Annotated in this window: 40 protein-coding genes; 22 read left to right on the top strand and 18 right to left on the bottom strand. The window is 76.3% G+C overall.

Translation table 11 applies throughout. From position 1 onward, the window contains the following. Window positions 1-455 precede the first annotated feature (455 nt). Complete coding sequence (locus tag AB0O09_RS22550; RefSeq protein ID WP_363543789.1) at window positions 456-3113, bottom strand: LuxR C-terminal-related transcriptional regulator; 2658 nt, start codon at window positions 3111-3113, stop codon at window positions 456-458. A 280-nt stretch (window positions 3114-3393) separates the two neighbouring features. Here AB0O09_RS22550 and AB0O09_RS22545 point away from each other — a divergent pair, with 280 nt between their 5' ends. Further along, window positions 3394-3750, top strand: coding sequence for an ATP-binding protein (locus AB0O09_RS22545; RefSeq protein WP_363543788.1), 357 nt, complete (start codon window positions 3394-3396; stop codon window positions 3748-3750). 240 nt (window positions 3751-3990) lie between these two features. Beyond that, window positions 3991-5874, top strand: coding sequence for a M1 family aminopeptidase (locus tag AB0O09_RS22540; RefSeq protein ID WP_363543786.1), 1884 nt, complete (start codon window positions 3991-3993; stop codon window positions 5872-5874). Between the two features lie 103 nt (window positions 5875-5977). Here AB0O09_RS22540 and AB0O09_RS22535 read toward each other — a convergent pair whose 3' ends face one another. Then, on the bottom strand, window positions 5978-6397 hold the full coding sequence (locus tag AB0O09_RS22535) for an SHOCT domain-containing protein (protein WP_363543784.1): 420 nt from the start codon (window positions 6395-6397) through the stop codon (window positions 5978-5980). Between the two features lie 310 nt (window positions 6398-6707). Here AB0O09_RS22535 and AB0O09_RS22530 point away from each other — a divergent pair, with 310 nt between their 5' ends. The 6 genes from AB0O09_RS22530 to AB0O09_RS22505 all read left to right on the top strand — a co-directional run bounded on the left by AB0O09_RS22530 (window position 6708) and on the right by AB0O09_RS22505 (window position 13212). After that, the gene (locus tag AB0O09_RS22530; protein ID WP_363543783.1) at window positions 6708-8009 is read left to right on the top strand and encodes a helix-turn-helix domain-containing protein; all 1302 of its coding nucleotides are present in this window, start codon (window positions 6708-6710) and stop codon (window positions 8007-8009) included. Window positions 8010-8312: 303 nt separating this feature from the next. Beyond that, on the top strand, window positions 8313-9128 hold the full coding sequence (locus AB0O09_RS22525; protein WP_363543782.1) for an ABC transporter ATP-binding protein: 816 nt from the start codon (window positions 8313-8315) through the stop codon (window positions 9126-9128). After that, window positions 9125-9904, top strand: a complete 780-nt coding sequence (locus AB0O09_RS22520) for an ABC transporter ATP-binding protein (RefSeq protein WP_363543780.1) — start codon at window positions 9125-9127, stop codon at window positions 9902-9904. Before AB0O09_RS22525 ends, AB0O09_RS22520 begins: the two co-directional genes overlap by 4 nt. After that, window positions 9901-10791: a branched-chain amino acid ABC transporter permease gene (locus tag AB0O09_RS22515; protein ID WP_363543779.1), complete on the top strand. Its 891-nt coding sequence runs from the start codon at window positions 9901-9903 to the stop codon at window positions 10789-10791. The genes AB0O09_RS22520 and AB0O09_RS22515 overlap by 4 nt, the downstream gene beginning before the upstream one ends. Window position 10792: 1 nt before the next feature. Beyond that, a complete protein-coding gene (locus tag AB0O09_RS22510; protein WP_363543793.1) occupies window positions 10793-11959 on the top strand; it encodes a branched-chain amino acid ABC transporter permease in 1167 nt (388 codons plus the stop codon). Next, complete coding sequence (locus AB0O09_RS22505) at window positions 11956-13212, top strand: ABC transporter substrate-binding protein (protein WP_363543778.1); 1257 nt, start codon at window positions 11956-11958, stop codon at window positions 13210-13212. The genes AB0O09_RS22510 and AB0O09_RS22505 overlap by 4 nt, the downstream gene beginning before the upstream one ends. Before the next feature lie 114 nt (window positions 13213-13326). On the opposite strand, the gene AB0O09_RS22500 is transcribed toward AB0O09_RS22505, so the two are convergent. The 3 genes from AB0O09_RS22500 to AB0O09_RS22490 form a co-directional block, all read right to left on the bottom strand. After that, a complete protein-coding gene (locus AB0O09_RS22500; RefSeq protein ID WP_363543776.1) occupies window positions 13327-15153 on the bottom strand; it encodes a BTAD domain-containing putative transcriptional regulator in 1827 nt (608 codons plus the stop codon). Between the two features lie 298 nt (window positions 15154-15451). Beyond that, complete coding sequence (locus AB0O09_RS22495; protein WP_363543774.1) at window positions 15452-16492, bottom strand: CHAP domain-containing protein; 1041 nt, start codon at window positions 16490-16492, stop codon at window positions 15452-15454. 170 nt (window positions 16493-16662) lie between these two features. Continuing rightward, window positions 16663-18057: a hypothetical protein gene (locus AB0O09_RS22490; protein WP_363543772.1), complete on the bottom strand. Its 1395-nt coding sequence runs from the start codon at window positions 18055-18057 to the stop codon at window positions 16663-16665. 276 nt (window positions 18058-18333) lie between these two features. On the opposite strand from AB0O09_RS22490, the gene AB0O09_RS22485 reads away from it, so the two are divergent. The 3 genes from AB0O09_RS22485 (at window position 18334) to AB0O09_RS22475 (ending at window position 21280) form a co-directional block, all read left to right on the top strand. Beyond that, entirely contained in the window at window positions 18334-19386 is a 1053-nt protein-coding gene (locus AB0O09_RS22485) for a transposase domain-containing protein (RefSeq protein ID WP_363543771.1), read from the top strand. A gap of 325 nt (window positions 19387-19711) precedes the next feature. Further along, the gene (locus tag AB0O09_RS22480) at window positions 19712-20656 is read left to right on the top strand and encodes a hypothetical protein (protein WP_363543770.1); all 945 of its coding nucleotides are present in this window, start codon (window positions 19712-19714) and stop codon (window positions 20654-20656) included. Window positions 20657-20761: 105 nt separating this feature from the next. Beyond that, the gene (locus AB0O09_RS22475) at window positions 20762-21280 is read left to right on the top strand and encodes a DinB family protein (protein WP_363543769.1); all 519 of its coding nucleotides are present in this window, start codon (window positions 20762-20764) and stop codon (window positions 21278-21280) included. 147 nt (window positions 21281-21427) lie between these two features. On the opposite strand, the gene AB0O09_RS22470 is transcribed toward AB0O09_RS22475, so the two are convergent. Beyond that, on the bottom strand, window positions 21428-22021 hold the full coding sequence (locus tag AB0O09_RS22470) for a TIGR03086 family metal-binding protein (RefSeq protein WP_363543768.1): 594 nt from the start codon (window positions 22019-22021) through the stop codon (window positions 21428-21430). An 85-nt stretch (window positions 22022-22106) separates the two neighbouring features. Here AB0O09_RS22470 and AB0O09_RS22465 point away from each other — a divergent pair, with 85 nt between their 5' ends. Together AB0O09_RS22465 and AB0O09_RS22460 are read left to right on the top strand one after the other, a co-directional pair. Continuing rightward, window positions 22107-22907, top strand: a complete 801-nt coding sequence (locus tag AB0O09_RS22465) for an AraC family transcriptional regulator (RefSeq protein ID WP_363543766.1) — start codon at window positions 22107-22109, stop codon at window positions 22905-22907. A gap of 130 nt (window positions 22908-23037) precedes the next feature. Continuing rightward, window positions 23038-23895 (top strand): hypothetical protein, encoded by an 858-nt coding sequence (locus tag AB0O09_RS22460; RefSeq protein ID WP_363543764.1) that lies wholly within the window; start codon window positions 23038-23040, stop codon window positions 23893-23895. A gap of 20 nt (window positions 23896-23915) precedes the next feature. Here AB0O09_RS22460 and AB0O09_RS22455 read toward each other — a convergent pair whose 3' ends face one another. Then, window positions 23916-24497: a Uma2 family endonuclease gene (locus AB0O09_RS22455; protein ID WP_363543762.1), complete on the bottom strand. Its 582-nt coding sequence runs from the start codon at window positions 24495-24497 to the stop codon at window positions 23916-23918. 187 nt (window positions 24498-24684) lie between these two features. Here AB0O09_RS22455 and AB0O09_RS22450 point away from each other — a divergent pair, with 187 nt between their 5' ends. The 4 genes from AB0O09_RS22450 to AB0O09_RS22435 all read left to right on the top strand — a co-directional run bounded on the left by AB0O09_RS22450 (window position 24685) and on the right by AB0O09_RS22435 (window position 27860). After that, on the top strand, window positions 24685-24828 hold the full coding sequence (locus AB0O09_RS22450) for a hypothetical protein (RefSeq protein ID WP_363543760.1): 144 nt from the start codon (window positions 24685-24687) through the stop codon (window positions 24826-24828). Between the two features lie 63 nt (window positions 24829-24891). Then, entirely contained in the window at window positions 24892-25461 is a 570-nt protein-coding gene (locus tag AB0O09_RS22445) for a TetR/AcrR family transcriptional regulator (protein ID WP_363543759.1), read from the top strand. A 93-nt stretch (window positions 25462-25554) separates the two neighbouring features. Further along, window positions 25555-26442: a MoxR family ATPase gene (locus tag AB0O09_RS22440; protein WP_359980528.1), complete on the top strand. Its 888-nt coding sequence runs from the start codon at window positions 25555-25557 to the stop codon at window positions 26440-26442. After that, window positions 26439-27860: a VWA domain-containing protein gene (locus tag AB0O09_RS22435; protein ID WP_363543757.1), complete on the top strand. Its 1422-nt coding sequence runs from the start codon at window positions 26439-26441 to the stop codon at window positions 27858-27860. The genes AB0O09_RS22440 and AB0O09_RS22435 overlap by 4 nt, the downstream gene beginning before the upstream one ends. Window positions 27861-27885: 25 nt before the next feature. On the opposite strand, the gene AB0O09_RS22430 is transcribed toward AB0O09_RS22435, so the two are convergent. From AB0O09_RS22430 to AB0O09_RS22415, 4 genes are all read right to left on the bottom strand, one after another. Next, the gene (locus tag AB0O09_RS22430) at window positions 27886-28587 is read right to left on the bottom strand and encodes an SDR family oxidoreductase (RefSeq protein WP_363543755.1); all 702 of its coding nucleotides are present in this window, start codon (window positions 28585-28587) and stop codon (window positions 27886-27888) included. A 76-nt stretch (window positions 28588-28663) separates the two neighbouring features. Further along, the gene (locus AB0O09_RS22425) at window positions 28664-29935 is read right to left on the bottom strand and encodes an ArgE/DapE family deacylase (protein WP_363543753.1); all 1272 of its coding nucleotides are present in this window, start codon (window positions 29933-29935) and stop codon (window positions 28664-28666) included. Window positions 29936-30100: 165 nt separating this feature from the next. Then, complete coding sequence (locus AB0O09_RS22420) at window positions 30101-30655, bottom strand: DM13 domain-containing protein (RefSeq protein WP_363543752.1); 555 nt, start codon at window positions 30653-30655, stop codon at window positions 30101-30103. Window positions 30656-30776: 121 nt separating this feature from the next. Continuing rightward, on the bottom strand, window positions 30777-31646 hold the full coding sequence (locus tag AB0O09_RS22415; RefSeq protein WP_363543751.1) for a GNAT family N-acetyltransferase: 870 nt from the start codon (window positions 31644-31646) through the stop codon (window positions 30777-30779). 445 nt (window positions 31647-32091) lie between these two features. Here AB0O09_RS22415 and AB0O09_RS22410 point away from each other — a divergent pair, with 445 nt between their 5' ends. Further along, complete coding sequence (locus AB0O09_RS22410) at window positions 32092-32823, top strand: hypothetical protein (protein ID WP_363543749.1); 732 nt, start codon at window positions 32092-32094, stop codon at window positions 32821-32823. Window positions 32824-33009: 186 nt separating this feature from the next. Continuing rightward, a complete protein-coding gene (locus AB0O09_RS22405; protein WP_363543747.1) occupies window positions 33010-34845 on the top strand; it encodes a serine/threonine-protein kinase in 1836 nt (611 codons plus the stop codon). A gap of 30 nt (window positions 34846-34875) precedes the next feature. Here the strand turns inward: AB0O09_RS22405 and AB0O09_RS22400 are convergent, their stop codons facing one another. The 7 genes from AB0O09_RS22400 to AB0O09_RS22370 form a co-directional block, all read right to left on the bottom strand. Continuing rightward, on the bottom strand, window positions 34876-35688 hold the full coding sequence (locus AB0O09_RS22400; RefSeq protein WP_363543746.1) for an ABC transporter permease: 813 nt from the start codon (window positions 35686-35688) through the stop codon (window positions 34876-34878). Then, window positions 35681-36436, bottom strand: coding sequence for an ABC transporter permease (locus tag AB0O09_RS22395; protein ID WP_363543745.1), 756 nt, complete (start codon window positions 36434-36436; stop codon window positions 35681-35683). Before AB0O09_RS22395 ends, AB0O09_RS22400 begins: the two co-directional genes overlap by 8 nt. Beyond that, on the bottom strand, window positions 36433-37374 hold the full coding sequence (locus AB0O09_RS22390) for an ABC transporter ATP-binding protein (protein ID WP_363543743.1): 942 nt from the start codon (window positions 37372-37374) through the stop codon (window positions 36433-36435). The genes AB0O09_RS22395 and AB0O09_RS22390 overlap by 4 nt, the downstream gene beginning before the upstream one ends. A gap of 3 nt (window positions 37375-37377) precedes the next feature. Then, the gene (locus AB0O09_RS22385) at window positions 37378-38511 is read right to left on the bottom strand and encodes a hypothetical protein (protein ID WP_363543741.1); all 1134 of its coding nucleotides are present in this window, start codon (window positions 38509-38511) and stop codon (window positions 37378-37380) included. Between the two features lie 152 nt (window positions 38512-38663). After that, a complete protein-coding gene (locus AB0O09_RS22380; protein WP_363543739.1) occupies window positions 38664-39530 on the bottom strand; it encodes a hypothetical protein in 867 nt (288 codons plus the stop codon). Further along, entirely contained in the window at window positions 39527-40747 is a 1221-nt protein-coding gene (locus AB0O09_RS22375) for a pitrilysin family protein (RefSeq protein WP_363543738.1), read from the bottom strand. Before AB0O09_RS22375 ends, AB0O09_RS22380 begins: the two co-directional genes overlap by 4 nt. Window positions 40748-41079: 332 nt before the next feature. Then, on the bottom strand, window positions 41080-41223 hold the full coding sequence (locus tag AB0O09_RS22370) for a hypothetical protein (RefSeq protein ID WP_363543736.1): 144 nt from the start codon (window positions 41221-41223) through the stop codon (window positions 41080-41082). A gap of 121 nt (window positions 41224-41344) precedes the next feature. Between AB0O09_RS22370 and AB0O09_RS22365 the strand changes: the two genes are divergently transcribed. The 3 genes from AB0O09_RS22365 to AB0O09_RS22355 are packed head-to-tail and all read left to right on the top strand — an operon-like array spanning window position 41345 to window position 45521. After that, window positions 41345-43087 (top strand): hypothetical protein, encoded by a 1743-nt coding sequence (locus AB0O09_RS22365; RefSeq protein WP_363543735.1) that lies wholly within the window; start codon window positions 41345-41347, stop codon window positions 43085-43087. Continuing rightward, window positions 43072-44370, top strand: a complete 1299-nt coding sequence (locus AB0O09_RS22360; protein WP_363543734.1) for a YcaO-like family protein — start codon at window positions 43072-43074, stop codon at window positions 44368-44370. Before AB0O09_RS22365 ends, AB0O09_RS22360 begins: the two co-directional genes overlap by 16 nt. After that, window positions 44367-45521 carry a TfuA-like protein gene (locus AB0O09_RS22355; protein ID WP_363543733.1) on the top strand — a complete coding sequence of 385 codons (1155 nt, stop codon included), beginning with the start codon at window positions 44367-44369 and terminating at the stop codon, window positions 45519-45521. Before AB0O09_RS22360 ends, AB0O09_RS22355 begins: the two co-directional genes overlap by 4 nt. Window positions 45522-45539: the final 18 nt, after the last annotated feature.

Below are 45539 nucleotides of genomic sequence, written 5' to 3'. Positions count from 1 at the left end.
GTTGCCTGCGCGTCACACCTGACAGTCCTACCGGTTTCCACCCCGAAACGGGGGCAGAACCCGAAGATTGATCACAACATCACACAGGCCCTAGGAGCTGTCTTCAAACGGCGCTCGGGTGGTCGGTTCAGGGGCGCGGGGAACTGCGCAGTCCGGGAGCGGTGCTCCTGACGGATCCGGCTCACCCCTGGTCCGCACGGTGGCCCACATCCGAATCGGCCTTCGGCCGGGAGGCGCCCCCACGCACCCCTTGTGGTGCACCCCTGACACGCGTGACGGGAGGCTCCGCGGTGGTCCGCCGCGGAGCCTCCCGCGCCTACGTACGGGGGGCGGGCCGCGGTCGCGGCGGGCCCCCGTGCGGCGCCGACCGGATCACGTGCGGCGCCGCCCGTGGTGAGCCTGCCGCACCCGGCGGGCGGCCCGGAATCCGGAGCCCGGATTCCACGGATACGCAATCAATCCGGTTCGGTCGGGGCGACGGCCCGCGGCACCGCGGTGAGCTGCTGGCGGGAGCGTGCTCCGGTCTTCTGCAGGGCCCGCGCGACGTGCTGCTCGACCGTCCGCGGGGACAGGTGCAGGGCGGCGGCGATCTCCCGGTTGGTCATCCCGGCGGCGGCGAGCCGGGCGACCTCCTCCTCGCGCGGGGAGAGCAGGTCGCCGTAGGCGGGGCGGCCGGGCCCGCGGCGGTCCTCCGGCGGACGGTGGCCGCGCAGTTCGGCCCGGGTCCGGGCGGCGTCCCAGGTGGCGCCGAGCGCCTCGAAGGCGGCGGCGCTGTCGGCCAGTGCCTCGACCGCGGCCTCGGTGCCGGTGTCGCCGGCCTCCAGGGTGCAGCGGGCGGCCGCGGCGGCGGTGAGGGCTGCGTGGTACGGGCGGGGCAGTGCCCGGTAGCCGGCGGCGGCCCGCTCGTAGTGGGTGCGGGCGGTCTTCGGGTCGCCGGTGGCCTCGGCGAGGGCGGCCCTGGTCCAGTGCAGGGCGGCCTCGGCGGAGGGGGCGTCCCGGCCGTCGAGGCCGGCGGCGAACTCGGCGGCCATCTCGCGGGCCGCCGCGGCGGCCCCGGCGCGGGCGGTCGCCTCGACGGCCCAGGGGGCGAGTTCGGCGGCCCAGGCCCAGACGCCCTTGGCGCGCAGCCGGTCCCAGGCGAGGGCGGCCTCGGCGGCCGCACCGGCGACGTCCTCGCGGGCGAGGGCGAGCCGGATCAGTGCGCCGGAGGAGGCGGCCGACAGCGGGACGGGGCCGTGGTCGCGGTCCGGGGCGTCCGGGCCGGAGAGGTACTCCTCGGTCTCGGCCCAGGCGCCGCGGGCCAGCGCGAGCAGCCCGAGCACCAGCCGGGCGTCGGAGGCGATGAAGGGCATGTCGCCGGCCTCGGCGACCAGGGCGCCGGCGCGGCCGGCGAGGCCGGCCCAGCGGCCGGTCGCCCAGTCGAGGACGAGGGTGCAGCCGCGACCGGTCTGCTCGGCGTAGGAGGCTCCGCTGCGGGCGGCCAGGGCGACGCCCTCGCCGAGCAGGGCGCGGGAGCGGTCGTAGTGGCCGATCCAGACGGCGGCGTCGGCGGCGTTGCACAGCCCGCGGGCGGCCTGCTGGCGGACGGCGACGGGTTCGCCGTCCCGCGGCAGTGCGTCGACCAGCGGCCAGGCGGCGGGGTCGCCGATGTTGAGCAGCACGCTGACCCGGTTCGCGGCGACCGCGGCCCGGACGACCGGGTCGCCGACCTGCTCGGAGACGGCGAGGGCGCGTTCGATCCAGGCGACGTTCTCGGCGAGCGGGGCACCCGGCCAGTACGGCATGGAGAGCGCGGACATGGCCCGGGCGAGCAGCACGGGCTGTTCCTGGAGCTCGCCGACGGCCCGCTCCAGTTCGGCCAGGCCGTCGGTGCAGCGGCCGATCTGGTTGCAGAGCAGCAGGCCGAGGTCGAGGCGGATCTCGCCGCGCAGGGCGGGGGCGAGGCCGTGGTCGGCGACGATGTGCTGCAGCACGGCGAGGGTGCGGTCGGAGCGCAGGCCCATCACCGCGGAGCGGGCGAGCAGGGTGACCAGCCGGGAGCGGGCGTGCTCGGGCACCGGGCCGGTGGCGAGCGCGGACTCCAGCAGGGCGACGGCCCGCTCCAGGTCTCCGCGGTCGGCGTGCCGCTGGGCGGCCCGTTCGACGGCCTGCAGCCAGCCGCGTTCGCGTCCGCAGGCCCGGCGGTGCCCGGCCACCCGTTCCCAGGGCACGGGCTGCCGGCGGACGAGCAGGTCGGCGGCGCGGCCGTGGAGCTCCTCCCGGTGCGGGCCGGTCAGGTGGTCCCGGACGGCGGTGGCCGCGAGCGGGACGCGGAAGCCGTACCGGCCGTCGCCGTGGTCGTGCAGGGCCGCGGTGCGCAGGGCCGCCTGGACGGCCGTGCGGCCGGTGTCGGGGGCCAGCCCGGCGACTTCGGCGAGTTCCGCGGCGGTGGCGGGTTCGCCGAGGACGGCCGCGGCGTGCACGACCCCTCGGTGCGCGGCGGGCAGGGCGGCGGTGCGGCGCAGGGCGAGGGCGGTGAGCCGCGGCGGGGGTGCGAAGGCGCCCGGGGGCCGGCCGTCCCGGGCGGCGAGCAGGTCGAGCAGGTCGGCGACCACCTGGGCGGTGCCGCCGGCCGCCCGGTGCAGCCGGTCCGCGAGGTCGGGCGGGCAGCGGTCGGCGCCGAGCGCGGCGGCGGCCATCCGCCGGACCTCCTCGGGGCCGAGCGGTCCGAGGCGGTGGCGGACGACGGTGAGCCCGGCGGCGTACTCGGTGTCCGGGCCGAGCGGCAGCCCGGGCTCGTCCAGCTCCTCGGGGCGGTAGCCGAGCACGCAGGCGAGGCCGGCCGGCGGGTCGGCGAGCAGGGCGCCCAGGGCGGCCCGGCGGTCCGGGCCGGCCCGGTGGACGTCGTCGGCGAGGAGCAGCGCCGGGCCCGCGGCGGGGCCCTCGGCCGGGGCTGCGGCCTGCGGGTCGGTGCGGACGGGCACCGGGACGCCGTGGGCGAGCCGGGCGAGCAGGCGGCTCTTGCCGGTGCCGGCCTCGCCCTCGACGAGCAGCAGGACGGGGCGGCCGCCGCCCTCGGCCGTCCAGGCCCGGGCCAGCAGGTGCCGCAGCGCGGTCTCGTTCAGTGCGTCCACACGTGCCACCCTGTCGGAGTTCACCGGACCGCCGGGCTTTCTTTGCGTATCCGTACTTCAGTCTCCACTGATTGCCGCGACCGTGGGAGGGCGGGCAGCGTGGTCCGGGTCATGGCCTCGCGGCCCGTGGGTCGGCGGGGGCCGCCGCCGATGCCGCCCACCGCGCAGGCAGGAGCCCCGCGTGAGGAATTCGACCTCTTCCAGACCCGTCGCCCTGGCTCCCGGACCGGACGTTCCGGTCCGGCCCCCCCGGCTGACGGCCTCGGTCACCCTCCCCGCCGTGCCCGAGTCGGTGCCGCGGCTGCGCGCCACGGGGCGGGCGCTGGTGCGCAGCCGGCGGTTGCCCGCGGACGTGGCCGAGGCGCTCTCGGTGATCGTCACGGAGCTGGTGACCAATGCGGTGCTGCACAGCGGCAGCGTGGACGTGTCGGTGCTCTTCGAGGTGTGCGAGTCCGCGCTGACGGTGCGCGTCCGGGACTGGGGCCGGTGGCGCGAGCGGACCGCTCCGCGCCGCGAGCCGGCCGACGTGGACGCGGCGTTCGGGCGCGGCCTGGACCTGGTCGACGCCTTCGCGGTGGACACCACCGTGGTCCGCTCCCCCGACGGCACCCTCGTCGAGGCCGTGATCGCCCTGTAGGGCCCCTCCCCGGCACGCGGCGGACGCGAAGGCCGCGGTGCCGCGGTCGGCGCGGTGCCCGCGCAAAGACCCGGCCAAATCTATGGCATGCCCCCTTCAATGAAGGGGTGGGCTGCTGTCACGCTTCTCTCGGCCTCGCGACCGGCGGGCCCCGATCCCCGTCGGTCGTCAACGTGCCTTCCGTACGGGCGGGTTGACCCTTCGTCCGGCACGGAAGGGTCCCCTACCCGAAGAGGATCGATGAGAAGCACCCTTCTCCCCCTGGTCGCCGCCGGCGCGCTGCTCGCGGCCGCCGTGGCGGCCACCGGTGCCACCACGGCCACGGCAACCGCGGCGGCGGCCTGTACCCCCGCCCAGGTGGTCGCCAACGGCGGTTTCGAGTCCGGCGGTTCACCCTGGTCCGCGTCGAGCGGAGTGATCACCAGCGGCGGCGGGCAGACCGCGCACGGCGGCAGCTCCTTCGCCTGGCTGGACGGCTACGGCTCCTCCCACACCGACACGCTCTCCCAGTCGGTGACCCTGCCCGCGGGTTGCACCTCGGCCACGCTCAGCCTCTGGCTGCACGTGGACACCGCGGAGACCACCGCCGCCACCGCCTACGACAAGCTCACCGCGAGCATCGGCGGTACCGCGCTGGCGAGTTGGTCCAACCTGGACGCCCGTCCCGGCTACCTGCAGAAGACCTTCGACGTCTCCTCCTTCGCGGGTCGCACGGTGGCGCTCTCCTTCACCGGCACCGAGGACTCCGGCCTGCAGACCAGCTTCGTGCTGGACGACATCGCGCTGAACGTCTCCGGCGGCGGCACCCCGACACCCACGCCCACCCCGACGCCGACGCCGAGCCCCACCGGCACCCCGACGCCGGACGCCACCCGGACCCCGGCCGCACCGGCCTACACCGTCTCGCTGAGCAGCGACGCCTCCGGCGCGTCCTGGACGGGCCACGAGAGCGTCTCCTTCACCAACGCCTCGGCCACCCCGCTCACCGAGGTGTACCTGCGGCTGTGGGACAACGCGCACGGCAGCTGCCCGAGCACCCCGATCACCGTCACCAACGTCACCGGCGGCACGGCCTCCGCGCTCTCGGTGGCCTGCACGGCGATGAAGGTCACCCTGCCCGCGCCGCTGGCCCAGGGCCAGGGCGGAACGGTCGGCTTCGACCTCGGCATCACCGTGCCGAGCGGCGCGGACCGCTTCGGCCACGACGGGGCGTACGACTTCCTCGGCAACGCGCTGCCGGTGCTGGCCGTCCGGGACGCCGCGGGCTGGCACCTCGACCCGTACACCAACAACGGGGAGTCGTTCTACTCGCTGGCCGCGGACTTCGACGTGACCCTGGACCACCCCAGCGGCCTGCTGGTGCCGGCCACCGGGACCTCGGTGGACACCCCCGGCGCCCCGGGCCGCACCGTCACCCGGGCCACGGCGGCCAAGGTGCGCGACTTCGCCTGGGGCGCCGGGCCGTTCACCAGGATCAGCGGCACCTCGGCGGCGGGCGTGAAGGTCAACGTCTACGCGGTGAGCGGGATCTCCTCCGGTGACGCCCAGTCGATGCTGTCCACCGCCGAGTCCGCGGTGGACGCCCACGCGCAGCGCTTCGGCGCCTACCCGTACGCCGAGTTGGACGCGGTGCTCGACAACGGCTTCTGGTTCGGCGGCATGGAGTACCCGGGCTTCGTGCTCGACCTGGTCTCCACCACCGCGCTGACCCACGAGATCGCGCACCAGTGGTTCTACGGGATCGTCGGCGACGACGAGTACACCAGCCCGTGGCTGGACGAGTCGTTCACCGACTACGCCACCGACCTGGCGCTCGGCAAGACCGGCAGCAACTGCTGGAGCAGCGTCTCCTGGTCGTCCTCCGCCGAGAAGATCACCGACTCGATGGCGTACTGGGACGCGCACGCGTCCCGGTACTCCACCGTCGTCTACACCTACGGCAAGTGCGCCCTGCACGACCTGCGGCGACTGATCGGCGACGGCGCGATGAGCACCCTGCTGCACGACTACGCGCAGTCGCACTGGTACGGGGTGAGCACCACCGCCGAGTTCAAGGCGGCGGCCCAGGCCGCGGCCGGCACCGATCTGACCTCGTTCTGGACCCAGCACCGGATCGAGGGCTGAGGGCCGGACCGCCCCCGACGCGCACGGCGCCGGGCGCCCCCGTGGAGGGGGCGCCCGGTGCTCCGCCGTTCGAGTGATACGAGGACCCGGACGGGACGGCCGGTCAGGCCAGCAGCTTCGCCTTCGCCTTCTGGAACTCCTCCTCGGAGATGGCGCCGGTGGTCTTCAGGTCGGCGAGCTTGGCCAGCTGGTCGGCGTGGCTCCGGCCCGTGCCGCCGGCTCCGCCGTCCCCGCCGCCGTCGGCGGCCGCGCGGCGGATGTACGCCTGGAACGCCTCGTCCGTCCGCTGCGCCTGCTCCAGATCACGCTGGGCCATCGAGCCGCCGCGCGCGATCAGGTAGACCAGCACGCCGATCAGCGGCAGCAGGATGACGAAGATCGTCCAGCCGGCCTTGCCCCAGCCGCCCATGTCCTTGCTGCGGAAGATGTCCGTGATGATCTTGAATAGCAGGAAGAACCAGAGGATGAAGACGAAGAGCTCCAGCATCGTCCAGAAGATGTTGAGCAGCGGGTAGTCGTCCATGGCACTCCCGTCCCAGCCGTTCGCCGGTCGACCGGCGGGCTGTCGGTCCACGGCGGCGCCCCCGCACCGCCCGCCCCAGCCGTCCGGTCCGGACAGGGGACAAAACGAGTCATACCATCGCATTCCGGGCGCAGCACTCGGCGTGTCGGCCGATCGGGGGCTCCGTGGCGGCCCGCCGTCCGGTCACGCCCCGGCAAGCGCGCGGTCACGATTCGGCCGACTGCCGCCGAGGTCGGCAGTCGTCCTTGTGCGGGCCGGGCCGGATGATTTTGACTAGCACTGCTAGTTAAAAGTCGACGAGGGAGCGCCCGTGAGACCACCCGCCCCGGCTCCGCCCGCCGCCGCACCGACTGGCCCCGCCCCGAAGCCCCGGCTGCGCGGCCTGCCCGAAGAACCGCCAGCCCGGCGGCCCGTCCGGTCCCGGGCCGACACCGCCTCCGAACAGCTGCTCCGCCGCACCGCCGGCCACCTGCTGCAGGACGTCGACGGACTCGCCCGCGAGCTCGTCGCGCAGATCAGCGCCCGGGAGCCCGCCTACCCCGCCACCATCGGCCCCGAGGAGCTGCGGCTGGAGGTGCGCACCTCGCTGGAGAGCTCGGTGCGCACCCTGCTCGACCCGCCCGGCACCTGGGAGGCCGCCCGGCTCTGCTCCTGGCAGATCGGCGCCCGCCGCGCCCAGCGCGAACTCCCGCTGGACGCCCTGCTGCACGCCTTCCGGCTCGGCGGGGCCCTGGTCTGGCGACGGCTGGTCGAGACGGCCACCCGCCGCGAGCCCGACCACGCCCACCTGCTGCTGCACAGCGCCGCCGGCATCTGGAGCTTCGTCGACGAGCACTCCGACCTGATCACCCAGGCCTACCGGCTGGTCGAGAGCCAGACCGCCCGCGAGCACCGCGAACGCGCCCGCGCCATGGTGCAGGCTCTGCTCGACGGCACCACCCGGATCACCGACCTGCCCACCGTCGCCGCCGCGCTGGACCTCCCCGAGCGCGGCCGGTACGCGGTCGCCGCCCTCGCCGGACCGGTCGGGCCGCCCCGGCACCCCGCCGAGGCCGCCCCGGCGCAGGCCGGACCGCCGCCCGGCGTCCGGATCGTCCGGCACCGCGGCACCGACGGCGAGCACGCCCTCGTCCTGCTCGGCGACGCCGACCCGGCCGAGGTCGCCGCCTGCCTCGGCCACCACCGCGGCGCCCGGGTCGGCATCGGCACCGTCGTCGAGGAGCTCGCCGAGATCGGCGCCGCCCGGCGCTCCGCCGACATCGCGCTGCGCACCTGCACCGCCGACGGCGACGTCGCCCTGCTGCACGAGCGGCTGTCCACCGCCCTGGTCGTCTCCCTCCCCGACTTCGGTACCGCGCTGGTCGACCGGGCGCTCGGCGCCGTCCTGGAGCTCGACGTCCAGGACCGCGAGTCGATGCTCAGCACGCTCGACGTCTGGCTGGACAGCGCCGGCTCCGCCCAGCGGGCCGGCACCCGGCTGTTCTGCCACCGCAACACCGTACTCAACCGGCTGCGCCGGTACGAGCAGTTGAGCGGCCGCAGCCTCAACCACCCGCGCCACCTGGTCGAGTTGTCGCTCGCCCTGGACGCGTACCGGCTGCTGCCGTCCTGACACCGCGGCGCCGTCGCCGGGTCCGTCCTGAAGCCCCGGCGGCGGACCTGCCGTGCACTCTCCCCGCTCCCGGACCGCCCGCGCCGCCCCCGGCCGCCGGTACTGGTCGAGCTCACAACGCGGCCCGCCGGGCGCTGTGCAGCCGCAACGCGTGCCCGTCCCGCCATGGACCGCCGCTCCGCCGCCGTGGTGTCCTGCCGCTCACCCAGAACCGGGCGGACGCCCCCGCCGCCCGGGCTTCCCACCCTCCCGAGCGGCTGCTGCCCCGTGTGCGCGGCCCGGCGCTCGGACGCAAGGAGCACCATGAGCCCACCCGAGCGGTCGAGCACGCTGACCGTCGAGAATCTGCACGTCGCCTACGGGCGCGCCGTCCGGGCGCTGCGCGGGGTCTCGCTGGACCTCCCGGCCGGGCGGATCACCGCCGTCCTCGGCGCCAACGGGGCCGGCAAGAGCACCTTGCTGCGGGCCGTCTCCGGCACCCTCGGCCTGCACCGGGGCGCGGTCACCGCCGGGACGGTGGCGGTCGACGGCCGTCCGCTGGCGGAGGACGCGGCCCTGGCCGTGCGCGCGGGCGTCGTCCAGGTCCCCGAGGGCAGACGGGTGTTCGCCGACCTCACGGTCGAGGAGAACCTGCGGGCCGGCGAGCTCGGCCGCGGCCGCCGCGGCGCCGCGACCCGGCGGGAGGCCCGCGAGCGGGTCTTCGCCCTGCTGCCGGTGCTGGCCGAGCGCCGCCGCCAGCGGGCCGGCCTGATGTCCGGCGGCGAGCAGCAGATGCTGGCGATCGGACGGGCGCTGATGGCCGATCCGCGCGTCCTGCTGCTGGACGAGCCCTCGCTCGGCCTGGCCCCGCGGATGGTGCGGCGGATCGGCGCGATCGTGCAGGAGATCAACCGGCAGGGCACCTCCGTCCTGCTGGTCGAGCAGAACACCGCGATGGCCCTCGCCGTCGCGCACCGGGCGCTGGTGCTGGAGAACGGGCTCGTCCGGCTGGAGGGCACCGCCGCGGAGCTCGCCGCCGGCGACGAGGTCCGCCGGCTCTACCTCGGCGCCGCCGAGGAGGACGGCCAGGCCACCGCCGCCCGTCCGCCCGTCCGCGAACTGCGCAGGTGGACGGCATGACCGCCCCCGCCGCCCGGCTGGAGGTCCGCGGCATCACCGTCCGGTTCGCCGGCCTCACCGCACTCGACGACGTCTCGTTCACCGTCGAACCGGGCACCGTGCACGCCCTGATCGGCCCGAACGGCGCCGGCAAGTCCACCTGCTTCAACGTGCTCTCCGGCGTGTATCGGGCCGCCTCCGGCAGCGTCGCCTACGGCGGGCGGGAGATCACCGGCATGCCGCCGCACGCCGTCACCGGGCTCGGCATCGCCCGGACCTTCCAGAACATCGTGCTCACCGCGGGCACCGTCGCCGACAACCTGATGCTCGGCCGGCACCGGCTCACCCGGGCCGGATTCGCCGCCACCGCCCTGCGCCTGCCGAGCGCCGTCCGCGAGCAGCGGCGGCACCGCGCACGGGCCGCCGAGATCGCCGGGTTCCTCGGCCTGGAGGCCCACTTCGACCAGCCGGTCGGCGCGCTGCCCTACGGCGTGCGCAAGCGGGTCGAGCTGGCCCGGGCGCTCTGCGCCGAACCCGGACTGCTGCTGCTCGACGAGCCGGTGGCCGGAATGAACCCCGCCGAACGCCTGGAGACGGCCGACACGATCGCCGCGATCCGCGCCGCCCTCGGCATCTCCGTCCTGCTGGTCGAGCACGACATGGGGATGGTCATGCGGCTCGCCGACACCGTCACCGTCCTCGACTTCGGCCGCCGGATCGCCGACGGCACCCCGGAGGCCGTCCAGCAGGACCCGGCGGTGCTCCGCGCCTACCTCGGACAGGAGGAAGCAGCATGACCCGGCTCGCCGAAACCCTGCTCGACGGGATCGCCCTCGGCTCCGTCTACGCCCTGGTCGCGCTGGGCTTCACCGTGGTCTTCAAGGCCTCCGGGGTGATGAACTTCGCGCACGGCTCCGTCCTGCTGCTCGGCGGCTGGGTGGTCGCCGCCACGCACGGCGCGGTCGGCTTCCCGTTCGCCGTGCTGCTCGGCGCGGCCGCCTCCGCGGCCGCCTCCGGCCTGCTCCACCTGCTCACCGCCCGCGGGGTGCGCGGGGCGGGCGCGCACGTCGCCACCATCCTCACCATCGGGGCCGACCTGGTGCTGCTGACCGCGCTGGCCCGGGCGATCGGCGCCGACTACCTGGCCACCGGCGACCCGTGGGGCCCGGCCGTGGTCCGGATCGGCGGGGTGCACGCCGCCGAGGCCCGGCTGGCCGGGATCGCCGTCTCCGTCGCCCTGATCGGGGCGGTCTTCGCCGCCTTCCGCTGGACCCGCTGGGGGCTGGCGATGCGGGCCGCCTCCGCCGACGAGGAGGCCGCCGCGCTGATGGGGGTGCGGCTCGGCCGGATGCGGCTGACCGCCTGGTGCGCGGCCGGTGCGCTGGCCGCCGTCGCCGCGGTCTTCCTGGCCGCCTTCCCCGCGCCGGGCCTGGACCGCTCGACCGGTCAACTCGCGCTCGCCGCCTTCCCCGCGGCGATCCTCGGCGGCCTGGACTCGGCCGCCGGAGCCCTGGCCGGCAGCCTCGCCATCGGCCTGGCCGGCGCCCTCGCCGCCGGTTACCAGGACGCGCTCGGCGCGTTCGGCGAGGGCCTGCCCGGCATCGCCCCGTACCTGGTGATGGTCGCCGTCCTGCTGGTGCGGCCCTCGGGGCTGCTCGGATCGAAGGAGGCCGTCCGTGTCTGAGCTGATCACCGGGCGCCGCGCCGCGGCCGCCGCAGGCGTCCTCGTGCTGCTCGCCCTGCCCTTCTACGCGGACGGGTTCTGGCTGCAGAGCGGGCTGTTCGCGATGGCCGCGGTGCTCGGCGCGATCGGCCTCGGCCTGCTCACCGGCACCGCAGGGCAGCTCTCGCTCGGCCACTCCTTCTTCCTCGCCGTCGGCGCGTACGGCTACGTCTGGTTCTCCGGCGGGGCGTCCGGCAGCGGTCCGTCCAAGCTCACCGGGCTCGGCCTGCCGCCGCTGCTCGCCCTCGTCCTCGCGATCGCGCTGGCCGGCGCCGCGGGCGCGGCGTTCAGTCCGATCGCCGGCCGACTGCGCGGCATGTACCTGGGCGTGGCCACCCTCGCCCTGGTCTTCCTCGGCCAGCACGTGATGCTCAACTCCCGCAGTGTGACCGGCGGTTTCAACGGCCGGCCGGTCGAGCCGATGGCGCTGTTCGGCTTCTCGTTCAGCGACGCCTCGCCGCGCGGCCTGGCCGTGCTCGGTGTGCCCTTCGGCGGCCTCGAACGGCTCTGGTACCTCGGGCTGGCCCTGGTCGCGCTCGGCCTGTTCACCGCCCGCAACCTGCAACAGGGCCGCCCCGGACGGGCGTTGGCCGCACTGCGGGACAGCGGCACCGCCGCCGCCGTGATGGGCGTGCCGGTCGCCCGGTACCGCTGCGCCGCGTTCACCGTCTCCTGCCTGTACGCCGGGGCCGGCGGGGCGCTGACCGCGCTGGCCTTCAAACGGGTGGTGCCCGACCACTTCGGGCTCGCCCTGTCGATCGACTTCCTCGCGATGATCGTGATCGGCGGGCTCGGCTCGGTCGGCGGCGCGGCCGCCGCGGCCGTCCTCGTCTCGCTGCTCCCGCAGGTCCTCACCGTGTACGCCGACCGGCTGCCGCTGATCGCCCCCGCGGGCTCGGACGCCTTCGGCGCCACCCCCGGCGAGGCCGCCCGCTACCTGTACGGCGCGGCCGTCGTCCTGATCCTCACCCTCGCCCCGGACGGACTGGCGGGCCTCGCCCGCCGGTACCGGCCGCGGCGCGCGCCGGCCGCCGCAGCCGCGGCGCCGGCGCCCGTCCCCGTCCCCGTCCCCGTGACCGTCTCCCGCACCGCCACCCGTCCCTCGCCCGGCAAGGAGCCGACCCCGTGACCGATCGCAGAACGCTCAGATCCGCAGCCGCCCTCGCCGTCCTCGTGCTCGCCGCGACCGGCTGCAGCACCAAGGCCGACACCTCCTCCGACCGGGTCGGCGAGGACGGCGTGAAGATGGGCCCCGGCGTCACCGGGACGACCATCACCCTCGGCGCCCTCACCGACCTCAGCGGCGTCTACGCCTCGCTCGGCAAGAGCATCGTCAACGCCCAGCAGCTGTGGGTGGAACAGACCAACAAGGTCGGCGGCATCTGCGGCCGCAAGGTCGAGATCAAGGTCAAGGACCACGGCTACGACGTGCAGAAGGGCGTCGCCGCCTTCGCCGAGATCGAGCCCGACTCGGCGATGCTCACCCAGGTCATCGGATCGCCGGTGGTCGCCGCGCTCAAGCAGGAGATCGCCGGCAAGAAGATCCTCACCCTGCCGCTCGGCTGGTCCTCCACCCTGCTCGGCCAGAACTACATCCAGGTGGTCGGCCCCACCTACGACATCGACATGATCAACGCGGTGGACTTCCTGACCCGCAAGGCCGGACTCGCCGCGGGGGACAGGATCGGCCACGTCTACTTCGAGGGCGAGTACGGCGAGAACGCCCTGGCCGGCGCCGAGTACGCGGCGAAGCAGCACGGCTACGGCATCGTCGGACAGAAGATCAAGGCCACCGACACCGACCTCGGCGCCCAGGTCACCGCCCTCAAGCAGGCCGGGGTGAAGGCGATCCTGGTCAGCGCCGGGCCCAAGCAGTCCGCCTCGCTGGTCGGCCTGGCCGGCGCCCAGGGACTCACCGTGCCGGTGGTCGGTTCCGCCCCCGGCTTCGCCCCGCAGCTGCTGGACAGCGCCGCCGCCCCCGCCCTGGAGAAGATGTTCTACCTGGTCAGCGGCTACCCGGCGCCCAGCGCCGACACCCCGCGGATGCGCCAGCTGGTGCAGGACTACCAGGCGAAGTACCCGGGCGCGCCGGTGGACAGCGGCGTGGTCAGCGGCTGGGTGGCCGCCCAGGTCGCCGCCGAGGCGCTCGGCAACGCCTGCACCGCCAAGGACCTCACCCGCGAGGGCATCGTGGCCGCCCACCGCAGCCAGAAGGCGCTCAACGTCCTGGACGTGCCGCTCGACTTCACCGACGCCGCCAAGCCCTCGGCGTACGGCTCGTTCATCCTCAAGCCCGCCAAGTCGGCCACCGGCGGCCTCGCCGTCGCCGAGGCCGCCCACGAGGTCGCGGCCACCCGCGGCTACCCGCTGCCCCGGGGCTGAGCCCACCCGGGCGGCCGGGCCGACCCGGCCCGGCCGCCCGTACTCCGCCGGCTCCCACGAAGGAGCCCCCGACGTGTCGTTCTTCCCCGCCCGGCGCCCGGCCGGCCGGGCCGGTCAGCCGGCCAGGGCGGCGCGGCGGGGAGCGTACGGGTCGGACCACGCCTGGGCGGGGCGGTGCCGGGCGCGTTCGCGGGCGTAGGCCCGCAGCAGCGGTTCGTAGCGGTACCGGCCGGGCTCGCGGGCGGTGAGCAGGCCGGCGTCGGTGAGCCGTTCCAGGACGCGTTCGGCGCGGGCCGGGGGTTCGCCGAGCAGGCGGGCGGCGGTGCTCAGGCCGACGGTGTCGGTCGGGGCGAGGGCCAGCAGGTGGAAGGCGCGGGCGGTCGGCGGGTCGAGGCTCTCGCAGCCCGCCGCGAAGGCCGCGCGGACGTCCAGGCTGCCGAGGCGGAGTTCGTCCAGGGCACGGCCCTCGTCGACGATCCGCTCCACCAGGTGCCCGACCGTCCAGGAGGGCCGGGCGGCGAGCCGGGCGCCGCAGATCCGCAGGGCGAGCGGCAGCCCGCCGCAGGCGGCGGCGAGCTGGCCGAGCGCCCGGGGTTCGGCGTCCGCCCGGGCCGGGCCGACCAGCCGGGCGAGGAACTGCCGGGCCTCGTCGGCGGGCAGCGGCCCGAGGTGCAGGGCGTGGCTGCCGCCGAGGTCGGGCAGCCGGGTACGGGCGGTGACCAGGGCGGAGTTGCCGGGCCCGGCGGGCATCAGCGGCCGGATGTGGGCGCTGTCGCGGGCGTCGTCCAGGACGACCAGTGTCCGTCGGCCGGCCAGCAGCGAGCGGAACAGTGCCGTCCGGGAGTCGGTGTCCGACGGAACGGCGGCGGCGGGCACGCCGAGGGCCAGCAGGAAGCTGCCGAGCACGGCGTGCGGGCCGGCCGACTGCCGGTGGCTGCCCCGCAGGTCGGCGTAGAGGATGCCGTCGGGGTAGGCGCCGCGGGCGGCGTGCGCGGCGTGCTGGACGAGGGCGCTCTTGCCCGCGCCGGGCTGGCCGCTGACGACCGCGATCAGCGGGGCGCGGCGGTCGTCGGCGGTGAGCAGCGCGGCGAGGTCGGCGGCCGGCTCCGTCCGGCCGGTGAAGTCGGTCAGGCCGGGCGGGAGTTGGAAGGGGGTGACGAGGACGGTACGGGTTCGGGCGGCCGGGCGGGCGGGTGCGGCGAGGGCGGGGTCGGCGCGCAGGATGCGGCCGTGCACGGTGCGGATCTCGCTGCCGGGGTCGACCCCCAACTCGTCGGCGAGCACCCGGCGGACCTCCCCGTAGACGGCGAGCGCCTCGGACTGGCGGCCGCTGCGGTAGAGGGCGGTCATCAACTGGGCCCAGAGGCGCTCGCGTTCGGGGTGGGCTGCGGTCAGCGTCCGCAGTTCGCCGAGGAGTTCGGTGTGCCGGCCGAGGGCGAGCGCCGCCTCGGTCCGGCCTTCGAGGACGTCGAGGCGGGCTTCGGCGAGCCGACCGGCCTCGGAGCGCCGCAGCGCCTCGGAGGGGACGTCGACGAGGGCGGGTCCGCGCCAGAGCGCGAGCGCCGCCTCGTAGTGGGCGGCGGCCTGCTCGGCGTCGCCGTTGCGGAGCCGGTCGTGGCCGAGGTCGCGCAGCCGGGTGAACCGGTCGGCGTCGAACTCCTCGGCGGCGACGGCCAGGAGGTAGCCGCCGGCCTCCGTGGTGAGCCGGGGCCCGGCCTCGCCGAGGGCCTTGCGCAGCCGCATCACGTAGTTGCGCAGGGTGGTGGCGGCGGTGCGCGGCGGCCACCCGTCCCACACGGTGTCGGCCAGGACGTCGGCCGGTACGACCTGCCCTCGCCGGACGAGCAGGGCCGCCAGCAACGCCCGCTGTTTGGCCGCGGCCACCGGGCGGTCGCCCTCCGCGTCCCGCACCAGCAGCGGCCCGAGTATTCCGAACTCCATCCCCACGCTCCCCCACACCTCGGCCTGGTGCGCCGGGCGGCGGGGCCCGTCCCCCGGTCCGCCGCCCGGCGTGACTCCGTTCTATGCCGGTGCGGGGTTGACCGGTGGATCTTGCGGTGACGACCAATCAACTCCGGGCAGCGCCGGTCTTCCGAGGTGGGCGCGGACGGCGGCGCGGCACGGCCGACCCGCTCCGGGGAGCGGGCGGGGGCGGCGACGGGGCGGATTCGGCCGGGCCGCCGCCGGCCGCCGCCGGCCGCCGTCCGGGCCGGTCAATCAATTCCGGTCAACGGCCGGTTCAGCCGCAGTGGCTCCAGCCGCTCGTCCAGGTGGTGCCGCGGTAGGAGCCGCCCCAGTCGACGCAGGTGCCCGCAGCGTCCAGCGTCACCGGGCCCGCGTAGTAGGTGAAGCTGCCGGGGTTGGCGGCACCGGCGCCGCCCTGCACCGTGAGGGTGGCGTCCATCGGGACGGCGCCGGAGGGACGGTCGGCCAGGGTGACCACGCAGTTGCGGCCGCTGGAGGCCTCGTACAGCAGGTAGGCGGTGGCGCCGCCGAACGCGTGCGAGTCGATCACGCCGAAGCCGGGGCCGCAGACCTGGGTGGGGGTGTACGGGTTGGCGGTGGAGGTCGTGACCGGGGTGATGTAGCCGTCGATGCGGTAGCCGTGGGCGGGGTCGACGGTGCCGGGCACGCTGCCGACCGCGCGCTCGGAGGCGGGGACGGTCAGCGACACCACGGAGGAGCTCTTGGCGAACGCGGGCTCGTCGACGGCGTTCGGGTCGCCGTTCCAGTCGCCGTTGGCGGTCACCACCGAGCCGTCCGCGCCGACCGAGGTGACGATGCCGACGTGGTGGACGACGGTGCCCGAGCCGGTGCCGGTGCCGTAGATCACGGCGTCGCCGGGCTGCGGCTGGTAGGTGGCCGCGGTGTGCAGGGTGCCGTTGTTCTGCCCGTAGGTGCGGAAGCTGACCGCGGAGGCGTCGAGTCCGGTGACGGCGAGGCCGGCGTTGCGCCACGCCCAGATCGCGAAGTCGGCGCACCAGTACTCGGGGACGCCGGCCCAGCCGACGCAGCTGTGCTCGAACTGGGAGCCGCCCAGGGCGTTGTGGGTCGGTGTGTCGGCACAGGTCCCGGCGGAGCGGCCGACGTTGGCGGCGGCGAGCTGGGCGGCGGTGGCCGCGGCGGCCGCGGCGGTGGCGGGAGCGGCCGGAACCGCCGCGGCGGACGGCGTCGCGGCGGCGTGCGGGGCCGGGGCGAAGGCGGTGAGGCCGAGGGCGAGGGCCGCGGCCGCGGCCGCGACCAGCGGGGCCGTCCGGCGCAGGGCGAACGTGGGTTTCACCGTTCTCCTCAGGACGAAGGGGCTGTGCGGGCGCTGCGGTGCGGCGACGGGCACGGATCCCGTCGCCGCACCGCAGTGGCCGCATCCTCCGCCGTCGGCGTAGCGCCCCGGTCGCGCGGCCGAACCCGGCCGCCCCGGACCTGCTGTGACGTCCCGTCACATGACGGGCGTCAGCCGTGCCCCTGGTCGGGGTAGCGGCAGGCGGCCTTGCGGGCGCGGGCCAGGTCGGCCTCCGGGAGTTCCGCCGCCGGCAGGGTGCCGGTGGGCGCGGGCCGGGCGATCAGCCGGGCGTCCGCGACGGCGGTCGGCCCGTCGCCGCCGAAGCAGGCCACCGCCACCACCGGCACGGCCGAGCCACCGCCGCCGGCTACGCCGCCCTCGGCCGGTGCGGTGGGCCGCCAGGTCACCTTGAAGCCGGTGGCGGCCTCGGAGGTGAAGCCGATCTGCTGCCACTGGGGCATGGCGCTGCCCGATCGGGGCAGGTAGGCCGCGTAGCCGACGATCGCCACGTGGTCGCCGGTGGCACGGAGTTCGAGCGCGCCGGGCGCACCGGCGGGTGCGGCCGCGGCGAGCGCGATCGAGGAGGCCGGGGCCACGCCGTCCGGGCAGTCGGCGGGGCGCAGCCCGGCGGGCGGGTTGCCGTGGACGACGGCGGAGGAGACGTAGCCGCCCGTGGCGAGCCGGAACCACCGGACGTCGGGCGAACCCGAGGTGGTGTCGAGCACGACGTCGCCGAGGCAGAAACCGGTGAGGGCGAGGCGGCAACCGCTCGGGAGCTGGGCGACGACGTCCGCGCTGAGGCTGGCGCCGGCCCGCACCCGGGTGGTGGGGTTGTACGTCTCGCCGGCGAAGAGGGCGGGGGTGGCGCCGTCCGCGGCCGGGCAGCCGACCGCGGAGGCGGCCATCGCGGAGGCCGAGGCCATCGGAGCCGCCCCGGCGGAGGGGTGGTTCGCCGCGGAGGAGGTGGACCGCACCACCACCAGGACGAGGACGACGGTGAGGGCGAGCACGGCGGCCGTGCCCGCGGTCGTCCAACCGACCGGCCATCGGCGTGCCGGAGCGGATTCGGCGAGGTCGGCGGGTGCAGTGGTGTCGGGGGCGGACGGGGCCTCGTCCTCGGACGCCCCGTCCGCCGTGCCGTCGGCCTGTCCGGCGGACTCCGCGGCGGGCTTCCCGGCGGACGGTGCGGCCGGTGCGGCCGGTGTTGCCGATGCCGCGGCTGCGGGTTCGGCGGCGGTGGCGAGGGTGGTGGCCGACGGTTCGGGCTCGGCGGGGGCCGGCGGCGCACCGGTGTCGGACGCCAGTCGCTTGTCGACCTCCTGCCAGCGCCTGGTCCACGCGGCCACGTCGCCGCCGCAGGCGCCCACGTAGGCCTGGGTGACCTCCAGGCTGGGGAACCGGACACCGCCGGCGGCATCGCTCAGAGTGGTTGCGCCGAAGCCGGCCCGGTCGGCCAGAACCCGGTAAGTGGGGTTCCCCGCCTGCTCCCTGACGATCCGGAGGTCGTAGGCGAAGGCCTGTACCGGGCCGTCGGCCGGATCGACGGGGCGCGGTTTGCGGGCCACAGGGTCTCCTCAGCTGACGGGTCGACAGTTCGCTCGGGAAACTCACGGGATCTGCCCCGTGTTCCTTCACTGTGTGCACGGATGGTGTGAATTCGATCACTCATGCACACGCCATATTCATGACATGAACATAACCGGTCGTCGCGCCCGTCCCGCGGCCGCGCTACCGCCGCGCTACGCCGCGGATACGCGCAGTGGCGAGACTCCGGCGGGGGCCGCGCCCGACGCCGCATCGGGCGCGGCCCCCGCCGCACCGACTCACCACCGGGGATGCCCTTGTCCTACGACACCGCCCCCACCGGGCCCGACGACCGCGGCGACGCGGACGCGGCCGTGGTGGACCTGCTGGTCCGCACCTACCCTCCGGAACTCGTGGACGCGGCGATCGCGGCCTGCGGCCGCACCGAGCGCAGACGCCGCCTCCTGCCGGCCCGCCGGATGGTCTACTTCGTCCTCGCGATGGCCGCCTTCTCGCCCGCGCCCTACCTGGACGTGATGCGCCGTCTGGAGTCCGGCCTGCGCCGCGCAGGGCTCAGCCAGCCCGGCCCGTCGGCCGGCAAGGCCGCCATCTTCCAGGCGCGCGAACGCCTGGGCAGCGGCCCGCTGGAGGTCCTGTTCCGGGACTCCGCGCTCCCCGGCACCGAAGCCGGCACCGGCGAAGCGCCCGCTCCACGGCAGTGGTCCGCGCCGCCGCACCACTGCGCGCCGCACTGGCGGGGCCGCACCCTGCACCTGCTCGCCGAGCGGCGCACCGCCGCCTCCCGGCACACCTCCCCCACCCCGCGGCTCACGGTCACCGGACTGCTGGACGGCGGCACCGGCGAGGTCGTCGACGCCGTCTGGGACGCGTCCGGCGCACCCGCGACCCTGCTCCGCTCCGTCGGGCCGGACACCCTGCTGGTCGTCCAGGGACCGGCCCCGGACCACGCGCTGGCCGCTGCGGCGGCGGCCCGCGGCACCGGCGTCGCCTGGCGGCTGCCGACCGCCCGGCTGCCGCTGCAGCCCGAACGGCGGCTGGAGGACGGCTCGTTCCTCGTCCGGCCGCGCGGCGTACCGCTGCGGGTCATCGGGGCCGGCCTGGTGACCACCCTGCTCGACCCGTCCCTGGCCCCGGCCGGCGAACTCCTGGCCGCCACCGACGCGGTGCCCGACGGCCGCCTGCTCGGCGCGGCCCTGCTCGCCGCCGGACCGGACGCCGCACCGCTCACCAGCCGCACCGCCGAGGGCGTCGACCAGGAGCTGTACGGCCGGCTGCTCGTGCACAACGCCCGGCGCCGCGCCGCGGACCTGGCCGCCTTCGCCTGCGGCCCGTGCCCGGGGGCCCGGTGAACCGTTCTTAAGCAAACGACATTGCCCGCCGCGAAATCGCGCGGCTAGCGTTCCGTCCGGCCGGCCTCGCCGCCGCCGCGCCCGCGAACCCGGCGCGGCGGGCACCGCCCCCGCCGAGAGCCACGTCGGCCCGTTCCACACGCGAACCACGTGGCGGTCGGGCGCACCTCCGCACCTGCGACCGCCGTCCGCCGGGCACCGACCGGGCACGCCTCGTGCACACCCGACGAGCACACCCCGCCGGAGTCCGGTCGCGCCACCGCCGGGCGGCCCCGGCCCGCCCCGCCGCGCGACCATCCGCACCCGCCCCGAGGAGCCCCAGGCCATGCCCGGACCGTCCCGCCTCCTGACCGCCCTGGCGGCCGCCCTGGGAGCGGCGGCGGTCCTCGCCTCGGCCACCAGCTGCTCGGGCTCCGCCGGCGCGGCCCCGGCGGCCCACGCCCCGGCGCCCACAGCCACCGTGACGGACGGCCTCGACCTGCGCCTGCCGCTCGCCGACCACCTGCTCACCCCGCAGGCGCGGCGCGACCTCGACCGCGCCGCGCGGAAGCTGGTCGACCAGTGCATGCGCCGCTTCGGCTTCGCCCTCGCCGACGATCCGGTCCTGGCGGACAGCGGCCCCGCCACGCCGGCCCGGATGCGGTACGGCGTGACCAGCGCGCAGCAGGCGAGGACCACCGGGTACCACGCCGCCCCGGCCGACCCCGGCCGACCGGCCACGCCCGCGGCCACGCCCGGGCCCCGGAACACCGACCCGGGGTACCTGCTCGTGCTGCGCGGCAACGGCACGGCCGGCACCGACGGCGGCACCCCCGCGCCCCACGGCTCCCGCACGGTCCCGCCGGGCGGCTGCACGGGCGAGATGACGAAGGAGCTCTCCGGACGGGCGGCCTTCCTCGGCGATCCCCCGCTGGTGCGCGAGATCGACGCGAAGGGCTTCACCGAGTCGCAGCGGACGCCTGCCGTGCAGGAGGCGTTCCGCGGCTGGTCCGCGTGCATGCTCGCCAGCGGCTTCCACTACGGCACGCCGCTGGACGCCGCCGCCGACCCGGCCTTCGCGGGGGAGAACCCGGGCCGCGACGAGCGGCGGACGGCCGAGGCGGACGTCGCCTGCAAGCAGCGGAGCAACGTGGTCGGCATCTGGTTCGCCGCCGAGGTGGACCGGCAGCACGCCCTGATGGCCGGGCACGAGGACGAGTTGCGCACCGTCGGGATCCAGCTGCAGGAACAGGCGGCCCGGGTCGACGACACCCTCAATACCGCGGGCTGAGCCCGCACGGACCCCGGCGGGGCCGGTCGGCAGCGGCTCTGCCGGCCGGCCCCGCCGGCACCGACTGCCGCGGGCCGCAGGTTGGTTCGGGTACAGTGCGGAGCCATGGAGACATGGGGGGCGGCACTGTACGGGGACCCGTGCGCGGCCTGCGGCTTCGCCTGGTCGGCGACGCCCGCGGACTGCCTCGCGGTGGTGGGCGAACTGCCGCGGCGGTTCCGGGAGTTGCTGGACGGCCGGACGGGCCGCGAACGCCACCCGCAGCTGGAGTGGACACCGGCCGCCTACGTCAGCCACGTCACCGACAACCTGCGGATCTGGGCCGAGCGGCTCGCCGGCGCCCGCCTGGCCGGCGCCGCCGACGTCGGCGGCTACGACCCCGACCTGGTCGCCCGGGGCCGCCGCTACCTGGAGATCGCCCCGGCCGCCGCCCTCTGGTCGCTCGACCGCGCGGTGCAGGCCTGGACGGAGTCGGTGACCGCCGCCGTCGCGGCGGGCACCGTCCTGCGGCACGCCACCCGTGGCCCCCAACCCGCCGGGACCATCGCCCGCAACAACGCCCACGACGGCCACCACCACGTCCACGACGTCCGCCGCATCCTGCAGCACGTCGACACCCGGTGAACCCGGGCCCGTCCGCGGAGCGCCCGGACGTGGAGGCGCTCGGACCCGACCGGTTCGGCAGCGCCCCGCCGGCAAGGATGCCGCGCATCCCGTACCCGGGCAGCGGAGCGACCGCCGGACGGCACCGGAGCCGAGCCTGAGCGGCCGTCACACCTGCTTGGGGGACCAGTGCGGGTCGCGGCCGGAGGCGGCGAGGGCGCGGTGGAACAGCGGGGCGTCGGCGGGGAGCGGGACGGGGTCGGCGAAGCCGCCGAACTGCCGGTAGAGCTCGGCGTTCTCCTCGACCACGGTGAGGACCAGCTCGGCCAGGTCATCGGGCACCTCGACCTCGGTGCCGGTGGCGCGGGCGACGTCCCAACCGTGCAGCACCATCTCCTTGATCAGCATCTTGGCGATCGTCTCGGCCGGGACGGGCGTGCCGCCGAGGTCCACCTCGCCCTCCCAGACGGCCGGGTCGGCCCACGCTCCGACGGCCCGGTCCAGCTGCGCGGCGTAGGCCGCGGCCCAGGCGGCGTCGGTGGTGAAGTCGCGGGCGACCAGGTCCTCCGGCAGCGGGGTCCGCAGGGCGCGGTGCTCCAGGCCGTGCGAGGTGTACAGCACCCAGTGGTTGACCAGGGCCCGGGTGTCGAAGTCCGTGCAGGGGGTGGGGCCGTCCAGGTGCTCGGGGCAGACGCCGCGGGCGATGCGGGCGGCCTCGGCGGCGGCGCCGGACATCCGGGGGTGCAGGGGGTGACCGTTCATGTGGCCGATCCTCCGCCGGCGCCCCGGCCGCGGTCTTGAAGAAACGCGACGGTCCGGCCGCGCCGCGCCCACTACCCTGGCCGGCATGAGTGCACCGGACCTGGGACGCGGGGTGCTCCACCCCGGCAGGGCGGCGGCCGTGATCGAACTGGACCGGCGCGAGCCCGCCCCCGGGGCGGACCGCTTCGCCGAGTTCTACTGGCTGGTGCGCTGGGACTGCCGCGACCGGCCGCCGTACGAGCAGAAGGTGCTCGCCCACCCCCATGTGCACCTGGTCTTCGAGGAGCCCCGGGCGAGGGTCTACGGGGTGGACCGCTCGCTGTTCGTCCGCCGGCTGGAGGGGCGGGGGCACGCGCTCGGGGTGAAGTTCCGGCCCGGCGGCTTCCGCCCGTTCACCGACCGTCCGGTCTCCGCCCTCGCCGACCGGTCCGTGCCCGCCGCCGAGTTCTTCGGCCCGGAGGCCGACCGGCTGAACGAGGAGATCACGGGCGGCCCCGCCGACCCGGAGCGGCTCCGCGCCCTCGCCGACGCCTTCCTGCTCGCCCGCCTGCCCGAACCCGACCCGACGGCCGACCGGGTCGCCGCCGTGGTCGAGCGGATCACCTCCGCCCCCGAACTGCACCGGGTCGACGACCTCGCGGCGGAGTTCGGCCTCGGAGTCCGGCAGTTGCAGCGGCTGTTCGCCGAGTACGTCGGCGCCTCGCCGAAGTGGGTGCTGCGGCGGGCCCGCCTGCACGAGGCGGCCCGGCACGCCGACAGCGGAGCGGACGTCGACTGGGCGGCCCTCGCCGCGGACCTCGGCTACGCCGACCAGGCCCACCTCACCCGCGACTTCACCGCCGCGGTCGGCACCCCGCCCGCCCGGTACGCGCACGGCTCCCGCTGACCCTTCCAGGGCCCCGACCTGCGACCGTGCACCGCGGTGTCACGCCGTGCTACCGTCCGGCTACGGATCAAAAGTTGACCCCGGCGGTGCGCCAACACCCCGGGGCCCGACACGGGAGCCACAACTCCACATGCACGTCCACTTTATCGCGCCCGACCGGTATGTCCGGGCATCCCACGAGATCGTCCGGCACCCGCGTCTGCGGGCCACCGCCAAGTCCCTGCTGCTGTGGGCGCTCTCCCTGCCGCCCGGCAGCCGGGAGACCGTCCTGACGATCGGTCACCGGATGGCCGAGGGGCGCATGGCGGTCTCCCGCGCCCGCAACCAGCTGATCGACGAGGGCTACCTGCACGTCCGCCGCCGCCAGCACCCCACCAAGGGCACCTGGACGACGGACGTCATGGTCACCTCCGTCCCGCTCCGCACCACCGAGGAGATCACCGCCGCCTGGGAGGGCGCCGCAGCGAACGACCGCACCGCGGCAGCCGCAGACACCCCGGCGTCTCCTGCGCGTCGAATCCCGGCACTCGGCCGGTCGAAGGGTCGGCGGGTCGGCACTTCACCCGATTCCAAGACTGCGGAGAACACTCCACCACCCGGCGGGGCCTGCGGGCCGGAGGCCCGTCTGCTCCTCGAACTCGCCCGGCACGACCCGCGGTTGCGCCTGAGCACGGCCGAGGCCGCCGCCCTCGCCCCGCTGGCGGCCGACTGGCTCGCCCGGGACGCCCGACCCCACCGTCTCCTGCACACCCTGCTGGCCGGCCTGCCCGACCCCGTCCTCGCCCCGCAGGCCCTGCTCCGCAGCCGTCTGCAGCGCACCATGCCCGCGGCCCCGCCCACGGCGGCGCCGGCACCCCGGGGGCTGCCGCCGGACCTCCCGCCCGCCCGGGTCGACGCGGCCGCCGCGGAACGCAACCGGATCGGCGCCGGCCACGCCCGCGAACTGCTCCGCGGGGCCCGGATCCCCCGCCCGGCACCGGCGCTGTAGTCGGGCCGCCTGACGGAACCTCAGCGCACCCAGGCGGTGAGCGGCTCGGTGTCGAGCACGATGCCCACCGGTTCCGGGATCGCCACCTCGCGCCCGAAGGGCACGGTGAGGGTGCGCTCGTACCGGACGCCGTCGGGGTCGCTGTGGACGGTGACCTCGCAGCTGTCCCGGTCGATCAGCAGGTACACCGGGATGCCGGTCTCCGCGTAGGCCCGCGGCTTCTCCACCCGGTCGCGCCGGTCGGTGTCCGAGTCGTACGAGGTGACCTCCACCACCATCAGCACCTGCTCGGCGTCGGCCCACTCGCCCTGGCCGACGAACGCGTCGGCGGGTGCGAGGGTGCCGTCGGGGCGTGCGTGACCGGCCCGGTAGGACTGCACCTTCAGCCCTTGGTCGTGCAGCCAGAGGTCCGGCCGCGCCTGGATGCAGATCCGCATCAGCCACTGGACGATGCGGCCGTGGTCGCCGTCGGGCACCGGTTTGACCCCGAGCTTTCCGTTGATGAACTCGAGCCGCAGCCCCTCGGCCGTCCTGGCCGCCAGGCGGGCGACTTCTTCGAACTCCTCGGGCAGCATGTGAGGTCGGTCGGAGAGCGCGGTCATGAGCTGTCCTCCTTCGCCTCGGACATCCGGCCCGGCGTGCGGCAACGAGCGCCTTCCCGTCCGACAATAGCGGCCGAGGCCGGCCCGGGGGCGGCACCTCGGCGGTGGTGTCCGCTCACACCCGGGGGCCGACGCGGCGGACGAGGACGGCGCCGAGGGGGGTGGCGGCGAGGACGGGCCACAAGAGGTGGGGGCCGGCGGCGAGGAGGGCGGTCAGGGCGGCGGGGGCGGCGGCGCGGCCGAGGCCGCTGGAGAACTCCCAGCGGGCGAGGGCCCGGCCGAGGCGGGCGGGCGGTGCGGCGGCGACCTGCTGGAGGCCGTGCTGCGCTGAGCCCGGCCGGGGTCGTACACCGATCGGTTTCCTCGCGGCGGCGCGGGCGGTAGCCTCGGCGGCATGGACACCCAGGCGAAGCCCTCCCCGCGCGACCGACTGCTCGACGCCGCGACCGAGCTCTTCTACCGGGAGGGCGTGAGCACCGGGATCGACGCGCTGTGCAAGGCGGCGGGGGTGTCCAAGCGGTCCATGTACCAGCTGTTCGACAGCAAGGACGAGGTGATGGCGGCCGCCCTGGAGCGGCGCGCGCCCGGGTACGCGGCGCTGCTGCTGCCCGCGGCGGACGACCCGCGCCCGCCCCGGGCCCGGGTGCTGCACGTCTTCGAGCGGCTGGAGGAGCTCTCCCGGGCGGAGGACTACCGCGGCTGCCCGTTCCTGGCGGCGCAGGTCGAGTTGAAGGACGGGGCGCACCCGGCGAGCGTGGTCGCCGCCCGGGTCAAGCAGGCGCTGACCGACTTCTTCCGGACCGAGGCCGAGCGCGGCGGGGCCGCCGATCCCGCGCTGCTGGCCCGGCAGTTGACGCTGGTCTTCGACGGCGCGAGCGCCCGGGCCGGGGCGGCCGGGGAGTCGCTGGCAGGACTGGTGGTGCCGACGGCGACCGCCCTGCTGGACGCGGCCGGGCTGCGCTGAGCCCCGGCCGCAGCCGGCCTGCGAAGACCGTTCCACCGGAAGGTACTCGCGGGTAACATGCCCTGCACGGTCTGGCACCCGAGGGAGTCGAACATGCACGGCACGGACGGAACCCCGGTCGGAACGGGCTTCTTCGACTCGGTCGACGAGGTCGCGGCCCGGCTCGCCGAGGTCGGCTACCTCGCCTCGACCGCCGTCGCCACCACCGTGTTCCTCGCCGACCGGCTCGGCAAACCGCTGCTCGTCGAGGGCCCGGCGGGCACCGGCAAGACCGAGCTCGCCAAGGCCGTCGCCCGGCTCGGCGCCGCCCGGCTCGTCCGGCTGCAGTGCTACGAGGGCATCGACGAGGCCCGCGCGCTCTACGAGTGGAACCACGCCAAACAGCTGCTGCGGATCACCGCCGGCCGCGACGAGAGCTGGGACGAGGCCCGCACCGACGTCTTCGGCGAGGAGTTCCTGCTCAGCAGGCCGCTGCTCACCGCGATCCGCGGCGAGGAGCCCACGGTGCTGCTCATCGACGAGACCGACAAGGCCGACGTCGAGGTGGAGGGACTGCTGCTGGAGGTGCTCAGCGACTTCCAGATCACCGTGCCCGAACTCGGCACCATCCGGGCGGCCCGCCGCCCCTTCGTCGTGCTCACCTCCAACGCCAGCCGGGAACTCTCCGAAGCCCTCCGCCGCCGCTGCCTCTTCCTCCACCTGGACTTCCCCGACGCCGAGCTGGAGCAGCGGATCGTCCGCCTCAAGGTGCCCGGCCTGGACGCGGTGCTCGCCGAGTCGCTCGTCACGGTGGTCACCGCCCTGCGCGGCATGGAACTGCGCAAGGCACCCTCCGTCGCCGAGACCATCGACTGGGCGCGGACCCTGCTCGCCCTCGGCGCGGGGACGCTCGACGGCGCCGTCCTCCGCGACACCCTCGGCGTGGTCCTCAAGCACCAGGACGACCTGCTCAAGGCCGCCGCGAAGCTGGCACCCGCGTGACCGGCCCGCAGGTCCCGGCCACCCCCGCGGACCCGCCCGACCTCGCGGCCCGGCTCACCGGCCTCGTCCAGGCGCTGCGCGGCCACGGCCTGCGGATCGGCCCCGGCGAGACCGCCGACGCGGCGGCCGCCCTGGCCGTGCTCGGGCTCGCCGACCGGGAGCAGGTCCGGGAGGGCCTGGCCGCGGTCCTGCTGCGCGCCGGCGGCCAACGGGCCGTGTTCGACGCGGTGTTCGACCTCTTCTTCCCGCTCGGCGTCGGCACCCCGCACGGCGCCGGGCAGCCGCCGGACCCGCCCGTGGACCGGCCCGCCGCCGTCGCCGAGCTGCGCGACCGGCTCGCGGAGGCGCTGGCCGCGGGCGACCGGACGGCGGGCGCCCGGATCGCCGGCGAGGCGGTCGAGGCGCTCGGCCGCTACGGCACCTCGCCCGGCACGGACGGCTGGTCCGCGTACCAGACCCTCGGCCTCCTCCAGCCGGAGACCCTGCTCGCCCGGGTGCTCGCCGCGCTGCGTGCCGGGCCGGCCGGCCCGGACGACGGAGGGCTCGGTGACCGGCTCGCCGAGGACGAAGTCCGGCGGCGCATCCGGGAGTTCCGCGCCCAGGTCGGCACCGAGGCGCGCCGCCGGGTCGCCGAACTGCGCGGCACCGAGCGGATCGCCGCACGCGCCGTCGCCCCCGCCCCGGACCGGGTCGACTTCCTCGCCGCCGGGCCCGAACAGCTCGCCGAACTGCGGCGCACCGTCCAGCCGCTGGCCCGCAAACTGGCCACCCGGCTGGCCGCGCGCCGCCGCCGGGCCGCGCACGGCCGGATCGACCTGCGGCGCACCCTGCGGCGCTCGCTCTCCACCGGCGGGGTGCCGATGCGCCCCGCGTACCGGCGGCGCCGCCCGGCCCGCCCGGAGATCGTGCTGCTCTGCGACGTCTCCGGCTCGGTCGCGGGCTTCGCGCAGTTCACCATGCTGCTGGTACGGGCGATGCGCGACCAGTTCGCCCGGGTCCGGGTGTTCGCCTTCGTCAACCGCACCGACGAGGTGACCCGGCTGGTCGCCGCCGACACCGACCCGGCCGAACTCGGCCGCCGCATCCTCACCGAGGCGGCGGTGGCGGGCTGGCACGGCAGCAGCGACTACGGCGCGGCCCTCGGCGAGTTCGCCGAACGCCACCTCGACGCGGTCGGCCCGCGCACCGCCGTCCTCGTCCTCGGCGACGCCCGCACCAACGGCTGGGACCCGAACCTGCCCGCCCTGCAACGCATCGCCGACCGCGCCCGCCGGGTCATCTGGCTCAACCCCGAACAGCCCGCCCTCTGGGGCACCGGCGACTCCGCCGCCCCCGCCTACGCCTCCGCGGTCGAGATGCACCCCTGCCGCAACGCCCGCCGCCTCACCGACCTCGTCGCCCGCCTGCTCCCGGTCTGACGCCCCGCACGGGCACAGGCGTTCGTCAGGCGGCGAGTTGGGGGTAGAGGGCGGCGAGGTCGCCGGCGAGGCCGGCCTTGACCCGGCGGGAGAGGTCGTCGGCGAGCACCTCGGGGGCGTCGGACTCGATGCCGTCCAGGGCGCGGTGGGCCACGTCGGCCGGGTCCGCCTTGGGGGCGGTGATGCCGGAGGTCAGGTCGGTGTCGACGTAACCGACGTGCAGGCCGGTCACGTTGATGCCGCGCGGCTTCAACTCCAGGCGCAGCGAGTTGGTCTGCGACCAGAGGGCCGCCTTGGAGGCGCTGTACGAGCCGGCCAGGCCGATCCAGGACAGCACCGAGTGGACGTTGAGGAGGTGGCCGCCGCCGTTGCGTTCGATCACCGGGACGAAGGCGCGGGCGGTGAGCAGCGGGCCGTAGAAGTTGGTCTCGAACTCGCGGCGGACGTCCTCCACCGGCGAGTCCAGGAAGGACGCGTTGACCGCGGCGCCGGCGTTGTTGATCAGCACGGTGATGTCCTGGGCGCGGGCGGCGGCCGCCGCGACCGAGGCCGGGTCGGTGACCTCCAGCGCCAGCGGGACGGCCTCGGGGTGGGTGACCGTCCGCGGGTCGCGTGCGGTCGCGTAGACCTTGGCGGCGCCGCGTTCGTACAGCGCGTCCACCAGCGCCCGGCCGATGCCGCGGCTGCCGCCGGTGACGAGGACGGCTGCGCCTTTGATCGCGGTCATGGGAATCTCCCCTCAGAGGAAACCGATCGGTTTCCACCAAGGTAAACCGATCGGTTTCCACCTGCAAGCGGCTGCGTCAGTCCGCCCCGGCCGAGCGGAGCACCGCCAGCACCAGGGTCCGTGCGACCTCCGCCGTCTCCCGCACCGACACCTGCTCCCGCGGGCTGTGCGCGACCCGGACGTCCCCCGGCCCGAACTGCAGCGTCGGCACCCCGGCGGCCGCGTACAGCCGCAGGTCGCTGCCGTACGGCGCCCCCCGCTCCCGCAGCGCCGCACCGCCCACCGCGTCCGCGTGCGCCGCCCGGACGAGACCGCCCAGCGGATGCCCGGCGGGCAGCCGGCCGCTGGCGAACAGCCCGCCCGGCCAGGTCACCGACGCCGGGTGCTCCCGCAGCCACGGGTCCGCCGCGCAGGCCCGGGCCACGCACTCCTCCAGGTCCGCCATCGCCGCCGCCGGGTCCTCCCCCAGCCGCACCCCGAGCCGCCCCTCGGCGACCAGCCGGTCCGGCACGCTGCTCGCCCAGTCCCCCGCCCGGACCTTGCCCACCGAGAGCGCGTACGGGATCGGGTACTCCGCCATCAGCGGGTCCGGAGCGGTGTTGCGGGCGGCCTCCAGCCGGGCCAGCGCGGCGTGGACCGGCAGGTAGGCGTCGATCGCGCTGGCGCCCTCGTTCCGGGTGCTGGCGTGCGCGGCCCGGCCGTGCACCTCGATCCGGAAGGTCAGCGCACCGGCGTTCGCCGTCACCAGGGTGCCGCCGGTCGGCTCGGTGATCAGGCAGGCGTCGCCGGTGTACCCGCGCCGCAGGGTGCCGAACGCCCCGAGGCCGCCGTCCTCCTCGCCGACCACGAAGTGCACCGCCACCCGCCCGCGCAGTCGGGCGCCGCTCGCCCGGATCGCGGCCAGCGCGGCGAGGTGCGCCGCCAGGCCGGCCTTCATGTCGCAGGCGCCGCGGCCGTGCACCGCGTCCCCGGCCACCCGGGGCACGAACGGGTCGCCGACCCACTGGGCGGCGTCGCCCGGCGGCACCACGTCCACGTGCCCCTGCAGCACCACCGTCGGGCCGTCGTCCCCGCCGGTGCCCGCCACCAGCCCCCAGGCCTCCTCGCGCGGCGCCTCCGTGCCGGGGAAGTCCGGGTCCGCCCGCAGCGCGGGCAGGTCCATCGACCACAGGTCGGTCTCCAGGCCGAGCCCGTCGAGCAGGCCGGCCAGATGGTGCTGGATCTCCGACTCGGCGGCACTGCCGGTCACGCTGGGGATCGCGATCAGGTCGAGCAGCGTCCGGGCGACGGCCGCCTCGTCGACGGCCGCCAGCGCGGCGGCCTCCCGGGCGGTGAGGTCTGCGGTCACGGGCGGGCCTTCCGGTCGGGGCCCGCCCGGCGGCCCCAGCCCTGGCGGGCCGGTCGGAGGGCGGGCCGGTGGGTCGCCCGCCCAGCCTGTCAGAGTGCCGCGCCCGGGTCACGGGCCCGCCGGCCGCCCCGCCGGCGCCCGCTCCGCGGCCCGGGTCGGGCGGGCTCAGACCCGGGCGAGGTCGGCGGCGCCGAAGCCGACCGAGAAGCGGTGGCACCAGATCACCGCGCTGCGGACCCGCTCCAGGTCGGTGCCGGGCGGCACGGTGTAGTTCTGGTTGCCGAGGTTGCCCTTGAGCCGGTCCAGTTCGACCGCGCCCTCGCCGAGCGAGTCCAGCCGCGACTCGGCGGCGGGCAGCGCCGACAGGTACACCCGGACGTCCGGGCCGTCCGAGGTCCGCAGGTCCTCCAGCCGCAGCACCACCGTGCCGTCGGCCAGCCGCACCAACCGGGCCGTGCCGGTGGTGGGGTGCTCCCCGGCGACGAACCCGCCCCGCGCCAGGTCCACCGGGGCCGCCGGGGCGGTCGTCGCGGCGGCCGACGCGGCCGGGCTCGCGGACACGGACGCGGACGGCAGCGCCTCGTCCACCGAGGTGCTGGTGAACGCCTTCCACGGCGCGAACAGGTACAACCCGAACCCGCCGGCGAGCAGCACCAGCACGGCGAGCGGAACGGTCACCCGCCGGGCGGGCCTGCGGCGCAGCGGTGCACGGAACTTCACGGTCTCCCCCGGGGTTCGTCGGACGGCGGCAGACCTCATGGGTACCGCGCGGCCGTCGGCCCGCGCCACGTCCGCGGCCCGGCGGTAAGAACCCCGTAACCTGCCCGGTCCGCAGCCCGGTTCAGGCCGGCGGCGGGCCCTCGGCACCCTCCGACAGGTCCTTCACGAAGGTCGTCGCACTGCGCCGTACCGTCATGCCCACCCGCTCGTAGAGGCCGAGCGCGCCGGTGCCCGAATGCGTCCACAGCGTGCAGGAACGCCGGCCGGCCCGGTGGAAGGCCAGGAAGGAGTGCCGCAGCAGCAGCCGCGCGATCCCGCGGTTGCGGTGGTCGTGGGCCACCGCGACCCGCTCGACGTACCCGTCCTCGGTGTCGGGGAGGTCCAGCGCGAGGACGGCGCCGACGACCTGCCCGTCCACGAAGGCCAGCGAGGACATCCGCGCGGCGAACGTCGGCCGCTCCACGGTGTGCTGCGCCCACTCCTCGTACGCCTTGCGGCGCGGCTGCCACTCGGCGAAGGCGTCCTCGGTCAGCCGGTGCACCGCCGGCCCGTCGCCCGCACGGAACGGCCGGACGGTGACGCCCTGCGGGGCCTGCGGCAGCGCCGGCTCCCGGGGCATCTCGATCTCCATCAGCCAGGCCCGTACCAGCGGCCCGTAGCCGCGGGAGCGGACCAGGGCCACGGCCCCCGTGTCGGAGTCCGGGACGGTCTGCACGATCCGCTCGGTCCCCGTCTGCCGGGCGCGCGCCTCCGCCCAGTCCAGCAGGGCGGCGCCGAGGCCCCTGCCCCGGTGCTCCGGGTGCACGTCCACCTCCGACCGGCGGTCGACCCAGGCCCGTGCGGCCGGCCGCCCCTGCACGTCGTGCACCAGCAGCGTGTCCGCGCCCAACTCCAGGCCCGGGCGGGCCAGATCGGCCGCGATCCCGCCCGGATCGGTCTCCACCTGCCCGTACAGCTCGGTCTCGCACGCCGCCACCAGCCCGTGGATCACCGGCACGTCCTCGGCGCACGCCGGCCGCCCCCGGTACCCCGCCGGCAATCCAGGCACCACACCCGTCATCGGCCCCACACTCCCGCGCAGCAGTCTTCCGGTCCCGGCCCGGCACCGCGTCAGTCTCCGCCACCCCCGCATCCACGGCAACGGATTACCCGAAGCCCGGCACACCCCGCACCTGCCCGCCTGGGCTCCCGCCCATGCAGCGGAGTGCGGGCGGTTCGAAGCAGGCGGCGGCGGACCGGTTGGACGCGGCGATGCGGCAGGCGCTGCTGCCCGCCGATGCCAGGGCCCGGCCGGGTGCCTGGGCGGCGGGCAAGGGAGCCGACTTCGCGGGGGCGGCGGGCACCGGGGTGCACGGCGTCGACTGCGTGCCCGCGCACTGGGGCTTGTCTGACGATTCGCGTCGCATCGGCGCGCGGCGGCGGGCGCCCGACCGGGCGTGCCGCCGTATCGGCCTCGTACTGGACGTACTCGGGCGATACGGCGGTGCGTCCGGTCGGGATGCCCGGCGTCGCGCGCGCGGCGGGAATCGTCAGACAAGCCCCAGGCGGGCATCGGGCCGTGGCCGGAGGTGCTCGGGGCCAGGGGCTCGACGACCGCCCAACCGGTGAGCCGCGCGCAGGTCCGGGAGGCCGTCGGGTCGGCGCTGGACGGCGAACGGTGGGAGGAGGCGCCGGTGGTGCCGTACGTCCGGGGCCGCGGCAAGCGGCCCTGGCGCGGACCGGCCGTGCTCGCCGGGATCCTCGCGCATCCGGGAACGGGCGCGGCGCCGGCCGGGGCCGTGCAGGCGCTGACCTCCGAGGGCGCGGTCGCGGCCTACCGCAGGCTGGACGGCGCCGTCCCGGGGCTGGGGCCCGCATTCTTCACCAAGTTCCTCCATTTCGCGGGCCTCGCCCGGGCGGACGCCGTCCCGGGGCCGCTGCCGCTGATCCTCGACTCCCGGGTGGCGGCCGCCCTGCGCGCCCTGGCGGTGCCGGTCGGCCTGGCCGCCGGAGTGCCGGGGGCGGCGGCCGCCGCCCGGTGGACCTGGTCCGCCGGCGGGTGGACGCCGCACCGCTACCGCGTCTACCTGGAGTGGATGCACGCCGCCGCGCAGTTGGCCGCCACCTGCCCGGCGTGGCCGGACGACCGTCCGGACCTCCTCGAACTCGCGCTGTTCAGGGGCGTCTGACGGGCCGTCCCCCGCCCGGGCCGCGGACCGGCGTTCACACCGCGCGCGCAGCTCCTCCACCGGTGCCCGCCGATCTGCGCCCGGAGGGGGCACCGGGTGCATCCCGGAACCCGTGTGACGCTAGGTTCTTGACCGGCCGTCCGACCCGCCGGACGGCCGGTCGACCCGGGACGAAGGGACGTTGGCGTGCAGGGACAGCTGCTGGGCGAGCGCTACGAACTGCTGGAGCGGCTCGGCCCCACGGGGGCGGGCGAGCACTGGCGGGCGTACGACCGGCAGCTCGGCGTGCCGGTGGAGGTGGCCGTCCTGGCCGGGCCGGGCGCCGCGCCGGAGGAGGCCGAGCGGCTCGCGGAGACGGCCCGCGCCGCGGCCGACCGACCCGGGCACCCGCACCTGGTGACGGTGCTGGACGCGGGCACCGACCCGGCGAGCGGCACGGTGTACGCCGTCCTGGAACAGGTCGCCGGCCGCAGCCTGGAGGACGCCCTCGCCGCCGACGGCCCGCCCGGCACCGCCCGCGCCGCCGAGTGGACCCGCCAGATCTGCGCCGGCCTGGCCGCCTCGCACGCGGCGGGCGCGGTGCACCGGGACCTCCGGCCGGCCCGCCTGCTGCTCACCGCGGACGGCACGGTCAAGCTGCCGGGCCTGGTGGCCGACGCCCCGGCGGCCGGGCAGCCGGGCGGCGGTCCCGCGGGCGCGCTGGCCGGTGTGCCGTGGATGTCCCCCGAGCTGGTGCGCGGCGCGGAGCAGGTCGACGCGCGCAGCGACCTCTACGCGGTGGGCTGCCTGCTGTACCAACTGCTCACCGGAACGACGCCGTTCGGGCACCGCGAGCCGACCGTGCAGTTCGGCGCGCACCTGCGGGAGGCCCCGGCGCCGCCGAGCGCCCGCCGGCCGGGTGTCCCGGCCGGGCTCGACGACCTGGTGCTGGCGCTGCTGGCCAAGGATCCGGACGAGCGCCCGGTGGACGCCGACGAGGTGCTCGACCGGCTCGACGCGCTGGCGCCGGAGGTCGCGGCCGCGGGCGGCGGCCCTGCGGACGCCGCCGCCCCCCGGTCCCACGCGCCCGCCGCGCCCGTCGCGGGCTTCCCGGCCGCGGCCTCGTTCTCCGCCGCCCCGCCGCCGCCCTCACCGGCGGTACCCGAGTTCGAACCCTGGGAGGACGAGCACCGGACCTCCTGGTGGCAGGGCTCCGCGGGCCGCCGGGCCGGGCTGGTGGCGGGCAGTGCCGCGCTGGCCCTGGCGCTGGTCTCGGGGATCACCTGGGCGGTGAGCGCGCAGGGCGGGGCGCAGGACGGCGGGCCCAAGGCGGCCGGTACGTCGAGCGCGGCCCAGCCGGCCGACGGCGGCGCCGGTACCACCGGGGAGTCTCCCGCGGAGGACGCCACCGGCGCGGTCGCGTCGGCGGGGGCGCCGTCCGGTTCGGCCGCGGCGACGGCCTCCGCGGCGGGCACGAGCGGCGCCCCCGGCACCCCGGCCGGTGCCACGCCCGGCGCGGGCGGCACCGCGGGCGGCGGCGGGCAGTCCGGCGGCGGACAGCCCGGTACGACGACCGCCCCGGGCACCGCACCCACCACCCCGGGCACCCCGACCACCGCCGGGCCGACCACGGTGCCGCCGTCCCCGGCGTCCTCGGCCGGCACCTACGGCTGCAGCGGCGGCCTGGTCGGCAGCTACCCGGTGACCACGGCCTCGGGCGTGGTGTTCGGCTACTTCTACATCTGGTTCGACTCGGCGAGCGGCAAGAACTGCGCCGCCACGATCAAGACGGTCAACAGCGGCTACGGCACGGCCTCGGCGGTGAGCGCGAGCATCAGCCGGTGCTCCCAGACGACGCCGGCGGCGAGCTGCAGCAAGGTCGCCGGCACCACCGCCACGGACCAGGGCAGCTTCGCCAAGTTCGCCGGTCCGGTGCGGGTGGCCGCGGTGAAGACCTGCATCAACGGCTCCGGCAGCATCACCTGGGCCGGGCAGACCGCCACCACCCGCTCGCTCGGCAACCGCGCCGTGCACTGCGGCTGAGACCGCCCGGCGCCGGGACACCGACCGCCGTCAGTGCAGCACCAGGCTGCCGGTGCGGACGGCCCGGCGCAGCGCGAGGCCGAGGGTGAGGTACGCGGCGACGCCCCAGAGCAGGGCGACGCCCGCCTCGGCGAGCAGCGGCCCGAAGGAGAACGGGGCGCCCTCGGCGAGGCGGCGCATCAGCGCGAGCCCGTGCGTGATCGGCAGGACGGCCGCCAGCCGGGCGGGCAGGCCGTCCTGCGGCACGGGTGTGGTGATGCCGCAGAGCAGCAGGTAGCCGATGGTCGTTCCGGCGGTGAGGTACATCCGGGACTCGGGGTGGCGCAGCGAGATCCCGGAGAGCGTCAGCGCCAGGCAGTAACTGCTGAGGGAGACCAGCAGGTTGACGGCGACGACGGCGGGCAGGGCGGGCAGGTGCAGCGGCACCGGCAGCAGCAGCGGCACGACGGCGAGGGCGACGGACGAGGTGAGCATGCCGTCCAGCACCCAGTGCAGGCCGCGGGAGGCCAGCACCAGGAAGGGGTTCGCCCGGGTGACGAGCAGGAACTCCAGCGTGCCGGAGCGCCGTTCGCCGACGGTCGAGGAGACCACGCCGAGCGCGGCGAGCGGCCCGAGGGCGGCGGCGTTGCCGAAGGCGATCTCACCGGTGGCCTGCGCGGAGCCCAGCAGGGTGCCGAGGGTCGCGAAGAACAGCACCTGGCAGAGCAGCCGGACGAGCCAACCGCCCGCCCAGGAACGCCAGGTGAACATGGACCGGTAGTCCTGGTGACTGCTGATCAGCCCGTGCCCGAACTGCCGCAGCGCGGTCGACAGGGCGACGGTGGTACTGCGGCGCTCAGGCATGGAGGGCCACCTCTCCGGAGCGGACGGACGCCAGGACCCTGCGCAGCACGAGCAGTCCGAGCAGCAGGTGCACGGCCACGAGGACGGCGAGCAGGGCGACCCGCGGGCCGGCGTCCTGCGCGGTGCCGGCCGCGGCGTCGCGCAGCAGCTGGGCTCCGTGGGCGAGGAAGAAGCACCGGGCGACGGCCCGGACCGGCCCCGGCAGCACGCCGATCGGCACGATCAGCCCGGCCAGCAGGTAGAACGGGTAGGTCAGCGCGTTCTGCAGGGCCCGGGCCCCGCGGACGAGGATCATCACACCGCTGATCAGCAGGGCCGTCGCGGCCACCCCGAGCGCGGTCAGCACGGCCACCAGCAGGCAGAGCCCGGGCTCGGCGATCCGGACGGGCAGGCCGAACCCGAACCGTCCGATCAGCAGCACCTCGGCGAGCACGGGGAGCCCGAGCGCGGTGGTGGTGCCGACCCGGACGGCCAGCGCCGCGAGGTAGCGGCCGGGGGTGAGCAGCGAGGGCTCCAGGGTGCCCTCGCGGCGGTCGGTGTCGACCGTCTCGGCCGCGACGAAGACGGCGTGCGACCACAGGCTCATCAGGAAGGCCGTCAGGGCGACGGTGGTGGCCGCCGACTCCCGGTGGTGGTGCACGAGCGCGGAGAAGAACACCAGGGAGTACAGCGGGATGACGGCGAGCGTGGCGAGCAGGTCCGGCGAGCGGGCGATCAGGACGGCCTGCATCCGGGCGGCGGCGATCAAACGACGAACTCCCGGTCCTCGATGACGGATCGGTACACCTCGGTGAGGCCCGGCGCGGCGACCGAGATCTCCTCGGCGCGGGCCTCGACGAGCACGGCGAGGACCCGGGTGAGCGCCTCGGCGCCGTCCGGGCGGACGGTGACCGCGCCGCCCGGCCCGAGCTCCACCTCGGTGCCGGGCAGCCCCGCGAGCGCCTCGGCGGCGCGCGGCGGGACGCCGGTGGCGGTGACGGTGCGCCGGGCGGAGACCTCGGCGAGCAGGGTGTCGGCCGCACCCTGCCGGAGGATCGTGCCGTGGTCGATCAGCGCGAGGTGGGAGCAGAGCGCCTGCGCCTCGTGCATGTCGTGCGTGGTGAGCAGGACGGTCGTCCCGGCGTCCCGCAGTTCGCGGACGAGGGTGCGGAAGCCGGCCGCCGAGTGCGGGTCCATGCCGTTGGTCGGCTCGTCCATGACCAGCACCTCGGGGTCGCCGAGCAGCGCCCGGGCGAGGTGGACGCGCTGCACCATCCCGCGGGAGAAGGTCTCCACCCGGTCGCCGGCGCGGGCGGCCAGCCCGAGCCGTTCCAGGAGTTCGCCGGTGCGCCGCTCGGCGGCGCGCGCGTCCAGTCCCTGCAGCGCCGCCCAGTACGACAGGTTCTGACGAGCCGTCAGCCTGCCGTAGAGGCCGCGGTCGCCGCCGAGCACCAGGCCGATCCGGCGGCGCACCTCACGGGGCCGGCGGACGACGTCGTGGCCGGCCACCCGGGCCGTGCCGGAGGTCGGCAGCAGCAGGGTGGTGAGGATCCGCGACAGGGTGGTCTTGCCGGCCCCGTTGGGCCCGAGCAGCCCGAGCACCTGGCCGCGCTCGACGGTGAGGGTGACCCCTTCGAGGGCGGTGACCCGGCGTCCGCGCCGGGCCGTGAACGTCCGGCCGAGCCGGTCGGTCTCCACGACGGCCACGGTTCACCGCTCCCCGGTGCCGGCCGCGGCCGGCCAGGGGTCGAGCCGGTCGAGTTCGTCGAGCGCCCGGGCGTGACGGGCGGGGTCGACGAGTTCGCCCGTCACCATCAGGAAGTCCGCGACCGGGGTCCGCGAGATCAGGCCGCCGTCGAAGCGGTGGTGCACGGCGGCGCGGGGGACGCCGTCGCGCAGCGCGGTCAACTGCAGGCCGTGGATGGTGCGGCCGGCGGCGAGCCGGTCCTCGGCTCCCCCGGCGGACTCCGGGAGGTCCGCGGGTGCCGGAAGGGCGGCCCGGCGGTGCCGTTCGGCCGCGGCGGGCCCGCGCAGGGCATCGGTCAGCGCCGCCGGGACGGTCTCCCCGAGGCCGGGCCGTCCGGCGGTGAGCTCGCAGAGTTCGAGCAGCTCCGGAGCCAGGCAGTGGGCTGCCGCGGTGTCCGCGAGCGGGCCCGCGGCGGGCGCGAGCGGCGAGCCGAGGACGACCGCGAGGTCGATGGAGTCCCGGACGGTGAACGGGCGCTGGAACCGTTCCTCGGCGAGCGCGAGCAGGTCGGCGTGCACCTGGTCGGCGGGCAGTGCGGCCCGGACCGGAACGATGCCGGGCTCGCCGGCGAAGGCGAAGGTGGCCACCTCCACCTCGGCCTCGTGGTCCAGCAACGGGTCCTCGCCGTACCACCACAGGCCGACGAAGCGGTGGTCGACGGTGTCCTGGCGGAGTTCGGTGTAGACGGCGCCCTCGAAGGACTGCCGGCCGCCGAGCAGGGCGACGGCCTGCCAGAGCGCCGCCTCGTCGGGGACGACCAGGTCGAGGTCGCCCGGCGGCCGGAGCAGCCCGTCCGGGTAGTACCGGGCCAGCGACGGGCCCTTCATCACCCGCAGGCCCTCCACCGTGCCGACGAGCGCGACGAGTTCGCGGTAGTGCGCGGCGCGGCGGAGCATCCGGTCGAGTTCGCCGCGCGAACCGGTGCCCATCGGGACGCCCTCGCGCGCCGCGAGCGAGAGGACGAGCGGGGCGAGCACACCGCGGACCTGCCGGGAGGCGGCGAGCAGCGGCCGGACCCCGTCCCCGGGGTCGGTGCCGAGCAGCTCGTGGAGCAACGACAGCGTGAGCGGGAAGTCGGACTGCGGGTCTGCGGACATGACGTCTCCAAGGGGCGGTCGGCAGGGGGACCACTCAGGGGCGCGGGGAACTGCGCAGTCCGGGGCGGTCGTACTGACAATCAGGGCCGGCCCCTGGTCCGTACGGTGGCCCGCATCCGAATTGCGCAGTCCCCCCGCCCCTGGGCCCGCCTCTAAGGGCGGTCGGCGCGGCGGTAGCCGTAGGACTCCTGCCAGCCGTGGCGGCGCAGGGCGGACACCACGGCGGCGCCGGGGTCGGGGGGCAGGCCGGGGCCGGTGCGGTGGTGGCAGACGTGGCCGACCAGCGGCAGTCCGCACCGGGCGGCCTCGGCGGCGGCGACGGCCACCAGGGCGGGCTGGGCGGCCGGGATGTGCGCGGGGTCCTCGATCAGGATGTCCACCAGGTCGACGAACGGGGTGCCGCCGGCGTCGTCGTAGGCGTCGGTGACGGCGGTGGCGTGGCCGATCGGGCGGTCGTGGCCGTCGGCCCAGGCCAGCCAGGTCCGCCGGGCGGGTGCGTGCAGGATCTCCTCGACCGCCTCGCGGACGGCCTCCTCGGCGACCTCCGTCCCGAGGTCGGCCTGGGCTCCGGAGACCGCGGTCGCCAGCCAGCCGCGGACGAGGTCCCGGTGCCGCCCGTCGTCCTCGGTGATCCGTACGGCGGGGGCGGCGGCCCGGCCCGCGGTCGCGGCGGCGTCCGGGGTGAGGTGGAGGTAGCTGATCAGCGGCTGCAGCCGCGGGTCGGCGGGCGTGCCGGCGGGGGTGCGCAGCACGGCGGCGGTGCAGTCGGGGTGGCGGGCGAACAGCTGGGCGAGCAGGCGGCCGGGGTCGGCGAGCAGGGCCGGGTCGGCGTGTTCGACCAGGCACTGCGTCTCACCGGTGAGCGGGTCGGTGTACGGTCCGGCGACCACCGGCAGGCCGTCGAAGCGGTGCAGCAGTCCGGCGTCCTCCGCGGCCGCCAGGTAGGCGGGGCCGACGGCGAACGGGTCCCGGCCGGGCGCGGTCGGGTCGGCGGCGGTCGGGCCGGCGGCGGTGTTCACGCCGCCTCCGGGCGGACGACGACGACCAGCCCGTCGGCCAGCTCCCGTGCGGCGGCGGCGACCTGGGCCCCGGTCACCCCGCGCAGGGCGGCGATCTCCTCGTCCGGGTCGAGGTCCGTCCCGGTGAGGGCGCGGCGCTCGGCGAGGGTGACGGCGCGGTCCAGCGGGGACTCGGCGGTGAGCACCGTCTCCACCACGGCCTGGTGGACGGCGGCCTCGACGGCCTCCTGTCCGGCCCGGCCGTCCGCGGTCTGCGCGAGGACCTCGCGGAAGGCGTCGAGCACCTTCGGGGCGTTCCCGGGTTCGGCGCCGGCGAGCATCCGCCAGGCCCCGGTGTCGCGGTAGCTGCGCGACCAGGAGCGGAAGGAGTAGGCGAGGCCGTCCTCGTTGCGCAGCCGCGCGTACAGCAGGGAGGCCGGGCTGGCGCCCAGCAGGTGGGCGAGGACGGTGTGGGCGTGCCGGCGGGGGTCGGTGGCGTGCGGGGCGCGGCCGCCGGCGAGCAGCCAGCAGAAGTCGTCGGGCCAGGCGTCGACCCCGCCGGGGCGGACCGGTCCGGGGCGGCCGGGTCCGTCCGGGCCGGCCGGGGCGACGGCGGGCAGCTCGCGCAGGCCGCCAGCCTCCAGCGCGGCGGCGATCCGGCCTGCGGGCAGGCCGCCGACCACGGCGACGGCGAGCGGCGCGGTGGCGAGCGCGGCGCGGTGCGCGGCGCGGAGGTCCTCGGTGCCGATCCGCTCGACCGTCTCGGGGCGGCCGCCGACCGGCGAGGCGAGCGGGTGGCCCTCGAACAGCCGCGCCAGGAAGGCGTCCTGGACGGTGTCGGCAGGGTCGGCCGCGGCGGCGGCCAGTTCCTGGAGGACGACCCGGCGCTCGGCGTCGAGGGCGGCCCCGGTGAGTTCGGGGCGCAGCAGGGCCCGGCAGACCAGTTCGGCGACGCGCTCGGCGTCCTGGTCGAGCACCTGGGCGTGGATCACCAGGGAGTCCGGACCGGTCGCGGCGTTGCAGGTGCCGCCGAGGCGTTCGATGTGCTCGCACAGCGGGACGCCGTCCGCGAGCGGGACGGACATCACCAGGTGTTCGAGGAGGTGCGCGGTGCCGGCGGCGGCCGCGGGGTCGTGCCGGGCGCCGTGACCGAGGGCGACGGCGAGGCTGGTGGTGCGCAGGTGCGGCTGGTGCTCGACCAGGACGGGGACGCCGCCGGTCCAGGGGGTTTCGATCACGGTGCATCCCGTCGTGGGCGTGGGGCGCCGCGCACCGCGGCGCCGCCGGTGGCGGTGCGGGCCGGGGTGCCCGGGCGGCTGTGCGCCCGGGTCACCCCGGCCGGCGACGGCATTACTTGCCGGCGCGGACGTTGACCTTGTCCAGACGCGGACGCAGGCCGACCTTGTGGTTGCGAACCATGGTGTTTTCCTCCTCTCCCACACGGGACGTTTGTCGGGACATCCGGGGGATCTCCCGTTCCGCCGCGCTTTCCTGCGGCGGCGAGAGAACATAACCATGACCATCACTCAGGAGTCAATAAACTCAGTCAAGGCGATGGCTGCGGCCCGCCCTACCAGGGCGTGATGACACCCTCGAGGATGGAGTCCTTCACGGCCGCCAGCTGCTCGAAACATTCCTGAGCTGTGGTTTCGTCGACCTCGACCGACGCCTCGACAGCCTCGGCCGGCCCGGATCCCTGCACTTCCCCTGCCATGACTCTCCTTGCGCATGCCCTCGCGATCACCGGAGGGCGCCGTCGGCACACCCGGTCGGGCGCGCCTCGCCACCGATACTGACAGAACAACATGACTGTGATAGTCAATTTGCCTGTGACTGTGTCAATATCAACGGGGGCGACCGCCCCGGGGCTCGTCCTCGGCCACGCCGGGGCCGCCGGGCCGGCCCGCGCGCACGCGGCCGCGCTCGGCCGGCCCTTCCGGCCGACCGCCTCCCGGCAGGAGCTCGTCGAGGCCGTCGCGGCCGCCGCCGGCGCTCCGGCCTTCGTGCTGGCGCCCGAGGCCGAGCTCGACCTCGGCCTCACCGGCGAGCTCGCCGAGACCGCGCGCGGCCACGCCGTCCGGCTCGGCGTCCTGCCGCTGCCGCCCGACCCCGCGGCCGCCGCCCGTCTGCTCGACCGGTCCGCCCGGGCCGCCGTAGCCGGGCCGCGCCACCCCCACCGCACCCTGCACTACTGCGACTTCCGCAGCGAGGCCGTTCCCGGCCCGCGGCACTCCTACGGTTCCGCGGACTCGGACGCGTTCGTCGCCCGGCTCGCCGAGGGCGCCGAGGCCGTCGTCCTGCACGGTCACGGCAACGGCGCGGACTTCCGGGTCGGCCGGCACGTGCTCTGCCTGCAGGTCGACCCGCTCCGCCCGGCACCCGGCCGCCCCGGCGAGCAGTACCTGCCCTGCCAGGGCGGCGGCCCCTGCCGGCTGGAGCACAAGACCGGCTTCCGTGCCTTCCACGGCGCCGGGGCCGTCCGCACCCGGCTGCTGGTGCTGCTCTCCTGCTCCGCCTGGCAGCCCGCCGGCGGACTGCTGGGCCCGCGCTTCCAGCTGGCCCGGCGGCTGCTGGACGGCCCGCACGTGGCCGGCTTCGTCGCCTCCACCCGGATCAACCACGGCACCCCGCAACTGGGCGCCGCCGTCGAGCGGCTGCTCGACACCGGCGCCCCGCTCGGCGAGGTCGCGCTGCGGATCAACCTGCTCGCCGGGGAGGGGCTCGCCTCCTACCTCTGCGTCGGCGACCCGGAGCTCCGCATCCCGGCCGACGCCGGACCCGGCAGCGCGGAGGCACCCGCGGCCGGCTCCCGCGCCCCGGCCCGCCGCGCGGCCCGCCCGGCCCCGGCCGGCGCCGCCGCCGCCGTGCCGGTGCCGGTACCGGACGAGCCGCGCGCCGCCCGGCGGCTGGTGCAGTCCCGGATCGTCCGCAGCGCCGTGGCCGCCGGCGACCGCCCGGACGCCGACCTCGCCCTCGCCGACCGCCTCGCCGCCGCCGCGCTCCGCCCGGCCCCGGACGGCGAACTCGACCGCCTGCTCTGCGCGTTCCTCGGTGCCACGCTCGCCCGCCGCGGCCCCGACGTGCACGACTACCTCAGCGGCTCGGTCGGCTACAGCCCCGAGGAGCGCACCGGTCTGCTGCACCACTGCGGCCACCGCCTGCTGCGGCTGCGCATCGTGCCGCGCGACCTGCCCGCCGGCGCCCTCGCCCTGTACGTCTGCGAGCGCTGCGGCTCCGCCCACACCCTGCCGCCCGGCGGCGAACCGCCCCGCGCCGCGCTCGGCCCGACCACGCTCACCCTGCACCTCGCCCGGCCGCTCGCCGCCGGAGGCCGGTACACCGCGGCCCGGCAGCCGATCGGCGGCCACCCCGAGGCCGCCCTGCCGGTCGCCGAACTCGCCCCCGGCGCCCGGGAGATCACCGTGCCGCTACCGCGGGACGGCGCCCCCGGGCTGCGCCGGATCGCCGTCGCGCTGGTCGCCGACGGCGAGTTCTCCGTCCACCAACTCCCGCTCACCGACGACCGATCCACCCGCACGACACCACGAAAGGCAGGCCGGCCGTGCTGGACGCCCTGACGACCCGCTGGGACAAGGACCACCGAGACGGCACCCACCGCTCCCGGGCCCCCGCCGACACCCTGGCCGACTACGGCGGACGGATGGCCCGGATGGGCATCACCCGGCTGGCCAACATGACCGGCCTGGACTGGCTGGGCATCCCGGTCTACAACGCGATCCGTCCCAACTCCCGTTCGCTGTCCGTCTCCCAGGGCAAGGGGGCGACGCACGACGCCGCCCGGGTGTCCGCACTGATGGAGTCGATCGAGTACTGGCACGCCGAGTTCTTCGAAGGTGCGCTGCGGCACGAGTCGTACCGCGAACTCGCCCGCCGACAGCCCGTCCTGGACGTCTCGCGGCTGCCGCTGCGCGGCGGCCTCGACACCGTCGGCGAGGGCTCCCGGGAGACCCCGGCCCGCGCCGAACTCCGCACCGACCTGCCGATGCTGTGGACGGAGGGCTTCGACCTGCTCGCCGGGTCGCCGCTCTGGCTGCCGTACGACAACGTCCGGCTGAACAAGGTGGGCATCGACTACGCGGCGACCACCTTCCGGGTCAGCTCCAACGGCCTGGCCTCCGGGAACAACCTGGTCGAGGCCGTCATCCACGGCATCTGCGAACTCGTCGAGCGCGACGCGCTGACCATGTGGTGGCAGGGCGTCCGCACGGCCGCCGACGTCGCACGGACCAAGCTCGACCTCGGCACCGTCACCGACCCGGTCTGCCGCGGGGTGCTGGACGCCTTCGAGGAGGGCGGCATCGAGGTCGCCGTCTGGGACGTCACCTGCGACACCGGCATCCCCACCTACCAGTGCTGCGTGGTGGAGCGCGCCGACCGGGTCGCCTGGCGGTCCTTCGGCGCCTGCTGGGGCTACGGCACCCACACCTCCCCCGAGGTCGCCCTCTCCCGCGCGCTCACCGAGGCCGCGCAGAGCCGTATCACCGTCATCGCGGCCAGCCGGGACGAGAACTTCCGCACCATGTACAAGGCGCAGAACGACGCACGGACCCTGGCCCGCACCCGTGAGGTGTTCTTCGCCGCCCCCGGCACCCTGCCCTTCGACACCGGCCGCGGCATCGACCACCCCACCCTCAACGAGGACCTGCGCGCCGTGCTGGAGCGGCTCTCCGCGGCCGGCATCGGGAACGTCGTCGCCGTCGACCTCACCAAACCGGAGATCGGCATCCCCACCGCCAAGGTCGTCGTGCCCGACCTCGAGTTCTACTCCCTGTTCATCGGCTACACGCCGGGCCGCCGGGCCCGGCGGCGGCTGCTCGGAGCCCAGGAGGCCACCCGGTGACCGTCCACGTCTTCCTCGGCCCCAGCCTGCCCGTGGAGCAGGCCCGCGCCGTCCTCGACGCGCAGTACCACCCGCCGGTCAGCTGCGGCGACGTCACCGAGCTGGTGCTCGACCGGGAGCCGCCGAAGGCGATCGTCCTGGTGGACGGCCTCTTCGAGCAGGTGCCGACGGTCTGGCACAAGGAGATCCTCTTCGCCCTGGAGCGCGGCGTGCGGGTCTTCGGCGCCGCCAGCATGGGCGCGCTGCGCGCCGCCGAACTCGCCGCCTTCGGGATGGAGGGCGTCGGCGGGATCTACGAGCGGTTCGCCTCCGGCGAGTACCAGGACGACGACGAGGTCACCATCGTGCACGCCCCTGCGGAGGACGGGTACGTGCCGCTCTCCGAGGCGATGGCCAACCTCCGCGCCGGGCTGGCGGCCGCGCTCGCCGCGGGCGCGGTCACCGCCGCCACCCACGACCTGCTGGTGGGCGCCGCCAAGCGGCGCTTCTACCCGGACCGCTCCTGGGGCCGGCTGTACGCCGACGCGAAGGCCCTCGGCGTCGCGGAGGAGGAGACGGCGGCGCTGCGCGCGTACGTCCGGGAGCACCGGCCGGACGCCAAGCGCGCGGACGCCCTCGCCGTGCTGCGGCACGTCGCCGGGCTGATCGACGCCGGTCTGGAGCCGCCGGTCGTCGACTTCGCGCTGGAACCCACCTACTACTGGGAGAAGCTGCTCACGGTCGTCCGGCAGCAGCGCGCCGAACGCGAGCTGCACGAGCGGCTCGGCGCCGGGCCCGCGGAGGTCTACCGGCACCTCGCGGAGCACCGGCCCGCCGTGCTGCGGGCCGCGCTCTGCGACGTGCTCGCCGGGCAGGAGTCCGCCCGGCTCGGCCTGCTCCTCCCCGAGGAGCGGACCGCCCACCACCGGACGGTGCTGGACGGCACCGCCGTGCCGGAGGCCCTGCGCGACGGCCTCGCCGTCCGCGAGGCCACCGCGGAGGCGCTGACCGGCCGGCTGCGCGCCTCGCTCGCCGGGCCGGTGCTCGCCCGGCTGGAGCGGGACGGCCTGGCCGGGCCGGTGGCCGCCGCACTCGCCGCCCCGGACTCCCCGGACACCGCGGCCGGCGCCCCGGCCCGGGGCGTACCGCTGCCCGCGGGCCGCCGCGAGTGACCCGGCCCGGCAACGGGA

Origin of the sequence: Kitasatospora sp. NPDC093679 (assembly GCF_040683455.1) — a bacterium.
Taxonomy (GTDB): Bacteria; Actinomycetota; Actinomycetes; order Streptomycetales; family Streptomycetaceae; genus Kitasatospora; species Kitasatospora arboriphila.
The sequence above is the reverse complement of the archived record's forward strand: the minus strand, read 5'-3'. Positions and strand labels throughout refer to the sequence as shown.

What these genes read in the sequence shown, in the direction of transcription:
- AB0O09_RS22535 (WP_363543784.1), bottom strand. Translation starts at nt 6,397, where the DNA reads ATGGACGACTACCCGCTGCTCAACATCTTCTGGACGATGCTGGAGCTC.
- AB0O09_RS22500 (WP_363543776.1), bottom strand. Translation starts at nt 15,153, where the DNA reads ATGGAGTTCGGAATACTCGGGCCGCTGCTGGTGCGGGACGCGGAGGGC.
- AB0O09_RS22385 (WP_363543741.1), bottom strand. Translation starts at nt 38,511, where the DNA reads ATGTCCGCAGACCCGCAGTCCGACTTCCCGCTCACGCTGTCGTTGCTC.
- AB0O09_RS22475 (WP_363543769.1), top strand. Translation starts at nt 20,762, where the DNA reads ATGGAGACATGGGGGGCGGCACTGTACGGGGACCCGTGCGCGGCCTGC.
- AB0O09_RS22540 (WP_363543786.1), top strand. Translation starts at nt 3,991, where the DNA reads ATGAGAAGCACCCTTCTCCCCCTGGTCGCCGCCGGCGCGCTGCTCGCG.
- AB0O09_RS22400 (WP_363543746.1), bottom strand. Translation starts at nt 35,688, where the DNA reads ATGCCTGAGCGCCGCAGTACCACCGTCGCCCTGTCGACCGCGCTGCGG.
- AB0O09_RS22430 (WP_363543755.1), bottom strand. Translation starts at nt 28,587, where the DNA reads ATGACCGCGATCAAAGGCGCAGCCGTCCTCGTCACCGGCGGCAGCCGC.
- AB0O09_RS22520 (WP_363543780.1), top strand. Translation starts at nt 9,125, where the DNA reads ATGACCGCCCCCGCCGCCCGGCTGGAGGTCCGCGGCATCACCGTCCGG.
- AB0O09_RS22445 (WP_363543759.1), top strand. Translation starts at nt 24,892, where the DNA reads ATGGACACCCAGGCGAAGCCCTCCCCGCGCGACCGACTGCTCGACGCC.
- AB0O09_RS22465 (WP_363543766.1), top strand. Translation starts at nt 22,107, where the DNA reads ATGAGTGCACCGGACCTGGGACGCGGGGTGCTCCACCCCGGCAGGGCG.
- AB0O09_RS22370 (WP_363543736.1), bottom strand. Translation starts at nt 41,223, where the DNA reads ATGGCAGGGGAAGTGCAGGGATCCGGGCCGGCCGAGGCTGTCGAGGCG.
- AB0O09_RS22480 (WP_363543770.1), top strand. Translation starts at nt 19,712, where the DNA reads ATGCCCGGACCGTCCCGCCTCCTGACCGCCCTGGCGGCCGCCCTGGGA.
- AB0O09_RS22515 (WP_363543779.1), top strand. Translation starts at nt 9,901, where the DNA reads ATGACCCGGCTCGCCGAAACCCTGCTCGACGGGATCGCCCTCGGCTCC.
- AB0O09_RS22525 (WP_363543782.1), top strand. Translation starts at nt 8,313, where the DNA reads ATGAGCCCACCCGAGCGGTCGAGCACGCTGACCGTCGAGAATCTGCAC.
- AB0O09_RS22460 (WP_363543764.1), top strand. Translation starts at nt 23,038, where the DNA reads ATGCACGTCCACTTTATCGCGCCCGACCGGTATGTCCGGGCATCCCAC.
- AB0O09_RS22470 (WP_363543768.1), bottom strand. Translation starts at nt 22,021, where the DNA reads ATGAACGGTCACCCCCTGCACCCCCGGATGTCCGGCGCCGCCGCCGAG.
- AB0O09_RS22455 (WP_363543762.1), bottom strand. Translation starts at nt 24,497, where the DNA reads ATGACCGCGCTCTCCGACCGACCTCACATGCTGCCCGAGGAGTTCGAA.
- AB0O09_RS22440 (WP_359980528.1), top strand. Translation starts at nt 25,555, where the DNA reads ATGCACGGCACGGACGGAACCCCGGTCGGAACGGGCTTCTTCGACTCG.